This window comes from Acetobacter farinalis (genome assembly GCF_011516935.1).
In the GTDB taxonomy this organism is placed as follows: domain Bacteria; phylum Pseudomonadota; class Alphaproteobacteria; order Acetobacterales; family Acetobacteraceae; genus Acetobacter; species Acetobacter farinalis.
Genome location: NZ_WOTF01000011.1, coordinates 1 through 56,894, shown reverse-complemented (window position 1 = coordinate 56,894; position 56,894 = coordinate 1). Strand labels below are relative to the sequence as shown.

The window sequence follows — 56,894 nt, the reverse complement described above, 5'->3', positions numbered from 1 at the left end:
CGGCAGACCACTGCTACTCTTTATCACTTCCCGATGAACGAAAAATTACCGTTTACGTTTTGTCTATAATTTCAGAAATCTCTATTTTTCTGCGTTGTCCGGTCATAATATAAACCCCGACCAGAAGGCTATGCTCCACCCGCCCTCTATTGGCCGCTTCCCTATGCCCTGACATTCCTGTTGAAGGGAGTGCTTCTCTCATACATACCTATAGAGAGCAGGGAAACCCGGACTTCAGTTTCAACCGAGAGCAAAACCTTCGGGAGCACCTTAACCGCCAGGAGCACTCCACGACCCTTTTTACACACGATCAAACGAAGCCAGTTCACATTCCCCCTTACCGCCACCATTCGCACCCATGATTACTCTATCCGGATAAGCAACGAACTGTAAAAATTCACGCAAAAAATTTATCTTTCATTAACCAAATAAAAATGATATTCTATTAGAATCTTGATTTCTTTAGAAAAAATTACTGGTTATTTTTTAATATTTCATTTTTCCTCAAAATTTCTTTCCTAAAAAATCAAAATATTTATATTTATTACTGTTTATTATGCCTTTGTTTTTTACGCCTTAGGTCATAATTACACCCAAATTTGTCACACAATACCGGGAAGTAAGCCGTTCTCACGACTTTATTTTTACGCTATGCTGCTCGAACTTAAAAAGTTAAATCTATACAAACGGGAAATGTGATGGTCACCTTAACTGCCTGGAACAAAAAAGATATTAAGACGATTATAGATTCAGAGAAGTTTGACCTCGATTTTTACCTCGCTGAAAATCCTGATGTGAAACAGTCAGGCCTTGACCCTATTGTTCATTACGTACTGTACGGGTCACATGAGAACAGAAACCCAAACGATAATTTTAATACTGAAATTTATTACAATCTTTACAAAAATGTTATCGGCCAGGACGAAAACCCGTTTGCTCATTACCTCAGAAACAACGAAAATCTTTATTTTTTTGAAAAAGGCCTTCTTCAGGAATATGGATACGAGTCCATAACAAAATCCCTGAACCGGCTCCGCCAGTACCCCTTCTTCAATTCAGACGATTATATTCGCATGAACGCGGATATTTCAGCGGCAAAAATGTCCCCGGCCCGCCATGCCCTGCTCTACGGCATTGGCGAAGGGCGTGAAATTTTTTCCAAGCGCTCAATAGTCAGCTTTCTTGGAAAGGAATGCCAGCACGAGATCGACTACAAGGTTTCCAAAAAGGATACCAGCAAAGCACTCCCTAAAACGGTTGGTGTCTTTTACCATTCAGAAGGCAATTCCTTCATCAAGGAACTGGCGGAATGTCTGGATGAGTATCTGAGAAACAGTGGCCTGAACTCTCGTGTCCTGACAGAAGATACCCCTGAAGACGAAGCTCCGGAACTGTGTATCTTCTGCGCGCCGCACGAATTCTTCTTCCTTTCCGGCAATGAGGTCTGGAAACGGGATGAAATCATCAAACGCTCCATCATGTTCAACACGGAGCAGCCGCAAACGCTCTGGTTCACCCGTGGCATCATCTACATCATGATGTCCGCCGGGGTGATGGATCTGTGTTATCAGAACCTGAAATCATTTTCAGATGTTGGTCTGAATGTCTTCCATTTTGACCCACCGGTGAAAATTGAAGCCTGTGAACTTTCAGCAGATGATAAAAAACACCCGCTTTTCCGCGTACTTCCGCAACCAGCCCGGAAAGCCTCTTCTCCATTCACGCCCATCAATGAGCGCAGCATTGATGTCAGCTTCTTTGGCAATGCCTCCCGCAAGAGAGAAAAATTCTTCTCCCGTTCGGCTGGCTTCTTCGCTGATTATCAGAACTTCTTTTATTACCGTAAAGCTGATGGCCCGATTCCGAGCTCAGGCCTGTATGATATTCTGTCCCGCCTGCCGCGTTATGTGTCCGAGAATTCAAAAATTTCTCTCAATATCCACCGTGATGATAACTGCTTTTTTGAATGGCACCGTATTGTCAAACAGGGCATGGCCTCCGGCTCCATCATTGTTACCGAGGAATGCTTCCCGCATCCGCTTTACAAAAATGGCGAACACTATCTGACTGAAACCCCGCGCCATATGCCCAATCTGGTGGAATGGCTGATCCGCTCAGAAGAGGGACAGAAGGAAGCAGCCAGAATCCAGAAGAATATTTTTGATATTTTGCAGGACAAAGAAATCTTTTCTTCAAAAAATCTGGATCTGAAAAATTATATTTCTTCCGTATGGAGCAACCTGAAATGAGCGTCCTGAAGCCCTGGGCCCCTGCCGGGAACATCATCTTTTCTTCCAAGAAGAAGCCCAGAAAGCCAAAAGATCTGGTGACAGTTTGCGTCACAAACTTCAATTATGCTGCGGTGATCTGTGAATGTCTGGACTCCATCGCGGACCAGACCCACGAGAACATTGATCTTGTCGTAGTGGATGATCTCTCAGAGCGGGATGACTCGCTTGATGTGATCTGTGAATGGATGGAAGAGAACAAGCAGCGCTTCTACAGGGCAACCCTTATCCAGAACAAGCGTAATCAGGGTCCGTCTTTTTCCAGAAACGTGGCGTTTGAAAATGCGCTGGGTGAAGCCGTGTTCATTATGGATGCGGACAACACCATTTACCCCAAAGCGCTGGAAAAGACCTACGCAGCGCTCACTAATGGTCCTTTCCCGGCTGTTTATACCCAGATTGAAGAATTTGGTGACCGCAAGGGCATTGGTCATGCCGACATCTGGGACCCGGTCCGGATGAAGCAGAACAATTATGTGGATGTCATGGCCCTGATCCGCAAGGATGCGTGGGAACGTGTTGGCGGCTTCTGCCATATTGAAGAAGGCTGGGAAGATTATGATTTCTGGCTGAAGTTCATCGACCGTGAACTCCGCCCCGGCTACCTGCCGGAAATCCTGTGCCGCTACCGTGTTCACAACACGTCCCGCACGGCAACGGAAGCGCTTTCCGCGCATTATGACCTTGAGCTTGTAATGGAATTCCGTCACCCGTCTCCCAAGACGGGAAAATAATTTACCCTGAATGAAAATGGGGCGGCCACGACACTACACAGTGTTATGGCCACCCCAAGCTTTTCCTGAACAGGCCCTGCATCCAGAGCAGGGTTGTAGCCCTCTTCCTTCTCCTGAAACGCGCAGGAAAAGGAAGAGGGTTTTCTTTTACCAGTTCGGTGTCGGGCCTTTGACAATCTGGGCCAGATCATCCGGACGGACCCATTTACGGAACGCGGCCTGTACATCAGCCCCTGTTGCCTTGTAATAAACCTGCGCTGCGCGATCTGTATTATCCAGCGGCAGACCCAGCTCTTCCAGCGCCAGATATTGCGCGGCAATGCCGCTCAGGCTGGCCCGCCGCAGGGGCAGGCTCCGCAACAGTGATGCCTTTGCCAGAGACAGCTCCTCCTCCGTGGGCTGAGCCGCTTGCATGGCTTTCAGATCCTGCAAGGCTGCAACGCGGGCTTTTCCAACCTTATCCGGGTCTGCTCCATATTCAATACTATAGGTGCCGCGCGTACGGCTCCACTCAAAGCTGCTGCCTACAGAATACACATAGCCAGTCTTCACTCGCAGGTCCCGATACAGGCGGGAAGAGAAAAGCCCGCCCCCCAACACTTCATTCCCTAACTGCAGAAGGAAATGATCCGGGTGAGAGGGAGTCAGCCCCAAGGTTTCCGCCAGCACCACACTATCCTGCACGCTGCTTTTATCCGGCACATTGACGCGGGATGTTGTGCTGAGTGGCACAGAAGGCAAATCGACCACAGGTTTTGGTCCCTCTGCTTTCCAGCCACCAAACGCCTGTTCCACCACAGTCCGTGCTTTTTCCGGCGTGATATCCCCCGTGACAACAATAGTGGTCAGATCAGGCCGCCAGGCCGCGTGATAATAGTTCACCACATCATCACGCGAGAGGCTCATGATGGACACAGGGGTCGCTTCACGCAGTGCAGGATCTTTGGCTGGCAGGATGGCTGTCTTGATCGCCTTGCCAAACAGGAAGCCGGGAGACACCAGCGTTCCGGCCTGCGCCTGCGCAGACTGCATCCGCACAACCTGAAACGCCTTTTCCGGGAATGCGGGATGCAGTTCGTTTTCGGCCAGAAGGGCCACACCTTTTTCAAAATCAGGTGTCAGAACCTGCAAGGAAAAATCACCCCCGGCACTTTCCCACGCCGGAATATCATCCAGCGCTTTCTGGAATGCCAAACGATCATGCGTTGTGGTGCCATAGGAGAAAAGCGCTTCCACCACGCTCTCCACCCCTTCTTTGCCTGCTGGTTCCTGCATGGCGGCATTCTGGCGTATCTGCCCGGAAAGCTGGACTGTGTGGCTGACGTGAGACGGCAGCACAATCAGCTTCAGGCCATTGGGCAACATGCTGACAACAGGCTGGGGCGTTGGTTTGGGTTCTTCCAGATGAGACAGCGCTTTTTCAGCCCAGTCCGGCAGTTTTACCGGCTTGTCCGGTGTGGAGGCGAACGATTCCGCCCCGCCAAACCCTTTCCCGGCCACGGGCTTGCCCGAGCTTTCCGGCAGCAGCACAGCCGCCACCGCGTGGGCCGGGTCCAGCAGGCTTGCCGCAAGACGGTTGACGGCTTCAGGCGTCACGGCCTGATAGGCAGCCACCATATCACCGGGTGAGTCGAGATTCTGGAATGCCAGCGCCGTGGACCATTGCGCCGCCAGCCCGCTCACAGAGTTGGCGGAGAACTGGAGTTGTGCAATCTCACGTTTTTTCGCAGCCTCCACCAGTTCTGCCGGAACACCGTTCTTGCGGATGTGTTCCAGAACATCGCGCAGGTCACCCATCACCTTGGCAGAATCCCCCCCTTTGGGGAATGCCGCGAGTGCCAGACCAAAGCCTGCTGATTTTTTCGGGGCATATTCAAACCCGGCGAACAGCGCCTTTCCTTCCGGCACCAGCGCATACAGCGCACCGCGCTGACTGCCGAGTACATCGGAGAGAATATCGGCAACCGCGAAATTCTCCGCCGTACGCCCCGGCATGGGGAAGGCCAGTGTTGCAAACCCGACCGGATAATCCGTCGGAAAGCTCAGTGTTTTGGCCGGTGGTGGCACAGGGGTAATCTTGTGCCGCTCGGGCAGGGTTTTACGCGGGATCGCCCCGAAAGCCTCCCGCACCTGATCCAGCGCCGTAACCGGATTAACATCCCCTGCAATCACCAGAACAGCGTTATTGGGCGCATACCATTTTTCATAAAAAGACCGCAGGAGAGCCGCATCTGTTTTATCAAAGGAGGCGCGGGTACCCAGCGCATCATGCGCATACGGCGTTCCGGCAAACAGGATGGACTGAAGCTGTTGCAGGTAAAGATAGGCCGGGCTGGACAGATCCCGCGCAACTTCCTGCTCAATCGCTCCGCGTTCCTTGTTCCAGTCCGCCTCTGAAAGGGTCAGCCCCTTCATGCGCAATGCTTCCATTTTCAGGAGAACCGGAAGATCCTGCGCCGGAGCCGTATAGAAATACTGCGTGACATCCTCAGTCGTATCCGCGTTGTAGCTTCCACCCAGACGGGTTCCGACTGCGGCAAGCTGATCCTTGTCCAGACCCGCGCTGCCACGGAACATCATGTGTTCCAGAGCATGGGCTGTACCGGGGAAACCCTCCGGCGCTTCCGCCGAGCCCACCAGATAATTGATTTCCGTTGTCACCACCGGAGCCAGACGGTCTGGCACAATCACCACCTTCAGCCCGTTCGGCAGGGTTGCACGCACCACCTGCGCGCTGCTGAGTGCGGCGGGCACCTGCGCCGAAGGCATCTGCTGCGCCACAGCGGCTGGCGTGTACAGAACAGAGGAAAGCGCCGTGCCCCCCAGAATGGCGGCCCCCAGAACAACGGAAGAAACGCCTGAAGCCCGCACCCTTGCCAGTCTGTCAGACTGCATTTTGCGGAAAAGTGTAAAAAATGGCGAGCTCATTCTTGAATCCTTTTAAATGTATATCGTACAGGCGCAGGAACTATCCGTTCCCCAAGCCGGGAAATGAGAATTTCTTGGCCACAGCGGAAAGCTGATGCCGCCGCAGTTCCGAGCGTGCGCGGGCATCTTCCGTCATGTAATTCAACTGAATGGTGTACCGCTGGCCCACAAACTGCCGATGCCCATGCCATGTTGTCGGGCCGTTCGGGAAAATCAGCAATGTGCCATCCACCGGTGGCACTTCCTTCGCATAATCTTCGACATCATGAGGGCCGCGCAGCAGGCGGATGCACCCTTCCTGCTTCTGCCAGCTCTCTTTTTCGGCGGGGTTCAGATACAGGAGAATGGTCACCCGCTTGGCCAGGGAGTCCGTGTGAATCCGGCCATCCTTTTCCCGCGTGCGGCCACGGATGGTCAGCATGGTGGGAGCATGATCCAGGTCGAGGTTGAATTTCTCCGCAATAATCCGCCGCAGTTCCGGCCCTTCCATGGCCTGCACCACTGACTGCATCAGGGGCGAAAGCGAGAGCGCTGAGGGCGGAAAGGAGCCACCGGCCTGAATATCCGGCAGGCTGGCAAACAGCCGGGGGAGATCATCCTTGCGAATAAAATGCGGGACAACCACATGCGGGAACGGGTCGGCACAGACGGGGGCTGCGGCCAGCGCCGCATAATCCGGCTGTATGGAGGTGTCTGACATGGTCATGCGTTCCGTCCAGATATGAACACTTTGTCAGGCTGACGGTAGAAGGGAAGTGCGGCAGGAACAAGCCCTCACGCGCCCTTCATCGGCCGGTAGGCCGGTAGCAGGCATTGCGCATGGCAAACTGCCTGACTCCGGCGGGCAGCGCGTTCAGGCGGTCTGTCTGCGCGAGCATGGCCCGGCCATCGGCAGACCAGCGCGCGGGCCTCACCTTCGGGCTGCCAAAGCTTCCACTCACCTGTACGGGAATATCCAGCGCAAACCGCCCTGTTGTGGAGGCCTGAGTGCTGAATATGAGATCAAACCACTTCCTGTTCAGGTCAAAACGGGCATTGGCCGCAAGCGTGCCATCCCCCGTGCGGATACGCAGCGGGAGCGCCTGCCCCACCCCTGCGTGCGCGCTGACCACACCCAGAAAGCAGGCCACAGGCGTCATGCCCTTTGGCTTGTTGAATAGCATCCGCAGGTCAGCGGAGGCCAGCCCGATCACTTTGCGGTCCAGACTTCCTTTGGTCATGGAGACAGCGGCCTCCACATCCGCCGCGGAAACCGCGGAATTCAGCGTTTTCTGCGTGGCATCTGCCGTCATCTGCATGTCCACCTGCCCTTGGAGCGGAAGAGGTGCAAGCCCCGCGATCCTGCGCAGTTTTTCAATATCCGCCCCTGAGACAGCCACAGCCGCCGTGACATGCGCTGCCCCTTTTTCCGCCGCCTCAACCTTGCCTGAGGCCTTCATGTTCGCCCCCAGATAGTCAAAGGCCAGAGCATCCACCGCGACCACCCCCGGCATGACGGATGCGGAGAACGTGGCTCCTGAAAAACGCAGCGCATTATAAGACAGGGTTTTGGCGGACAGACGCACATCAATCAGCGGGTCCGGCGCGCGGTCCACACTCAGCGGAATATCCGCCCCGCCCGGAGCGGCTTTTTTCTGGCCGCTGAGAAATTCATTCAGGTCAAGCTGGCTGAAGGCGATATCCGCTGTCACATGGTCCGGCTTTCCGTGCGCGCCTTCCACAAGGCGCATGAGTGAGAACGTCATCGGATTATCCTTCACCGCTCCCTTGCCCTGCATCATGCTCCACACATCGCCTGCGTGCTCGAACTGACCGGACATCTGCATGCCAATCTCCGCCTGCGCGGGCATCCCGGCAATCTGCATCAGCGGGCGGGATGTCGGGCTGCTGACGGTGAACGCCCCCTTGACCCCATCGACATTGAGAGGGTCTGCCGCTGTTCCGTTGAACGTGAGGGTCATGTCACCAGACTTCGCCTCAAGAACCATCCCGTAAGGTGTTCTGGTCTGCCGCAGCACGGAAAAAGGCTGCATGGTCGCGGTCAGGGTCACGGGGCTGGTGTTGTACGCCCCCCTCGAGAGCCAGATGAACGGGCTTATCCGCGCCATCGGTCTGAAGCGTGAGCGTCTTCACCGTCGTGCGGAATTCAGACCCGTGCGCGGTGCGGTAAATCACTTCAGCTTTCTGAATAACCGCGTCCAGCACCGTGGGGTACGCACTCCGATCATCCAGCGCGGCTGACGCATGATCCGGCGAAGGGACCGGAGATGGAAGGGACGCAGTTTTGCCCCCGGCCTCGGCCTGCCCGCCAAAGCGCCAGTTTGGCAGGCGCTGCGGTGTGCGTTCCACCATGACGTAAACATCCGAGAGCGCGACATGCCGCACCAGCACCGGGCCATGCAGCAGGGAAGAAAGCTGCACCTCCGCTGAAAGATGCCCCACCCGCACCATATCCGGCCCGGTGCCGCCGGAAATATTGGCCAGGCGGGCATTGGCCAGATCCACCTTCAGCCAGCGCCCCGGCGTGACATGCAGGCTCCCCACCTGCACCACCCGCCCCACTTGCGCCGAAGCCCTGCGGGCAACAAAACCGCCCAGATCAACCTGCCCCAGAAAAAACCAGACCGCGCCACCAGATGCGGCGAGCAGGCCCGCCACCCCCGCACCGCTCCATAGTGCCCAGAACCCTATGCCGCGCCGCGCCGTCTGTGCGCCTGAGGCTGCGATTTCACCCTTGATCTGGTCTGACATTCAGGTCCTCAATTCTCCGCGCCTTTCAGTCCTGTACTGGTTTGTTCCGTACTGGCGCGTTTTTCCTGCCCGCTGGCGGAATTCACCTCCCTTGTAGGAAAAAATGGCGCACCCGTCATGCCTTTGATTGGCATAGCGAATAACCTTCGCTACCCCTGCGTGGTCACACCGCTTTTTTCCTGTCCGGCGACGGTGGCGTGACGTAAAAACCTGCGAACGGAAATGACACCACCCCGATGAGCCCGCACATGCCCACGCCCGCCCCCGCAACACCGGCCCACCAGAGGCCAACCCCCCAGACACGTATCGTTCTGGGCGCCATGACGGCTATGGGCATGGTCCTGTGCTCGCTCTGGGTTATTCGCCCCTTTCTGCCCGCCACCATCTGGGCCATCACCATCGGGGTCACAACATGGCCCCTGCTGCTGCGCATCCAGAAGGTGCTGTGGGGCAGCCGGGCGCTGGCTGTTACCGTAACCAGTCTGGTCGCGCTGATGGTCTATGTCCTGCCCATCTGGCTGGCGACCACAACGGTGCTGACCCATACCGCCGAACTGAAGGCGCTGGCGGATTCCGCTCTGGCGTTCCGCATTCCCCCGGCGCCGGAATGGCTGCACAGCCTGCCGTTTATCGGGCAGAAAGCGGGCCTCTGGTGGCAGCAAATTGAAAATGTGGGCCTGCCACAACTGGCAAACCGCATTCTGCCCGATACCGGCAAGCTGATTAGCCTTGGGCTGGATTACGCGGGCAGCTTTGGCATGCTGGCGATACAGTTCCTGCTCACGCTGATTATTCTGGCGGCACTCCATTCACGGGGGGAAGCGGCTGCCAATCTGGTCATGAATTTTGGCTATGCGCTGGCGGAAGAACGCGGGCGGCAGATGGTTCTGCTGGCAGGCCGCACCATTCGCGGTGTTGCGGTTGGTGTGACGGTTACGGCTCTGGTGGAAAGCACGGTGGGTGGGGTGGGCATGGCCATAACCGGTGTGCCCTGGGCCAGCATTCTGACAGCCATCACCTTTATTGCCTGCCTGCTTCAGGCCGGGCCGGGTGTTACGCTTATCCCTGCGGTAATCTGGATGTTTTTCTTCCACAGCGCCGGTCCGGCTATAGTGCTGCTGGGGTTCACCATCCTTGCCATCGTGGTTGATAATCTGCTGCGCCCCTTCCTGATCCGCAAACAGGCCAATGTGCCTCTGGTGCTGATTATGGTGGGCGTTATCGGCGGGCTGACCGCCTTCGGGCTGGTAGGGATTTTTGTCGGCCCGATGATTTTATCCGTAACCTACACGCTGGTAAAAAGCTGGCTTGCTGACGCAGGAACCCCCGTGGCAGGTCCTGGCACCTCACAACCTCTCCAGCATGCCGTCCGGACCACGCCCTAACCCTCGGCCAGAGACTGAAACCGGACGCCTCACCCCCTACTGCGGCTTCGCCCCCGCTTCGGCTTGGGGTCATACCCACCGCCGCCCGGACCCAGCGGGCGCGGAACCTGTTCCTTTGCAGACTTCCGGCGTGTGGTGGGCTTCTGCCCGCCAGATGACGCGGCAACGGCCGGAGGTTCCAACCCCAGTTGCAACGCTTCCAGCCTCTTGATTTCATCACGCAGGCGGGCGGCTGTTTCAAACTCCAGATCCGCCGCCGCCTCACGCATCCGCTTTTCAAGACCCGCAATGGCCGTGCCCAGATCCTTCCCGACAAATTCCGCAACACCGGTCTCCGCGTCCGGGGCCACGGTGACGTAATCCTGCTCAAACACGGAAGAAACAATCTCGCCGATATTCTTGCGAACACTCTGGGGCGTAATGCCGTGGGCCTCGTTCCACGCCATCTGTTTCTCACGCCTGCGGGCGGTTTCCTCCACCGCGTAGCGCAGCGAGTCCGTCATCTTGTCCGCATACAGCAGCACACGCCCTTCCACATTTCGGGCGGCGCGGCCAATGGTCTGGATGAGTGAGGTGCGGGAACGCAGGAAGCCTTCCTTGTCCGCATCCAGAATGGCCACCAGCGAACATTCCGGAATATCCAGCCCTTCCCGCAGCAGGTTGATGCCAATCAGCACATCAAACGCGCCAATCCGCAAATCCCGGATAATTTCAATCCGCTCCAGCGTATCCACATCGGAATGCAGGTACCGCACCTTGATGCCAGCTTCATGCAGATAGTCCGTCAGGTCTTCCGCCATACGCTTGGTCAGGGTTGTCACCAGCACACGGCCACCCTTGGCAACCGTTGCCCGGCATTCCGCCAGAAGATCATCCACCTGATGTTCCACCGGGCGAATATCCGTTACCGGGTCAATCAGCCCTGTTGGGCGGATCACCTGCTCGGCAAACACGCCCGCCGTCCGCTCCATCTCCCACGGCCCCGGCGTCGCGCTGACAAAAATGCTCTGGGGCCGGAACTTGTCCCACTCGGCAAAATTCAGCGGGCGGTTATCAAGGCAGGACGGCAGCCGGAAGCCAAACTCCGCCAGAATGGATTTGCGGGCATTATCCCCACGCTCCATGCCGCCAATCTGCGGCACGGTCACATGGCTTTCATCCACAATCAGCAGAGCATCTTCCGGCAGATATTCAAACAGGGTTGGGGGTGGATCTCCCGGCTTGCGGCCTGAGAGATAGCGGGAATAGTTTTCAATTCCCTTGCACACACCTGTTGTTTCAATCATTTCCAGATCAAACGTGGTGCGCTGATCCAGCCGCTCGGCCTCCAGAAGTTTGCCTTCTTTGGTAAACTTGTCGAGCTGCTGGCGCAGTTCCTGCTTGATGCCGATCACCGCCTGATTAAGCGTTGGCCGCGGTGTTACGTAATGGCTGTTCGCATAAATGGTAATCTCCTGAAGATCAGCAGTCTTTTCGCCTGTCAGCGGGTCAAACTCGATAATGCCATCAATCTCCTCCCCAAACAGGGAGACACGCCATGCGCGATCTTCATTCTGCACGGGGAAAATATCCACCGTCTCACCCCGCACGCGGAAGGTGCCCCGGGTAAAGGCGGCATCATTCCGGCGGTATTGCAGTTCCACCAACCCCCGTACCAGACGGTCCCGGTCTATCTCCCCGCCCAGTTCCAGCTTCACGACCATGCGGGAATAGGTTTCAACCGAACCGATACCGTAAATGCACGAGACGGACGCGACGATAATCACATCGTTACGCTCCAGCAGCGCCTGCGTGGCCGCGTGGCGCATCCGGTCAATCTGTTCGTTAATCTGGCTGTCTTTTTCAATATAGGTATCAGACCGTGGCACATAGGCTTCGGGCTGATAATAATCATAGTAACTGACAAAATATTCGACAGCATTATTAGGGAAAAACTGCTTCATTTCCCCATAGAGCTGTGCCGCAAGGGTCTTGTTAGGCGCCAGAATCAGCGTGGGTTTCTGCGTGGCTTCAATCACCTTGGCCATGGTGAAGGTCTTGCCTGACCCCGTGACACCCAGCAGGACCTGATCACGCTCATTGGCCTCAATCCCCCTCAGGAGTTCGGCAATGGCCTGAGGCTGGTCCCCCGCCGGTTCGTAATCCGACACAACATCCATCCGCCGCAGCTTGGGCCGGGCCGCCTGACGCTCCGGCTCAAAGGTCACGGCAGGCAGGCTGGCGGCCCGCTCACTCAGCGTGCCACGCTTTTTACCGCCTGCGGCAGCCGGAGCGGAGGAGGAACGAGATGCGGACTCGGGGGAGGTGCGTGTGGCCATGGCGTTCAACATGGGGCGGCAACGGGCGGCCTGCAAGCCTCCAGGCCGCAGCCGCCCGCACCCTGCTCACCCTGCGCTATTCAGCCCTGCATCCGCGCACAGGTCCTGCGCCCCCACACACTGTCCCTCACACTGTCTCTCACTGGCCCTGAACACGATTTCTGGCAGGCGGGGCCATGAATTCCGGCCCGACCGGGTTCTGAATATCGCGGGTCAGAATGGTATCAATGGCTTTCATGTCAGCCTCATCCAGCGTCCAGCCGAATGCTTCCTCCACCCCGCTGATCTGCTCAGGCTTTCTCGCCCCCCACAGCGCAATGGTCGGCCCACGGTCCAGCACCCAGCGAACAGCAAGCGCCAACATGCTCTTGCCATGCTTCTCCGCAATGCCTTTCAGATCTTCCACCGCTTTCAGATACTGGTCAAAGCGTGGCTGCTGGAATTTGGGATCATGGTTGCGCAGGTCATCCCCTTCAAACTTGCGGTCTGCCGTCATCCGGCCGGACAGAAGGCCGCGGCACAGGGGCCCATAGGCCAGCACCACCAGCTTGTTCCGGACCGCGGCCGGCAGAACATCCTGCTCAATCTCACGTTCAAACAGGTTATAGGGCGGCTGAATGGTGGCAAGTGGTGCAAACTTGCTGAACTCATCCATCTGCGCCGGGGAGAAATTACTGACCCCCAGAGCCCGTACTTTCCCTGCCTTCACCAGGTTTTCAAGAGCGCGGGCGGTTTCTTCCAGCGGCGTTTCCACGTCCGGCCAGTGCACCTGATACAGGTCAATATACTCAGTGCGCAGGCGGCGCAGGGAGTCTTCAATCTCCTGCTCAATGCGCGCCGGGCGGCTATCACGGAAGATTTTGCCACCCTGCCAGTTCAGGCCCACTTTTGTTGCCAGAATGACCTTGTCCCGCTTGCCCTCCACGGCGCGGCCAACCACCTCTTCCGAATGGCCAAACCCGTAAACCGGTGCGGTATCAATCACGTTAATGCCCAGATCAAGGGCTTTATCAATGGTTCTGGCGGCATTGGCATCATCCGCGCCACCCCACATGGCACCCCCAATGGCCCATGTTCCCAGTGCGATACGGGAAGCTGGCTTTGCCAGACCGGGAATGGACAAGGTTTCTGCTGTCATACTCAGGCACTCCTCACCTTCAGGAACTCTCTCTGCACCCAAAAAAAACTGGCTCAAAGCCAGCCTGATGGTACAGCACTACACCCTTAACGCACGGCGGCGTGAAGAGTGCCTGCCTCATGCGGGATTCCGACATGTTTTCACAGGATAGCGGCCTTCCGCGCGCCGGGACTTGACCGGGCCGCTCAATCCTCTGCATTTTTTAGACATGACCTCTGCGCAGTCTCCCCTCATGCCGCGTGTTGGCGTTCTGGCCCTTGTCCGGAACGGCCGGAATGTCCTGCTTATACGCCGCGCCAATCCGCCGGATGCCGGATTATGGGGGTTTCCCGGCGGCCGGGTTGAAGCCGGAGAAACACTGTTTCAGGCGGCGGAGCGGGAACTGCTGGAAGAAACCGGCCTGAAGGCGCGCGCCCTGAAAACTGTGGATGTTTTTGACAGTCTCCACCGCACCCCGGAAGGCGCGCTGACGTTCCATTACGTAATTGTCGCTGTGCTGTGTGAAGACCCGCAACCGCACACCATCCTGCCACAGGCCGGGGATGATGCGCTGGAAGCACGCTGGTTTTCCTATGACGCCATCAGCGCGCTCGGGGCGCAAGCCTGTGCGCGGCTGTTTGAGCTCACGCAAAAAATCATGCCCGAACACGCCGCACCGTAAAGGCCCCATCACGATCATGGGGCCTCCCCTCCCTCCTGAGAATATCTCAGGGAAGAGGGAAACGCTTTTCATGAAAAGCTGAGAATTTCTTTAAGCTGTTCGAGATATTTCTCACGGGAATGGTCTTCCCGCATCCGCTTCAGCTCATTCTCACGCAGGCTTTCCCACAGTTCCCTGTCTTCATAAAGCCGGACAACGGCATCAGCAAAAGCCTGCGGGTCCGCCGTACTGACACTCAGCATATCCTCACCCGGTGTCCATCCCACCTGCTCACACAGGATAGAGGAGGCCACAATCGGCAAACCATGCGCGGCAGCCTCATGAATTTTGTAGGGAATCCCTGCGGCAAACCGCGTCGGGGCCACAAAAACACGATGCCTGTCATAAACCGGCCCGACTTCCGAAACACGCCCGATCAGGTTGACGCGCGGGTTTCTTGCCAATGGCGAGAGATCAACCTTCGGATTGATATAGCCACACACGGTAAATTTCACATCGTCAGGAAGGCGTCCTTCCAGCAGAGGCAGGACCTCACTACTGAACCACGCCAGAGAATCGACATTGGGGGAATCAATGTCATGCATGGCGCCAAGGAACAGAATATCACGCCGCGCATCCCAACCGGGAGAATAGGGAAGCGCCTTCTGCATATGCCCCAGAACACCCACATTCTGGAAACCATTCTTCTTCAGGATATCCGCATCCTTGCCGTTCACGGCAATGATTTTTTCAGCCATGAACAGATGCCGGAATTCATGGGTGAGCATTTCTTCCACTGACTGCTCGATCGCGGTTTCACCACGCAGCACACGTTTCTGGTGTTCGCGCGGGGCCGCCACGGCCTCGGTGTCAATAATCACCGCGTGAGAGGAAATGGCATCCGCACACTGCATCAGCACCGGGGCCAGACGGTCCGCATTATGCGTGCGGGCAATCCAGACCAGATCATAATATCCGGAACGGGATTTGATGAATTCCTCAAGCTCAGGAAGTTCACGATCCCAGATAACTTCTGCACGATCCGGGAAAGACCGGCAGATATCTTCCATAGGCTCCGTGGGGCGATAAACCGGATAGACTGTAACGTGATACCCCAGATCAATCATGCTCCGGATCACATCGTTCGAGCGTGTAAAGCCCGACCCGAGGAAGCGGTATGGCAGCCGGTCTTCAATAAACAGGATACGCTTCTGTCTGCTTGCGGAAGAGCGCGCCCGCACCAGCAGGCGCTCATGGAACAGGTTTTTCTGCCGCAGGTACGCCCCGTGCTTCTTGCGGAAAATCTCCTGATTACGCGCAATCATGGAGGCACCGCTGATAAAACCGGACGTGACGTATTCGTAGTGAATCACCACAATAGAGGGGTCATACACCACATCAAACCCGGCTTCATGAATCCGGATGCACAGATCCGTTTCCTCAAAATACGCCGGAGCATAATCCGTATCAAACCCGCCAAGCTGGCGGAGCAGGTCCGTGCGCACCAGCAGGAACGCGCCGGAGCAGAAATCAACAGAGCGCACGAAATTGGCTTCGGGCACATCGGGGCGCTTGTCACGCAGGTATCCGCAAACCGAGCCATCACGCCAGACAATGCTGCCTGCTTCCTGCAACATGCCATTGGTGCGCACCAGCTTGGCCCCCACGGCGCCGGTTTTGGGTTCGGCCCGCAGGCGCGCCAGAGCATTGCCAATGGCGCCCGGCATCAGTTCCAGATCATTATTCAGATAGAGCGTGAACGGACCACGCACTTTTTCAAGCGCTGCATTACAGCCCAGCAGGAACCCGATATTACCGGGGAAGCGCAGCACGTCCAGACCGCGCACATGCTGCTCGATATGCCGGACACCATCCGTAGAGCCTGAATCCACCAGAATGACCTGCATGGGGCCGTTATAGTTCGCCCGCAGGGATGCCAGTGCGCTCAGCGTCATGGCAAAATGGTCATGGACAATCATAATAACGGTGAAATCAGGATACTCGTACGTAAAATCCAGCGTCTGGTTCAGCAGAAGCGGCATCCTGACACGGCACATTTCATGGTAGATTTTCTTGGAAACATGCTCGTTTTCCTTCTGGAAAGCCGCATCATCTTCCACCTTGCCACCATGCGCGATGTAATGGGCGAACGCGTCCGGGTAATCCCCCCGGCTCACCTCACGCTGCACGGCCGGGTTACGGTAATACCCTTCCAGATCAACCGCGGCGATGGGCTTGCGCAGTTCATGAACGCCATATTTCAGGAAATGTTCAAAGAAATTGCGAAAATTCCCGCTTTCAACCGCACCGGACACATCATGATTGATCGTGCCGTAAAACTCTTCTGAAAAATAGGGATCAGGATTGAAAAGGCCTGGGGTTTTATTGGCAAGATAATGGTGCAAGGCGGATGTCCATGCGCCAGCATCCAGCTCCTTGCGTACTTCCGGATAGGTTTCCAGATACCATTCCGGGTCAAAATACCAGGACAGCCTGTGGCCGTACCCGCTTACCGGCGCTGTGGCCCGTACGCACTGGGCATAAGGCCCCAGATCCGTGGTTGTGGCCTGACCACCTTTCAACCACGCATTGGGGTCAAAAAACCATGAACCGCTGCTATACTGGAAATCACCAATATTGAGGTAATGGTCATACCCGTTTCTGAAGCCCATTTCCGCCAGAGTGACATCGGAAATGTCCGGATGCCGCTTCAGATAATACGCCTCATCAAACAGCCAGTGCGGGTTGTGAGAGGCAAAACCTTTCTGGCAGTAATGCTCAAAGCCGGACCGGACTTCCCCACGGCTGACCTGCTCGGCAACATCGGGATATTTGTCCAGATACCAGTCTTCATCAAAATACGGATTGGGAGAATGCCTGAGGCCTTCCCCTTTGGTATTATAAAATTCCTGAACAGCCTCATCCGTTTCAACGTGCAGGAAGTTTAGAACATCTTTATATTTCTCTTTATACCAGCCGCAGTCAAATACACTCCAATCAAGCTTTTTGTCTTTATCATATGCCGTCATTGAAATTTCCTAAGGCTTTCCATCAGGGGCTGACTATATATTTAGACGCAGTCCTTCAACAAGTCTGCCAAGTACTCGCACACTAGCACAGGAATGGTATCAGGAACAGAAAAGCCCCAAAGAAGGACAGCCGGGCGCTGGCTGGCACAGACCAGCCGCCCGGCCGCTACTTTTCTTTAATAGTCTTAATAAAATATCCGGCGGGACGCACGGATGATCCGGTACCGCCAGACCCCGAACACCCCCAGCACCGCCGCGGCATACAGCCCGCCCATGACAGACATGGAAAGCGGCAAGCCGGGCACCAGATAGGTTGGGGCATCACACGGTTTGGAGGGCAGCAGCGGCATGGAGGCCAGGCGTTCCGCCATTGTTTTGCCGGTAATATGCGGAGCCTGGCACCCGGGCAGCGGGCTGGGCCACCACCCCCACTCCACCCCGGCATGGCAGAAAGCAAGCCCGACAGACGCCAGCAGAACAGGCACACACAGCCACAGCACTGGCCCTCCGGCAGCGCCCGGCAGCAGGATATCAACAATGCCGATCACAATCAGCACCCGCCACGGCCAGCGTTCAACCAGACACAGCTCACAGGGCATGATGTGCAGGACATGCTCTACCAACCACGCAACGCCCAGCGCCACAGCGCCGGCCAGAGCAAGGAAAAGACCCATTTTCCTCAAAGAAAGCGCAGATTTCACGCTGGACGTGCCTCACTCAGTGCTGTGATGAAATTATAGGCCCATGTTACCGCCGTGACCCGCCAGACATCCGGCTCAAGCAGATCCCACCGGGCGCGGCGCTCCCCGGCGGGCATGGTGAGCGCTTTATGCAGGGCATCGGCAATTTCATCCGCATCATGCGGGTTGACCATCAGGGCAGACTCCATCTCCGGCGCGGCCCCTGCAAAATGCGACAGAATCAGCACACCCGGATCAGCCTTATCCTGAGCCGCCACATATTCCTTGGCCACAAGATTCATGCCGTCCCGCAGGGGGGTAACCAACGCAACATCGGCCAAGCGATAGAAACTGGCAAGCAGCGCTCGGGGCACCGGGTGCGTGAGATAGCGGATGGGTGTCCAGTCATATGTTCCGTAGGTACCATTAATGCGCCCGGCCGCTTCATCCAGATCCCTGCGCAAAGCGCGGTATTCCGGCACATTCCCGCGCGAGACAGGGGCAACCTGAAGATAATCCACCTTCCCCCGATGCTCGGGATACCGGGCAAGGAAGGTTTCATATCCCTTGAACCGCGCCAGAAGCCCTTTGGAATAATCCAGCCGGTCCACCCCGATAATAAAGGGCTTCCCGCTCAGGCTTTCCTTCAGCTTCTTAACATCCGGGTGAGTAAGCCCCTCCTCCGCCTGTTTTGCAAAGTTTTCGGGATCAATCCCGATCGGGAACACCCTTGCCTTTGCCTCAACCCCCACGATGGAGAACCCGTCATTCATGTTCCGGGCATCATCTTCCGTCTGCACACCAATCACATCATACGCCTGCATGGTGCGCAGCAGACCATCCGCATGCGGCAGGGCGCGCATCAGGCTCCATGGCGGGAACGGAATATGCAGAAAAAACCCGATCGGGGCTGTAACCCCCAGATCACGCAGCGCCTGACCGAGAGGGAAGAGATGGTAGTCATGAATCCAGATCCGGTCCCCCGGCTGCAAAAGCGGCAGCAGCTTTCGGGCGAACAGGGCGTTCACATCCTGATAGATTTTCTGGTCTTTCCGGTCATAATTCATCAGACCGGCGCGGTAGTGGCAGAGCGGCCACAAAATGCCGTTGGAATATTTCTGGTAAAACCCGTCATACTCCGCATGTGTCAGATCAATGGTGGCATACGTGACATTCCCCACCTCATCGAGACTGACTTCCGGGTCATACCCATCGTGCCCGGCAACCTGCCGGCCAGACCAGCCGAACCACAGGCAACTCCCTTCCTTCAGGGCCGCGCGGAGCGCAACAGCCAGCCCGCCAGCGGACTGCAACCGGCCCTGCGCTGCAGGAACCCGATTGGAAACAACAACCAGACGCCCCATGGTTCAGCTCTTCCCTTCAATCAGGAACGCCAGCCAGGCGCGGAACGCTGCGGGATTGGGGAAATCCGCCGGGATGCGCAGCCCGATGCCGCCGAGACGTCTGGCGGTCTCAATGCCGTCTTCATCCGTCACGTCATCCCCGATAAAAATAGGTTTTCTTCCGGAAAATGGCGCGGATTGCATCAGGATATTCACGGCATACCCCTTATCCACCCCGGCGGGCCGGATTTCCCACGCCATTTTTGCTGTCTGAACCTCGAAGGCTCCATTGGTGTCTCGCACCCAGGCCTCTGCCGCCTTGTGCAGCGGAAGACCTGCTTCCGGTGCGGCGCGATAATGCAGGACAAAACCACCCTGCTTATGCTCCAGCCGTGTGCCGGGCCATGCGGCAACCAGATGACGCGCCTCGGCAAACCATGCCTGCGGCACCTGCGGCAGAGCCGCGCGCTCGATCGGACCGCCGGGCCGATGCCTTATGGCAATGCCATGCTCACCGGCCACAGCGAACGGAATATCTCCCAGAAAATGATCAATCTGTTCAATCGGGCGGCCTGAAACCACCGCAAGGGCATCCCCGCAGGCCGCACGCAGGCGGCGCAGGGTTTCCAGCAGCCCATCCGGCACAACAACAGAGTCAGGAGTGGGGGCGATATCAACCAGCGTTCCATCAAAATCAATCAGAAACGCTGTCTCATCCAGAGGGGGGGCCTGAAGGCGAAAGTCTTGGCTGGAAGAAGAACGGACCACGTGCACCTCACCTTAATCTTGCCTCGGGGCGGACCAGCCAGAACACCACCCGGACCGAACACCAAACAGGACGATGCCCAAGCCGGACGAGCCCGACAACATCCTTCAGGGGCAGGACAGGTCACACATTGCCGCACGTGTTCCCCGGCACTGCCTCAATATTCTCCTCCGGCTTCGGGGGTGGCGCCGGGCGCATCACCCGTGGCCGGAAGGCTGGAAGAACCGGACGGCGGCTGAAGCGCATCCGCACCGGGCGCTCCGCTGGCAGGAGCAGGAGACGCAGGCTGATCAGCCCCGGCGGGTGCGGGGGTCAGAACCGGCACGGCCGGCACGGGCAGCGCCGGAGCCATGGGCTCCACATTCGCGCCCTCACACCGCACCATGCGCACGTCATACACCGCGCTTTCAAACACTCCCAGACCAGGTTCTGCCGCGAGCATCCAGCCCTTGAACGTTGCCCCATCGGGATGCGTATCATGCAGCTCAAGCCAGCCAGCAGCATCAGGCGAGAGCGTTGCCGGTCGCTCCAGGCACCGGCCAGCGGTAATATCCAAACTCTTGTAATGTGCCGTGGTTCCCGCTGGGACCGAAATCATCTCCACATGGGCGTCCAGCCGGTCCAGCACCCGCACCACGGCGGTCGCCTTCCCCTGCCACACCCCCGGCCCGTACACAGCCGGGGGGGCCACCGGTGTACCAACAGCCCGAGCCTCCGGCGCGGCAATCCACCCGCCAGCTCCGGCCACCGCGCCACACAGCATGGCCAGACGGGAAAAATGCTTCATGTTCATGCTTTCTTTCCCTGATGCGCGCCCTGATACGGAGACTGAAGAGAGGCCACGAACTGCGCGAGGCGGTCCCGCATCACCTGCTCACTCACGCCCATCACGATGGCATCTTCAAACGCGTCCCGCACGATGTCCTGCACTTCCTGCCAGTTCTCGTTCAGCACGCGCAGTTTTTCCTGACAGGCGAGCGGTTCGCCATCATCCTGCGGCCATAAAATCGGACTTTCCATGGGCTTGTTCCTGTTCGGGCCGCCAAAGTCAGGCGGCCGGATGCTGCACAAAATAGCTCATGGCAGATCGGCCTTGCCGGCATCCCCACCAGCAGGGGCTTTAGCTGTCGCGGCGTCTTTGTTCGCGCGGGTCAGCGTATCCGTGACCGAGAAAATAAACTTGCTGAGCAACTGCTCCAGGCTGATGGACCCCTGCGTTTCGCTTATGGTGGCGTTGGCCGCCATCATATGCTCATCCCCACCGGGAGAGAGGGCGATGTATTTCCCGCCCAGAAGGCTGTCGCTGGTAATAATGGCGGCGCTGTCAGTCGGCAGCTTGATGTCGGGGCGCACGCTGAACGTGACTTCCGCCTTGAAGGTGGCAGGATTGACGCGCTCGGAGAGCACCTGCCCCACGGTAACCCCGGCAAGCCTTACGTCCGAGCCAACGCCCAGCCCGTCAATGTGAGAAAATTCGGCATGGAGCCGGTATCCGGTGGTGTCGGTCTTGCGACCTTCCCCCACCACTGCGGCAACAAGCATCACCCCAAGCAGGGCGAGCACCACAATACCGGTGATTAATTCAATTCCATTCCGCTGCGGTTTTACGACCGTTCCTGAAGCCATGTGCCCTGTGCACTCCCTGTCCTGAAACCACCCTTAGCAGGGAATGCGTTTCAGATCACGCCTCAGGAGACCAGGACTCGTAATCTCCCGTGGCGGGCGGATGCTGGCCGGTTTTATATTCACTGCCCGGTGGGCGGTAAGCCTGTGCCGTGCCTGTCAGGTTCGGCTCGTGCGGCAGTTGCCAGGGCTTGCGTTCTTCCAGCGGAATCGGGGCATCCAGCGTGTGATGCAGCCAGCCCCACCATTCGGGCGGCACGGCGGAGGGGTCTTCCCCCTTCAGGTAGATCACCCAGCGTTCCGCCCTTTCCACACCACCACCCTGACGGGCCGGGCCTGTGGATTCGTAATAGCATCGTCCATCAGCATCCTTACCGATCAGACGCCCTTTGCGGCGGGTGTACAGCCATGTTCCGAAATTTGCCATGAGCCGGATGATAGGACTCCACACGCCCGTTGGCCATGTTTTTCGGGGGATGACTGATCAACTCCACTCGATCAGAACCCCTGCCACACCCCGCCTGATCGGGCTGGAACATGCGGGAAACCGGCGCTGAGGAAAGTTATCCCCCATATCCTCATTATACCGGGCATTGTATACCGCAAATGAGAGCCTGCATGGGTTCCACAGGGTTTGGGCGGCGGCGTAAACTCGCCTCATGACAAGAGCCCGACGCCATTGGAACGGCGTGCTTATGAGCACGTTACAGGCCGCAGCAGACCCGGATGCCCCCCTTTGCTCCGTCACGCTGCCCGCTGAGTGGGATGCAGAAGCCGCATCCGCACTGGCCCAGCTTGTGCCCGGCGCACAGGCTGTGGACCTTGCCGCCACAGCCTCCCGCTGGGTGGATGCACTGGCGCAGGATGACGCCACGGCCCGCTCTCTGGTCTGGCTGCTGCTCCTGCGGCAGGCCGCCCCCACGGAGCCGGTGTGGTCCTGCGCGTTTGACCGCCCCCCCGGCTTTATTGTGAATCTGGCGGCTTTTGTTTCCCCCGGTGAGGGGTTCGCGGCAGAAACCTTTGTGGCCGCCATCCGCCTGCTTTCCTCCGTTCTGCGCAATGCCGCCCGCACCACGGCTGACCAGCGGAATGGGGAACTGCCCCTGCCGGACCTGCTGACACCAATCACCCAGACACCTGCGGGGCCTGCGCCGCGCACCGAGTCCGGGCAGCCCCAGCCGCCCATGGTGGCGGGGGATATCCTGCTGACCAATCTGGATGCTTGTCTGGCCGGAGTCGGTCTGGATTATGACAGTGAAGACGGCCGGGCCGCGGCCTGCGCCATTGCCACGCTGGCCACGCTAACCGCCCATTCCGGCACAGGCCCCGAGTCCCTGCCGCTGCCGCCCGTACGCACCGTTCTGCCCGGCCTGAGCGAGACGCTCCGCGCTGTCTGGCGGGACGCCGCCGTGGCGACGGATACGCCCTTAGCCCCTGTGGAAACCGGCTTTTCCACGCCCGGCCCGGTTGATGCCCTGCTGGGGGTGGAGGCCTGTGGTCTGGCTCCGGTGTTCTCCCTTCTCAAGCCCGATGGACGGCTGGCCGCCAGCACGCTCGACCGCCTAGCGGCACGGGATTTCACCACGGAAACCGCGCTGGCCGCCGCGCTGGCGGGGGAAACTGTTCTGCCCCTGCCCGGCCCGAACGCCCATATGGCGATGTACCGCGCCCTGACCGGCTTTATTGACCGGATGCCCGCGCGCCCGGACCCGGCTGCCCAGCCGCTGGTGCGCAAGCTGGAACGCGGCATGCGCCGCGCCCTGCCACAGCGGCAGGGTGGCTTCACCCAGAAAACCAGCATAGGCGGCCACCGGCTGTTCCTGCGCACCGGAGAGTATGAAGATGGCACCCTGGGCGAACTGGCGCTGACACCCACGCGCGAGAGCTCCATGGTCAAGGGGCTGATGGAAAGCTTTGGGGAAGCCGTGAGCATCGGCCTGCAATATGGCGCGCCGCTGGATGCGTATGTCAGCAGCTTCGCCTATTCCTGCTTCGGCCCCTCCGGCACTGTGGAAGGAGACTCCGTCGCTACCTATGCCACCTCCATGCTGGACTACACATTCCGGGCACTCTCCGAAGCCTATCTGGGGAAAAAGCTGCCTGACGGCCCGCATCAGGACAACCAGACAGACCCGGACCCACTTCTGCCGCTTGATTTCCCGGCGCAGGAGGGCGACCCTGCTCCGCGCAAACGTGGCAGCCTGCGGCTGGTCAGCTAGCCCGGTCCTGCCTGAAACCACGGAGCACCGGCCGCCGGACTTCTCTGCGCGGCTCCGGGGCTCCGTCACTCTGATAAGGACTCGCTTCTCATGAGCACCACACCCGAATCCCGCCTGAAAGATCTTGGCATCACCCTGCCCACACCGGCAGCGCCTGTGGCCAATTACGTCGCCTGTGTGCAGACCGGCTCCCTGCTGGTTGTCTCCGGCCAGTTGCCGCTGGCAGACGGCAAGCTCTTCGCCACCGGCAAGCTGGGTGATGCTGTCTCCGTGGAAACGGCTGTGGAAGCCGCCCGCTACAGCATGATCAATGTCATCGCGCAGGTGAAAGCCGCTGTGGGCGATCTGAGCCGTGTCAAACGCGTTGTGCGTCTGGGCGGCTTTATTGCCTGCACACCGGAATTCACCACGCATGCCGCCGTGATGAACGGAGCCTCCGATCTGGCCGTGGCCGTGTTCGGGGATGCCGGACGCCATGCCCGCTCCACCGTCGGGGTGCCCTCCCTGCCGCTGGATGCCCCGGTTGAGGTTGAAGGTCTGTTTGAAATCGGCTGAGTGAAGAGCGCCGTCATGTCTGACTGGTCTGTCTCCCTGCATGACGGCATTCACGCCATAGAGCCCGCCGCGTGGGACGCATGCGCGGGCTCTGGCAACCCTTTCATCAGCCATGCCTTTCTTTCCGCGCTGGAAGACAGCGGTTCTGTCAGCCAGCGCACCGGGTGGCTGCCCCGGCATGTCACCCTGCACGCCCCGGATGGCACGCTAGCCGCCGTTTGCCCGGCCTGGCTGAAAAGCCATTCCTGGGGCGAATATGTGTTTGATCAGGGCTGGGCGCGCGCGTTTGAAGCCGCGGGAGGCCAGTATTACCCCAAGCTTCAGGTGGCGGTGCCGTTCACCCCGGCTCCCGGCCCGCGCCTGCTCTGCGCCCCCTCCGCCCCGCCGGAAACCGCTGCGGTGCTGGCCGATGCCCTGCGCCAGATCTGTGGGGAAATGGGCCTTTCCTCCGCGCATGTCACCTTTTGCCCGGAACAGGAAAGCACCCTGCTGAGCCAGCGTGGCTGGCTGCCCCGGCTTGGGGTGCAATATCACTGGCACAACCACAACTATTCAAGCTTTGACGATTTTCTGGCCACTCTGGCCTCCCGCAAGCGCAAGGTGCTGAAGCGGGAGCGGCGCGAGGCCAACGCCGCCGGACTGACCTTCCACACCCTGCGCGGCAGCGAGATCACGCCAGCGGACTGGCAAGCCTTCTACACGTTCTATCGCAGCACGGTGGACCGCAAATGGGGCAGCGCCTACCTCACACCTGCTTTCTTCCCGCTGCTTTCCGAACGGCTGGGGGATCGTGTCGTGCTGATGGTGGCGCGGCATGGAGAAACGCCTGTAGCCGCCGCCCTCAACCTGCTGGGGGATGACACGCTTTATGGCCGCAACTGGGGCTGCACGGGGGACTGGCCCTTTCTGCATTTTGAACTCTGCTATTACCGCGCCATTGATTTCGCCATCGCGCACGGGCTGAAGCGGGTGGAAGCCGGCGCGCAGGGGGAGCACAAGATCCAGCGTGGCTATGTGCCCAGCCTGACCCACTCCGCCCACTGGCTGGAAAACCAGTCCCTGCGCTCTGCTGTTTCCGCATTTCTGGCAGAAGAACGCGCCGCCATACAGGACGAGGCCGAGGCCCTCCGGGCACTCTCTCCTTACAGGAAAGATGAGGCCGAACCGGGCTGAACGTAGTGCGCCATGAGAGGCCTGCCATTGTCGGCGTCGGTTTTTTTGCGTATGGCAGGCAGGCCTTCCAACCGCCCTTTTTTGGATTGACCGCAGCCGTGACGACGAGCACATCCCCCACCCTTCCTTCTGACCATCAGGCCACCCTCATCGACGGCAAGGGCTACGCCGCCACGCTTCGGCAGCAAATTCGCGACGATGTCCGCGCATTTCATGAAGAGCATGGCGTAACCCCCGGTCTGGCTGTCATTCTGGTGGGAGATGACCCGGCGAGCGAAGTCTATGTGCGCAACAAGGCCATCCAGACGCATCATGCGGGCATGCGCTCCTTCATGCACATGCTGCCCGAAACCACATCGGAAGATGAACTTCTGGCGCTGATCGAACGTCTGAACCATGACCCGGAAATTCATGGCATTCTGGTGCAGCTCCCGCTGCCCAATGGTCTGGATGCCCGCCGGGTGACCAACGCCATCCAGCCGGAGAAGGATGTGGATGGTCTGGGGGAAATCAATGCCGGGCGACTGGCCATCGGCCTGCCCAGCCTGATTCCCTGCACGCCGCTGGGCTGCCTGCTGCTGCTGCGTGACCAGTTGGGAGACATGCGCGGCAAGCATGCGGTGGTGATCGGCTGCTCCAATCTGGTGGGCAAACCGCTGGCGCTCCTGCTGCTGGCCGAAGGCTGCACGGTTTCCATCGCCCATATCCATACGGTGGATACCGCCGCCATGGCGCGGCAGGGGGATATTCTGGTGGTGGCCACCGGCTGCCGGGAACTGGTGCACGGAGACTGGATCAAACCCGGCGCAACCGTGATTGACGTGGGCATTACCCGTGTCACAACGGAAACCGGCAAAACCCGTCTGGTGGGGGATGTGGTGTTTGATGAAGCCGTGAAGGTAGCAGGCCGCATTACGCCGGTCCCCGGTGGTGTTGGCCCCATGACCATTGCCTGCCTGCTGAAAAATACGCTCACAGCCGCCCGCCTGCTGGTAACGGGCAAGACGGAATGACTCTCTCCCGCCTCTCCGTTGAGCTGATCCCGCGCAGCGAGGAGGCGCTCGCGCAGGATACAGACCTTGTCAAAGCCCTGTTTCCTGCCGCGGATACCCTGAATATTCCGGACCTCATGCGCTTCCCGCTACGGAGCTGGGATGCGGCGGCCCTGACCATGCCGCAGTTCGGCCCGGTTATCCCGCATGTGCGGGCCATTGATATCGCCCCCGGCGCGCCCCTGCCGGGCAGCACGATGCCCGGCCTGAAAGAACTGCTGGTTGTGCATGGAGACCCTCCGGCCGATCTTGCCCACCAGACCTACCCCAACACCACGGAAAGCATTATCCGCCGCTACCGCCGGGAAGCGCCGCACTTGCGCATTTACGCGGCGTTCGACCCGTACCGTCGCGCCCCCTGGCAGGAGCTGGAAGATATCGCGCGCAAAAAGGACGCAGGCGCGGAAGGGTTTTTCACCCAGCCCGTGTTTGACCTGAAACTGTTTGACCTGTGCCGGGACTGGCTGCGGGATGAGCTGGTGTTCTGGGGTCTTTCCCCCGTTATCGGGCCGCGCTCCCGCTCCTACTGGGAGACCACAAACCATGTGGTGTTCCCCAAAGATTTCGAACCCTCTCTGGAGGCGAATATCCGGTTCGCGCAAGCCGTGCTGAGCCAGCTCGCGCAGGAAAAAGGCTGTGCCTACCTCATGCCGCTGCGCGTCAGGCTGGACCAGTATCTTCCGCCGCTTATGAGCGTCCTGAAGGCGTAATCCCTCTTCCACTCCGGCGTTTTCCCTGCCACAGTCCGGCCATGTCATTTTACCTGCTTTCCTGGCATGGCACCCTGGCCGGTTATACTGGCATGCACATGCACCCGGCTTCCTTCGCGGAGGTCTATTCCCGTGCCGTGGCACCGGTCATCCTGCATACCAGCGGTCTGCTCGAACCCTGTGGCGCCTTCGTGCAGGCCCAGCCGGTCGAGAGTGTCAGCGGCCATCATCTGGTCGCCCTGAAAGCGGATACCCACTATGTGTGCTGCCGCCCCACGGGAGAATTTGCACCGAGCCCGCTCTGTGCCGCGTGGGAGCATTTTCTGGCCGTTCCGACGGAGCTTCTGCCCGCGCTGCGCGACCTGACCGCCCGCAACTGGTTTGAGGGCACCCGCTTTCTGGGCAAGGCCATCTGCGTCGAGCATGAGATTGTACTCGGGGAGCGAAAATGGCCAGTGCATGGCCTGCATGCCGAGCGCCGGGGAGACAGCCTGACCCTGTGGAACGAGGCCTCGGCTGAGCGCACCGTTCTGAGGCTCTGCCCGTCCTCCTCCCTCGCCTCTCTGATGGAAATGCTGACAGAGCGGCTGGAAACCTCCAGCATCCATCCCGCTCTCACCCCCTGGGCCACACTGGAGGCCCTGCGCGGGCACATGCTCCTTGTCAGCCTTACTCCTGAAAACACAGGGCATATCCTGCATCTGGCCCGGATATGCGGCCTGTTTGAACAGTGGGATCTGGCCGCTGGCTTCCTGGCCTGCGCCCAGACGCAGGATGAAAGGCCCGACCTGCTCTGGTTCGCCGCCATTCTAGCCCTGCGCACCACGGAATATGGCGCCGCCGCCGCCCTGACGGAACAGGCTCTGACAACCCGCTTTCCTGACCGCCCCATTCTTGCGGAAACACAGGACCTTCTGGATGCCCTGAAAGCCGGGAAGGACATGCTGTTCCTCTTCCCGGCAAAACTGCATGCTCTGGGCCTGCCTGCGTTTGAAGACCTGTTTGATCAGCTTCTGCTGCCCATGCCGCTCTCTCCGCAGAGTGGCCGTGCGGAAAAGCAGGCCTACAGCACCCGGTTTGAAGAAGCCTGCACACAGCAGGATGTTCCCCACCGCTTGCGCCTGCTGGCGGCGGAAGTCCGGGCCAATGGCCAGAGCTACTGGGAAGAGATCAACATGGGTCATGCCAGTTGGCTGAATGACCTGCGTGCGGAAGCGGATGCTCATTACGCAACAGCCCGCACACTGGCTCTTCAGGGCAACATCTCACCCATCCATTATAATTGCGGTGTCTTTACATGGCTGAGCGAGGCCGCAAGCAAGGCGCTTGTCGGCCGCACCATGCCAGACCATCTGGGCCTGTCTTCCTGGACATGGCACTTCAGCCCGGAGGCTGAAACCCAGCCGGAGCTGTGTCTGGTTTTCGGGTGTGATTCCCGATATTTCGAGTTTATTCCGAAGCTCATTCTCTCCCTGATCCGGGCCTGCCGCGCAGACTCCGCCGCAGGGCGTCTTGAACTGTGCATCGGGGTGGACCAGCCCACCATGGAGCAGTTGAACTTCCTCACCAAAGTTGCGGAATGGCTGGAAGAGCATGAACCCCGGCTGGGTCTGAACTTTGCCCATGGCACCCTGACATCACGGACCCCCGCGACCTACACAGCCATTCGGTACCTGATGCTGCCCGCCATCACGGCCCGCTACTCATGCCCGGTCATGACGGCGGATTGCGATGGCTATTTCCCGCAGGACTTCATCAGCCTGTGGCGCGAGATGCAGCAGACCGCCGATTACGGTTTCCGCCTCTATGCGTATGACCAGTCCGGCAAGCAGATCCATGGAGAACCCTGGGGCTTTGGCGCAGGTCTTTCCTATTTTGGGGAAGCCGAGAAACTGCCCGATATTGCCAACTTCCTCAGCAATTACCTGAACACCGCCTATAACCCGCAGAACCCGACCAACTGGTGTGTTGACCAGTGCGCTCTGGCGCAGGCGTTCAGGGAGTTTGTCGCGCCACGCTGGCACGACCTGCGTATCAAGTTCATGGATGATGGCACACCGCTCATGATCATGCCGCACCATGTGGGCGGCAAGAGAGCCTTGCTGGAGCATGGCGGCACCGTGACGCAGGCTGATGTCCTGCGGGAACTGTCAGACTACGCCCCCGAACAGCAGGGCACAGCCACGGAAGGCTAACCCTCTGCGGCCTGAAAACCTCTCAGGCCGCAGGATCAGGAAACGTTCTGACCCGGGTAGGGTCAGGGTTTTTTGTTGCCGTAAAGAGCTGTCAGGCTGGCGGAGCCAAGGGTGTGGTGATGCACCATAAACCCCACCAGCGCCGGGCTGGAATCCGGTGTGACATCCAGCGTGGGCACATCCAGCGCATGCACCGTAAAGATATAATGATGCACCGGCCCCGGAGGCGGCGCGGCGCCGCCATAGCCGGGCACACCAAAATCGGTGCGCACCTGCAAAGCGCCTGCTGGCAACCCACCCTTGCCTGAGCCCGCCCCTTCCGGCAGAGCCGTCACGCTGGCGGGGATATTCGCAACAACCCAGTGCCACCAGCCAGAGCCTGTCGGGGCATCCGGGTCATACACTGTCACCACGAAGCTTTTTGTGCCCGCAGGCGCATTCCGCCATTCCAGCGCGGGCGAGAGATTCTGCCCGGTCTGACCCATGCCATGATAAACCTGAGCCTGCGGCAGCGTGGCTCCGTCCGTAAAGGCCGGGCTTGTCAGAACAAACGTCATGGTGACTCGTCCTTACCAGTTGCGGCTGATCAGCCAGAACTCTTCAGATGTCAGCGTGACAGCCTTGCCAGCGTCAGACTCCGCCGCAGCGCGCGCCAGTGCTTCAATCCGTTCAATCATGATGACTTTACGCTGATGCGCTTCCGTAGTTTCCGGATTTGTCTGCAAAACATCCAGTGATACCTTGGCGGCTTTGGCAACGCGCGCGGCATCCAGCAGGGCGTAAGACATGACGTTTCTCCTTATGATTTTGTTTACAAAGCGGAATTTGGGCCTGCATGCCCGTTTCTTCAAGCCCGCACCATAACGCAACGCCCCCGCCCACCCGCAAGGGGCCGCGTGCAAAAGGCCCTTTGAGGCCTCCATCCCCACTGGCGCAGCCGAACCCTATTGCGTAAACCCGTTCCAACATGAGCAACCGCACCGAAGATTTTGATTTCCACCTGCCCGAAACCCTGATCGCGCAGGAACCCGCCAGACCGCGTGAAGCCGCACGCCTGCTGGATGTGCCTGAACATGGCCCGCTGATTGACCGGTCCGTGCGGGATCTGCCCGCGCTGCTGCGGGCGGGTGATCTGCTGGTGGCGAATGATACCGCCGTTATCCGTGCGCAATTGCAGGCCATGCGCGGGGAGGCCCATATCGGCATCACGCTGGACCGTATTCTGCCCGATACCACCTGGCATGTGCTGGTGCGCAATGCCCGCCGCCTGAAGGTGGGTGATATCCTGACCTTTACCGGCAGCCCGCACACGGCCACCGTCATGGCACGGGAAGAAGGCGGCGGCGCTGTCCTGCGCTTTTCGGCCGAAGGGTCTGCTTTTGACACGTTCCTTCAGGATGTCGGGGCGCTGGCCCTGCCCCCTTATATCCACCGCCCGCACGGCCCCACCGCACAGGATGCGCAGGATTACGCAACCATTTTTGCCGAGCACAAGGGTGCTGTCGCGGCACCCACGGCGGGGCTGCACTTCACCCCTGCGCTGCTGGACGCGGTGGATGCCACAGGCGCGGGCCGCTGCACCCTGACCCTGCATGTGGGTGCGGGCACATTCCTGCCCGTGCGGGATAACGATATTTCCAGACACCACATGCATGCCGAACGCGGCATCATCACGCCGGAAACCGCGGCGCGGATCAATGCCGTGCGCAAGGCAGGGGGGCGTATCATCGCCGTTGGCACTACCAGCCTGCGCCTGCTGGAAAGTGCGGCGGATGAAGCCGGCATTGTGCATCCGTTTGATGATGTCACGTCCATTTTCATCCGGCCCGGCTACCGCTTCCGCGCGGTGGATATGCTGATGACCAACTTCCACCTGCCCCGCTCCACCCTGTTCATGCTGGTCTGTGCCTTTGCGGGGGAAGAGCGGATGCGTGCGGCCTATGCCCACGCCATCCAGACCGGGTACCGTTTCTATTCCTACGGGGATGCCTGCCTGCTGCGCTGCGCCAACCCCATTGAAGCCCACCGCGCCGGAGAGCCTGCATGAGCCGTTTCCACTGGACCTGCGAAAGCACGGACGGCGACGCCCGCGCCGGTATGCTGCACACGGCCCACGGCCCCGTGGCGACTCCCACCTTCATGCCGGTGGGGACTGTCGGCACCGTCAAGGCCATGACCATGGATGCCGTGCGCTCCACAGGGGCAGGCATTGTGCTGGGCAACACCTATCACCTCATGCTCCGGCCCGGGGCCGAGCGGGTGCGCGCACTGGGGGGGCTGCACCGCTTTATGGACTGGTCCGGCCCGATCCTGACAGATTCCGGCGGGTTTCAGGTGATGTCCCTCGGCGCGCTGCGCAAGCTGGATCAGGATGGCGTCACTTTCCGCTCACACATTGATGGCTCGTACCATCGGCTGACACCGGAAATCTCCACAGATATCCAGCACGCGCTGGATGCCACCATCACCATGTGTTTTGACGAATGCCCGGCCCTGCCCGCCGCGCCGGACGCCATTGCCGCCTCCATGCGGCTGTCCATGCGCTGGGCCGCCCGCTCCCGCGAGGCCTTTGTGCCGCGCACCGGCTATGGCCAGTTTGGCATTGTGCAGGGCGGCACGGAGGCGGACCTCCGCGCGGAAAGCGTTCAGGCGCTGACGGATATCGGCTTTGAAGGCTACGCCATTGGCGGGCTGGCCGTGGGCGAAGGGCAGGAGCTGATGTTCGCCACGCTGGACACCACCGTGCCGCTCATGCCCCGGAACGCCCCGCGTTACCTGATGGGCGTTGGCACACCGGATGATCTGCTGGGCAGCGTGCAGCGCGGTGTGGACATGTTTGACTGCGTGATGCCCACCCGCGCCGGGCGCACCGCCCGCGCCTATACGGAGCGTGGCACGCTGAACCTGCGCAATGCCCGCCATGCAACGGACACGCGCCCGATTTCCCCGCACTGTGACTGTCTGGCCTGCTCCCGCCACAGCCGCGCCTATCTGCACCATCTGTTCCGCGCCAATGAAATTCTCGGCCCGATGCTGCTCACATGGCATAACATTGCCTATTACCAGCGCCTGATGCGCCAGATTCGCGAAGCGATTCTGGAAGGCCGTCTGGACGCTCTGGCCACCAGCCTGCGTGCGGAGTGGGCTGCTGAAGACTGGACAGAAGATGAAATGCCACGCCCCATCCTGCCCCCGGTGCCCTGAAACTCTCTGCATGCAACCTGTGGCAGGGCCAGTCCTCCCGTGAACACGCCTGATCCCGCCGCGCCTGTGCGCACACCCGCTACAGGGTGCGCCCCCGCCACTGGGGACCCGCATGTAGAGAGCACGCCCCCTCCGGCCGCCCTGCACCTGCGGGCAGAAAAACTGGCGGCCCGAATCCGGGAAAAGGCTCTGGCTCTGGGGTTTGACGCCATTGGCTTCTGCCCGGCCCATCTCGGCCCGGACATCCGTGCGCGCCTGAGCGATTTTCTGGCCAGCGGCTATCATGGGGACATGGGCTGGCTGGCCGAAAGAGCCGACCAGCGCACCCAGCCCACCACCCTCTGGCCCGAAGCCCGTACGGTTATCGCCCTCGGGGTGTCCTATGCGCCGGAGGGGGATCCGCTTGCCGCCCTCAGCCAGCCCGACCGGGGCAATATTTCCGTCTATGCCCGCCACCGCGATTATCATGATCTTATCAAGGGCATGCTGAAGCATCTGGCCCAGTTCGTGGTGCGCGAAGGCAGGCAGGGCGCGGAGGACACGGCACCGGAGGTCAAGGTGTTTGTGGATACCGCGCCGGTGGCGGAAAAGCCGCTGGCCGCGCAGGCCGGGCTGGGCTGGCAGGGCAAGCATACCAATCTGGTATCCCGCCACCACGGAAGCTGGCTTTTTCTGGGGGAAATCTACACCACGCTGGCGCTGCCCGCCTCCCCTCCTTCAGGCGGCGGGTGTGGCACCTGCACCCGGTGCCTTACCGCCTGCCCCACGCAGGCCTTTCCCGCCCCCTACCAGATGGACGCGCGGCGCTGCATTTCCTATCTGACCATTGAGCATGCAGGCCCGATCCCGCTCGCGCTCCGCCCTGCCATAGGCACCCATATCTACGGATGTGATGATTGTCTGGCAGTCTGCCCGTGGAACCGGTTCGCGCAGGTTTCCCGCCAGATCAAGCTGCGCCCCCGGCCGGACCTGATGGCGCCGGATCTGGCCAGCCTGAGCCAGCTTGATGACACAGCCTTCCGCCAGATGTTTTCCGGCTCCCCCATCAAGCGCATCGGGCGCAACCGCTTTATCCGCAATGTCCTGATCGCCATCGGGAATTCCGGGCTGGCGGAGTTGCTCCCCCACGCACACCGGCTCACGCAGGACCCGGATGCCATCGTGGCAGAGGCCGCCCGCTGGGCTGTCACCCGTCTGGAGGCTGCAGGCCCATGAGCGCGCATCTTAAAAAACGCAGCCTGATGCTCTCCGGCCATGATACCAGCGTCGCGCTGGAGCCGGAATTCTGGCAGGTGCTGGAGAGCATGGCCCTGCAGCAGGCCCTGCCCTTGCCCGTACTGGTTGCCAGACTGGATACGGAACGCTCTCCGGGCCAGTCTCTTGCCTCTTTCCTGCGGGTGCGAGCCCTCGGCTGGGTGCTCGGGCAGACCCCTGAACTCCTGACCGAGCCCCCGGTAACGCCCCCTTCCCTGCCCTGACCGCCGCCGCGCCTCACAGCTGGAATGCCCGCCCCCACCTTTCCGTGCCCCCTTTCGCCCTGTTATGCTGGCGGTCTGGAGCCAGTATGGGCCTGATTTGGGCCACGGGCCGGAAAATGCTAAGCAGGCACTATGGCGATATGGGGTAAGATTTTTGGTGGTGTCGCAGGGTTTGCCATGGGCGGTCCTGTTGGCGCGGCACTGGGCGCGGCACTGGGCCATGCGGCGGATAAAGGCACCCTGCTTGACCCGCCAGCCGGAGGGTGGAGTGACCGCTGGGCCGCCCGCGCGCGGCCTGACCCGAACGGAGCCGCCACATTCATGGCGGCCAAGCTGGCGGCGGCTCTGGGCAAGAAAGAGCAGCTTTACGGCCTGACCAGCATTATTCTGTGCGCCAAGCTGGCAAAGTGCGATGCCCCGGTTAACCGCCGGGAAATCAATGCTTTCAAGGCTCGATTCCGCGTGCCGGATGAAAACATGCGCGAAGTTGGCCGCCTGTTTGATCTCGCCCGGCAAAGAACGGATGACTATGAAGCCTTCGCGCGGGAACTGGGCACAGCCTACGCGCAGGACAAGCAGCCGCTGGAAGACCTGATGGGCGTTCTGTTCGCCATTGCGCGGGCGGACCTGGCGGCAGATGACCCGCTGACAAAGGAAGAAACCCGCTTCCTGCAAACAGTCCATGCTCTTTTCGGCCTGAGCCGTGGCGCGTGGGAACGGGCTGAACAGGGGCGCTCCAGACCAGCCATGGCGGAGAAAGATGCCTATGTGGTGATGGGTGTGGAAGCCTCCCTGTCCAATGAGGAACTGCGCGCCCACTGGAAAAAGCTGGTCCGGCAGTATCACCCGGATGTTATGGCATCCCGCCAGGCCTCTCCCGCTGAAATCGCCGAAGCATCCGACAGAATTTCCCGTATCAATGCGGCATGGGATATGATCAAACGTGATCGCGGCCTGTAAACGGGCAGTTTTAGTGCGGCATTCCCGCAACAGACGTGTTAAAAAACAGACGTACCGATTAAACTAAAGGACTTGAGCAGCGCTTCTTTTCTGCTCCCTTGCCTGATACGCAGGGATGACCTGCATTGCGCAGATGATTTCTCGTGGTAGACAAGGCAGCAGAAGACTCCTGCCTCTGGTCAGGTTTTGCTTGTGCGTCACAGAGTAAAGGTAAACGCGGCAATGAATTCAGGACGGAACGGTGTGCGGCTCCGCCCTCGCGGTCAGGCCCAGATGAGTCAGACCCGGGAAGGCTTCTCGGCCCGGCGCCGTTTTTCCTCACGTAGCTCTGTGCTGGCCATGACGCTGCTTGCCCTTGCCGGGTGCAGCGCCATCAAGGCCCCGGTCCCCAAAGACCCTGACGCCCTTGCGGAATACCAGCAGGCGAACGACCCTTACGAGCCTCTGAACCGCAAGGTCTACAACATGACCATGACGGTCGATAAATGGGCTCTGCGTCCCGTTGCCAAGGCCTATATATGGGCCGTTCCGCGCACTGTCCGGAATTCTCTGGGCAACATGATCACCACCATGAATGAACCCTCCGTGTTCTTTAACGATGTCGGGGCTGGCAAGCCCCGCCGCGCGGGTGATGCCTTCGTGCGCTGGTGCATCAACATGTCCGTGGGGGTTGGCGGCCTGATTGATGTGGCCAAAATGGCTGGCTATCCGCATCATGATAACGATGCCGGCCTGACACTGGCCAACTGGGGCGTTCCCTCCGGCCCTTACCTGTTCCTGCCCATGGGCCCCTCTTCCCTGCGTGACGGGATTGGATACGGGATTGATCAGGGGCTTTCTCCCTGGAACTACGTGCCACGCGGTTATGGGCTGATCAGCTTCAACTGGGCCTATAACATGCTCGGGGTTGTCCACGGTCGTTCCGAGCATATTGACGAGCTGGACGCCCTGCAGCGGGATGCTCTGGACCCCTATGCCACCATCCGCAGCGCCTACCAACAGCAGCGTCAGGCGCAGGCACAGGCTATCAAAAATGATAACCGTGCCACCGTACCCGCCTGGTACCACTAAAAATAAACAGGGATAGCGCCGACATGAAAATTTTTTCCAGCCGTCGCCTTGTGACAGGAGCCCTCGCTCTGATTTGTGCCGGCAGTCTTTCGATTCTGCCTGCCCATGCTGCCAGCGGCACACGCCAGTTTATCGAAAACTTCGGGAACAAGCTGGTGGCGATCGTGAACAGCCCGATCCCCCTGCAGGAAAAAAAGAGCCGTGTTCTGCCGCTGATCCAGCAGGATGTGGATATTGACGCCATTGGCCGCTACTGCCTTGGCCGCTACTGGAAGCTGGCAACGCCTGCCCAGCAGAAGCAGTATCTGGCCCTGTTCCATGAAGTTCTGGTAAACGCCATTACCGACAAGCTGGGCGATTACCGCGGTGTGAGCTTCACCATCGGGGCCATTTCCAAATCGGGTGAGGATGACTCTGTGGAAGCCGTTCTCATGCGCCCGCAGCAGCCCCCCGCCACCATGCAGTGGATTGTGGGTTATGCCAGCGGCAGCCCGAAAGTGGTGGACGTGATTGGCGAAGGCGCCAGCCTGCGTCTGACGCAGCGTCAGGATTATTCTTCTTACATCGCGCGGAACGGCGGCAATGTTGAAGCCCTGCTGAACGCTCTCAAGCGCCAGATCGCACACCACACCGCAGCGGCAACCGGCAACAACTGAGCCCTTCAGACTTTACCGGAACACGGTAACAAGGCCCCTGCATGCAGGGGCCTTTTTTTATGGCCGCCTTCAGCCGTTCCGGCCGCCGCCACGCACGCTTTCATAAACCAGCATGGTCTGCCCATCGCGCTGGAAGGTTTCATACATATGCATGCCAATCCCGCCCAGAATGGTGCGGGACGCCAGATTGCTTTCCTTGGCAACAGCAATAACCCGCCTCACCCCGGCATCATGCGTGAAGTTCAGGGCCGCATAGGCAGCCTCCCGCGCAATACCGCGCCCGCTGGCCCACGGGTAAAGCGCAAACCGCAGCCCGAAGCCACGCCCGTCCGGCCTGTCATGAATGCCGGTCATGCCGACAAAGGTTCCGTTTTCCCGAATGGTGAAAATCCCGACCCGATGGCAGGCCCAGAAGGCGATATCATCCGCCATGTCTCGTTCGGCCTGCTGGCGGGTGCATACGCCCCCCAGCATCTGGCCAAATGCCCCGCCATCCGCCTTCAGCGCCGCCATATCGTTCATGTCACGCCATGTCACAGGCTGAAGCATGAGCCGGCCGGTCCTGACCGAGCGGGCATTCGTCAGCATGCCGCCCCCATCAGCGCCCGGAACGCAGAAACGCCACCGGAGCAGCCTCCGGTGGCGTAATAGTTTTTCTGAATGCGACGTGCTTCAGATGATGGATGCCGCATCAGACATCCATCCTGCCGGATCAGCGGGAAATAGGCCGGTAGCGAATGCGGCCAGGTTCCGTGGCATCCGGGCCGAGGCGGCGGCGCTTGTCTTCTTCATACGCCTGGAAGTTCCCCTCAAACCATTCGACGTGAGAATCGCCTTCAAACGCCAGAATATGCGTTGCCAGACGGTCAAGGAACCAGCGGTCATGGGTGATGACCACGGCGCAGCCCGGAAATTCGCCCAGAGCCTCTTCCAGCGCACGCAGGGTATCAACGTCCAGATCGTTGGTCGGTTCGTCCAGCAGCAGCACGTTGCTTTCCTGCCGCAGCATCTTGGCCAGATGCACACGGTTGCGCTCACCACCGGAGAGAATGCCAACCTTTTTCTGCTGGTCAGACCCCTTGAAGTTGAAGGCCCCCACATAGGCGCGGGAAGGCACGGCGCGCTTGCCCAGATAAATCACATCCGTGCCGCCGGAAATTTCTTCCCACACGGTCTTGTCGGGGTCCAGATCATCGCGCGACTGGTCAACATAGCCCAGCTTCACGGTTTCACCGATTTTCAGCGCACCCGTATCCGGCTTTTCGGCACCCACAATCATCTTGAACAGGGTGGATTTACCAGCGCCGTTCGGCCCGATAACCCCCACGATACCGCCCGGCGGCAGCTTGAAGTTCAGGTCATCAATCAGCAGGCGTTCACCAAAGCCCTTGCTGAGGTGATCAGCCTCGATAACCGTGCCACCCAGACGCGGGCCGGGGGCAATCACGATATCCGCAACGCCGTTCTGCTTTTCAGCAGACTGGGCCAGCATTTCTTCATACCGCGCAATACGGGATTTGCTCTTGGCCTGACGCGCCTTGGGGCTGGAGCCAATCCACTCCTGTTCGGCGGCAAGAGCGCGCTGGCGGGCACTTTCTTCCTTTTCTTCCTGAGCCAGACGCTTGCGCTTCTGTTCCAGCCAGGAAGAATAGTTGCCTTCAAACGGAATGCCGCGTCCGCGCTCGATTTCCAGAATCCAGTTGGTCACGTTGTCCAGGAAGTAGCGGTCATGGGTAATGACCATCACGGTGCCCGGATAATCATGCAGCGTCTTTTCCAGCCATGCCACGCTTTCCGCGTCCAGATGGTTGGTCGGTTCGTCCAGCAGCAGGATGTCAGGCTTTTCAATCAGCAGGCGGCACAGGGCCACACGGCGGCGCTCACCACCTGAAAGCTTGTCCACGGGGCTGTCCGCCGGGGGGCAGCGCAGGGCGTCCAGCGCGATTTCCAGCTTGCGGTCCAGCTCCCAGCCATCGCCCGCGTCAATTTTTTCCTGAAGCTCGGCCTGTTCGGCCAGCAGGGCGTTCATTTCCTCATCGCTCATCGGTTCGGCAAAGCGCATGGAAATTTCGTTGAACCGGTCAACGGCCTTTTTCAGGTCGCCAAAGCCCAGAGCCACGTTCTCACCAACCGTCAGCGTCGGGTCAAGCTGGGGTTCCTGTTCAAGGTAGCCCACGCGCACGCCTTCCGCCGCCCAGGCTTCCCCGCCATATTCCTTGTCGATCCCGGCCATGATCTTGAGCAGGGTGGATTTACCCGCGCCGTTCACGCCCAGAACGCCGATCTTCACGCCCGGCAGGAAGGACAGCGTGATGCCTTTGAAGACTTCACGTCCACCCGGATAGGACTTTGTCAGATCCTTCATCACATAGACGTATTGATAAGATGCCATGAGATGAACCCCCGTGAAATGGACTGGTGAGACTCGTGAATACGGACGAAATAGGGCGAAAGCCGCCTGCGCCCGGCAGGACTTGAACCCGCAACCAAGCCGTTATGAGCGGCCCGCTCTAACCAATTGAGCTACGGGCGCGCAGGCGGCTTCCTGATTACGCAACCTGACACATTTGGCAAGGGTACAGAGCGGGAAAAACCGCCAGAACAGCCCCCTTCCTGTTACGACTTGGCAAGTCGCAGCGTGGCGGATAGGGTCTGGCCATCCGTATTTTCAGCGCTGGAGCAGCCGCTATGGACGTCTCAAAACTTTCTCCCGGCAAAGACGTGCCGTTTGATATCAACGTTGTCATTGAAATTCCGCAGGGATCTTCCGTTAAATACGAGATCGACAAGGAAAGTGGCGCCCTGTTTGTAGACCGCTTCCTGTTTACGCCCATGGCGTACCCCACGGCCTATGGCTTCATTCCGGGCACGCTGGCCGCTGATGGAGACCCGACGGACGCTCTGGTGCTGACCCCGACGGACGTTGTCCCCGGTTCCGTCATTCGTGCCCGCCCGATTGGCGTGCTGAAGATGGAAGACGAATCCGGGCAGGATGAAAAAATCATCTGCGTCCCGCATGACAAGATCCACCCGCAGTACAGCAAGGTCCAGACGGTTGAGGATCTGCCGGAAATCACCGTGAAGGCGATTGAGCACTTCTTCACCCGCTACAAGGATCTGGAACCCGGCAAATGGGTGAAGGTCACGGGCTGGGGCACGAAGGAAGAAGCGGGCGAGTTCATTCGCAGCGCTCTGACGGCTGGCAGCAAGTAACTCTGCCTCTCCCTGCATGCCGGAGCAAAAAGCCGGGATGCAGGGCCGCATGGCTTTCAGGCCGGGGGCTGCGTGATGCAGCCCCCGGCTTTATTGTATGCGCCGCCTTAAATCTCGGGCGGCCCCTTCACTTCACACCAACGGTGTGAAGTCTCTTCCCAAAAAGCAGGCTTATCAAACCCTGACAGTGAAGCCACTCTTGTGAGCCTTGCCTCTCACGGAAGAAGTGGCCCACAGGATGATCCCTTCCACATCTCAGACACCACGCACGCCCCACCCCCGGCAGCCCGTGCTGTTTCTGCCGCACGGGGGCGGTCCCTGCTTTTTTATGGACTGGCCGGAAACGTGGGACCGCATGGCGGCCTTCCTGCGCGGTGTCAGCCAGACAGTGCCGCAAAAGCCCGATGCCATTCTGGTGGTCTCCGGCCATTGGGAAACCACACATCCCACCGTAACCTCGGCCGCGCACCCGCCGCTGATTTATGATTATTACGGTTTTCCGCCCCACACCTATCACCTGCGCTACCCTGTGCCCGGCTCTCCGGTTCTGGCGGCACAGGTGCAAACCCTGCTGACCAACGCAGGGATTCCCAACGCCGCGGACAGCGAGCGAGGGCTGGACCACGGGGTTTTCATTCCTTTCATGCTGGCCTTTGAAAACGCCGACATTCCCGTGGTCGAACTCTCTCTCCAGCGCGATCTGGACCCGGACGCGCATCTGCGCATCGGGCAGGCCCTCGCCCCGCTGCGGGACCAGAATGTGCTGATTGTGGGCACGGGCCTGACCTACCACAATCTCCAGTACTTCATGGGGGAAAGCCCGGAGTCCAATGCCGTCTCCAGCGCGTTTGACACATGGCTTGCCGCTGCCGTGTGTGCGCCGGAAGCCGAGCGGAATACCGCCTTGCGGCACTGGGAGAGCGCCCCCGGTGCGCGCATCTGCCACCCACGGGCAGACCATCTGCTGCCCCTGATGGTTGCCGCAGGGGCCGCGGGAGCCGACCGGGGCACCCGGATCTATCAGGATACTGTTATGGGCAAGGCCCTTTCCGGCTTTCAGTTCGGATAACAGGCTGTTTCAGAGCTTCTTCACCCTTCACACCAGGAAACATCGTTCATGAAATCTATGTCTTTCGCACCTGCGCTTGCCGCTTTCGGGCTGCTGGCCTCTCTCTCCGCGGCACAGGCTGCTCCGGCCTTCCAGACCGTGCAGGCTGGCACCTATCAGGTTGAAACCAGCCATACGCAGGTCACGTTCTCTCTGCTGCATTTCGGTTTTACCGAATATTCCGGCCTTTTCTCCGGCGCGACCGGCTCCCTCACGCTGGACCCGGCGCATCCTGCCGCATCAAAGCTGACTGTCTCCATTCCGGTTGAAAGTGTGCAGACCACCAGCCCGAAGCTGACGGACGAGCTGCATGGGGCAGACTGGTTTGATGTGGCCCACTACCCGAACGCCACTTTCGTTTCCACCAAGGTTGTGCCGACCGGGGCCGGAACAGCCGCTGTCACCGGGAATTTCACCCTGCATGGCGTGACAAAACCCCTCACCCTTCAGGTGCGCTTCATCGGGGCGGGCACAAACCCGCTGGATAAAGCCTATACGGTAGGCTTTCAGGCAACCGGCACTCTCAAGCGCAGCGAATTTGGCGTGAAAACCTACGTGCCGATGGTGGGGGATACTGTCACCCTCTCCATCGCCGGGGCTTTTGAGAAGCAGAACTGAGCACACAGCCGCTCCCAACCCGAACGCAGAGGCCCGCCGCGTGCGGCCTCTGCCAGTCTGGCCGCAGATCAGTCTGATTACGGAACAGGCTGACCACCGAACAGTCTGGTCACGCCCCCTCTGACCATGGAAAATGCAAACCCGCCAGTGTGTTAGGGGGTTGGACCTCTTTTTCGGACCGACGGAAAAGGCCTCGCGAAAAAAAATTCACGCGAGGCCATTTTTTTAATCCAGCCCAGTTGTCAAACGCGAAAACATCGCTATAAGACGCGACATACCGACGCACACCACGGTGAGCGTCTGGACTGCGGGTGTAGCTCAGTTGGTTAGAGCGCCGGCCTGTCACGCCGGAGGTCGCGGGTTCGAGCCCCGTCACTCGCGCCACTTTTTATGACATAGTTCTGAAAATGTGGCGCACACCGCACGCAGGGTTCAGAACCCATTCCCACCATGAAAATCCTGCCCGATGCCACTTTCGGGCACCGCCGTTCTGGCTGCAAGAAACCGGCTGCCGCTGGCACGTTCCATCAGGCAGACACCGGGGCAGAACGCATGGCAGACCCGGAACGATGCCGGACACCGGGCGGGCACCTGAAAAAACCTCCTGTGAGGCCTTTCCAGAAGCATTCCGCCCGCATCATTTCCGGCAGAGAATTACTCGCCCAGAGCGGCGGCGGCCTGCAAAGTAACCGCAACAGCATGCACGGTGGCGGCAATCCGCACCGCTGTCTGCACGCCTTCGGCACCCAGCGCTTCACGAACAATCTTTTCATGGCTGGTTACGCACATATCACAACCATTGATTGCGGAAACTGCGAGAGCCCACAGCTCGAAATCCGTTTTTTCAACACCCGGACGGCCAATCACGCTCATGCGCAACTGCGCGGGCATTTTCGCGTAATCACCGCCGGCCATATGCACAAAGCGGTAATAGATATTGTTCATCCCCATGATGGCTGCCGCGGCCTTGGCGGCTTGCAGAGCTTCAGGGGTCAGTTTGCTGCCAAATTCAGCAACAATGGCTTTCGTCACCTCATCATTGCGGGATGCAATGGCGGAGGCCACAAATGTCCCGGCAAGCTGCTGGGGTGTGAGGGTCACATCATTGGCGAGAGACCCGAGATTCAGCCTCAGATCCTTCGCATAATCGGGAATACGATCCTTCAGAGCATCGATCGACATCAGATAATCCGTATGAAAAGGGGAGGGAAAGCGCACAGGGGCGCACCAGACGGGCTGAACCCGATCTGAGAGAATACCGTCTGACCCCGCAGGGTCAGACGGGAGGTATCAGGATCAGACTTTGATAAAGTCGTCGCCTTTTTTCCAGTTGCAGGGGCACAGCTCATCGCTCTGCAGCCCGTCCAGAATACGCACGATTTCCTGCGGGTTACGGCCAACGGAAAGATCGTTGACAGAAACGTGGCGGATCACGCCGTTCGGGTCGACCACAAAGGTGGCGCGCAGGGCAACGCCAGCGTCTTTCGCCATCACGCCTGTGCCTTCTGTCAGCTCACGCTTGATGTCAGCCAGCATCGGGATCGGGAGATCCTTCAGGTCGTCATGGTGCAAGCGCCAGTTGAGGTGCACGAATTCGCTGTCGATGGACACGCCGTACACAACGGCATCACGGTCCGCAAATTCTTTGCTCAGCTTGCCGAATGCCACGATTTCAGTCGGGCAGACAAACGTGAAGTCTTTCGGCCAGAAGAAGACAACCTTCCATTTACCAGCGTCGGACTTGTCAGAAATCTGGACGAACTCGCCCTTCAGGCCTTCAGGGCCACCGGGGACAGCAGTCAGATCAAAGCTCGGGAACTTATCGCCAACGGTCAGCATAAGCTTGCTCCTTCTTGGGTTACTTTAAAGTGCCGACGGCGCGGAATACCGTCGTCAGGCATTATCTATGGCGCGGCGCGTCCATTCATGCCAATGAATATTTTATATCAAAACCATCGAAATGATCGATTAACCGAACAAAGCCGTTCCAAAAAAAAGACCACCGCAGACTTCCCCTCCACCCCCTGCCTCCAGCCCTTTGCCGAGAGAAGGTCCGACCCGTGCTCCCCCTCCCCTCCGCCCAGCAGCTCCGTTACCTCATCGCGCTTTCTGAACTCCGCCATTTCGGGCGGGCTGCGGCAGCCTGCGCGGTCACGCAATCCACCCTTTCAGCCGGGATCATGGCGCTGGAACGCCAGCTCGATTCCCAGTTGCTGGACCGTACGGTGGGCAAGAAGGTGGTGTTCACCCCTCTGGGGCATGAAATCGCCCTGAAAGGCCGACAGGCGCTGGAAGCGCTGGAGGCCGTGCCGCAGCTTGCCGTGGCCGCCCGCCCCCCTCTGACCGGCCCGCTCCGGCTGGGCATTATCCCTACCATCGGCCCGTTTCTGGTTGAGTCTCTGGTCAAGACCATCCGCACGCGCTTTCCGCAGCTCACTCTTTCTGTTGTGGAAGACACAACGGAACATCTGCTGGAAAAACTGGGCATGGGGCGGCTGGACATGCTGGTTCTGGCCATGCCCTGCCTGTGTGACACGGCGGAAACCCTCCCCCTGTGGCGGGATCCGTTCCATGTCATCATGCCTGAAAACCACCCTCTGGCACGGCTGAACACTGTGCCGGTGGAGCGGCTGGCCGACCAGCGCATGATCATGATGGAAGATGGCCACTGCCTGCGGGAGCAGACCCTCGCCGTCTGCCGTCAGGGCCGGGAGTGGCACGGAACGGAAGGAGAGAGCGACTCCTCCTTTTCCGCGACATCCCTGCATACCATGGCAGGCATGGTCGGGCTGGGGCTCGGGATTGGCGTGATGCCGCTGCTCGCGCTGGAAGGCGGTATCCTGCGCGGACACCCGGTAAGCAGCCGCCCCTTGTCTGGCGGGCCGGTCTGGCGCACCATCGGTCTGGCATGGCGGCCGCGCTCTCCTCGCTCGGAAGATTTCCGGACGCTGGCCACCGCAATTTCCAGCCTTGCCCCGCACCCGGCCTGAACCCCAAGTTAAAAGAACGGGGATTTTGAGGTAAAGACGCCGCAGAACAAAACAATTTGTGGCCCCTTTCCGTGGAAAACATTGACTCGTACTGGCCGGGCCGGTATGTGCCGACACACCTTATTTCAATTCTTGAGCATCGGCGGAGAAAAACGGGCCATGAAAATCAGAAACAGCCTGAAATCGGCCAAGGTGCGCGATAAAGATTGCCGTGTCGTACGGCGTCGCGGCCGGGTTTATGTCATCAACAAAAAGAACCCCCGCATGAAAGCTCGTCAGGGCTGATTTATGCAGGGTCCGGCCTTTTCCGGCTGGCTACTGGCGCATGATATGCGTGCAACCCGCTTTTCCGGTTTCCGGAAAAGCGGGTTTTTGCGTTCAGGGGCCTTGATGGCCGCAGGCCTTCTGCTCAACGTCAGTGCTCCCGGATTCGCCGCAGGCCAGACCGCGCGCGCTCCCGCACAGCATCCTTCCGCACCGCACTCTTCCACACCGCACCCGGCCGCCCGGAAAGAGCACCCGCGCCACGCCCCGGCCCCTGCTTCTCCCGCTGCTGCTCCGGCCCGGGCACGGACCGCACCCGGCACACCGGCCAAGTCTCCAGCGCGAACCACGGCTCAACCACCAGTTCAGACCCCGCCGGCTCAGACCGCGCCGGTGCCCCCTCCGCCTCAGCCGGGGACCACACCGCGCAAAAAACTGACGCGCCCTGAGCGGATTGCTGCTCTGGCGGACCAGCTTGTGCAGGCCAAAACCCCGGAAGATGCACAGAGGCTGGAAGCCCGGCTGGAAGAACTCCGGGCACATGGGCTTTCTCCCACCACCCAGCTTCTCCTCCGCCGCGCGGAAAAGGACAGTCAGGCAGACAAGCCGGATGATGCTGTGGAAGATCTGGGAGATGCGCTGGCCCTTCAGCCAGACAAGGCTATCCTGTGGCGCAGCCGCGCCCAGATGCGCCTTGCCGCGGGGGATTATGCCGGAGCCATTACCGATCTGGGCGAATCCCTCCAGCGTGACAGCCGGGATGCCAGAAGCTGGGGCCTGCTCTCAACAGTGGAAGAGCAGCGCAAAGATGCCCCGGCAGCACTCAAGGCGTGGCAGAAAGTGCTGGAGCTGAACCCGATGGCCGACAAAAATCACAAGCGTCTGGACGCCCTGCATATCAAGGCCTTTGGGCAGCCAACCTGAGGACAGGCTTTCAAACAGCCTGAAAACCCGTCGGGCAGGCCTGAAAGACTGTCCAGACCGCCTCAGGCCTGCTGGTTTTCAATCAGGCTTTTGCGAATGGCGCGGCCGCGCTGGATACGGTCCACAATATAGGCCTCATCCCCCCAGCGGATCGCACGGGCCATGGCCTGCGCATCTTCCATAAAGCGCGCCAGCATTTCCAGCAGGGCCTCACGGTTTGCAAGAAACACGTCACGCCACATCACCGGGTCCGATGCCGCGATACGCGTGAAGTCACGGAAGCCGGACGCCGCAAAATCCAGCACCTCAGAGCGCGTTTCATCCGCCAGATCATCCGCCGTGCCGCAAATGGTAAACGCCAGCAGATGCGGCAGATGGCTGACAATCGCACACACACGGTCATGGTGCGCAGGGTCCATTTCCCGCAGGCGGGAGCCACAGCGCTCCCAGAGGGTCCGCACAGCCGCAAGCGCCTCGGGCGGAGTGCCCTCAAGCGGTGTCAGAAGGCACCAGCGATTTTCAAACAGGGTTGCAAACCCGGCATCCGGGCCGGAATACTCCGTGCCTGCCATGGGGTGTGCGGGAACATACGCCACATCCGGGCGCAGAAACGGGCTGATGGCCTCAATCACGGAAACCTTGGTCGAGCCAACTTCCGTCAGAATGGAGCCGGGCCGCATGGCGGGCAGCGCCAGCGCCGCCACAGGCCCCATGGCCCCCACCGGCACGCACAGCATGACGCAGTCCGCCAGAGCTGCGGCCTCCGCGACATCGGCCATCACGCGATCTGCAATGCCCAGTTCCTCCACCCGCGCACGGACTTCGGGCGAGACATCAACCGCAATCAACTGCCGGGCCAATGTGCGCTTCTGCTGCGCACGGCGGAGCACGGAAGAGCCGATCAGCCCCGGCCCCACAACCACAAGCGTGTCAAACAGCGGCGTATCAGACACAGGCTTTGCCGCATCCTCACCCGGTGCTGTCAGAACGTCCGCCCCAGACTCATCAACAACAGACTCATCAGAAACAGTTGGAGACACGCTCAGGGATCCTTCACCACTGTCGGGGCGGGGGCATAGCTGACATCCGCCGCTTTTTTGGTCGCAGGCTGCCGCAGGCCCCGCATTTCCATCACCTGCCACAGCAGCAGGACCGGAATGCCAATAACCAGCTCCCGCCCGCGCCGCAGCAGGGACAGGCCCAGAGACACGGAGGAATCAATTCCGAAGGCGTGCCCCAGCGCCATATACGCCCCTTCCTGCACACCCAGACTGCCGGGCACCAGAAAACCAAGAGACATGACGGCGCAGGTCACCCCTTCAATGGCAATGGCGTTCGCAAGCGTGAGGGAAGCACCAAGGAAACTGGCCGTCATCCAGAGGATGGCCGCGCTGCCAAGCCAGCCCACCAGATGGTAAAATGCGGAAAGGCATATCCGCCCGGGGCGGCTCCATGCGGCTTCCAGCCATTCCTGCAGGGTGTCCGCACCGTTCAGCATGCTCTCATGCCACTGGGAGGCCAGACTGCGGGTGAACATGCCGCCAAATTTGCGGAAAATGCTGCCACCGTGCCGCTGCGTCCAGATAAAGCCCGCAGTGCCCAGTGTGAGGAAGACCGCGCCAATACTCACGGGCACCACAAACGGGCTGGAGCGTTGGTGTGCCACCAGAAAAGCCACACCCAGCAGCACAAACGCCACCTGCCCCATCACTTCCGTTGTGATGTCCACCAGATTGGCGCTGGCGGCTTCCGGCCAGTCCACCTGACGGGATTTTTGGCCATGCAGCCCGTGGCCTGAGCACGTTGCCCGGATCCCGATAACAATCCCGCCCACCTGGGAGAACGGCAGGCATGTTGCCGCGGCATCACGCACCATGCGGGCACCCAAAAGGCGCAGATAGCCGATTTCCGGAAAGGCCGCGTGCCAGGCAAGCCCGAGCAGGCTGTTCACACCAAGCTGGCAGCATACCATAAGAAGGAAGCCGCCCAGACCAATACGCATGACAGCATGCACCACGGAGCCAACACCGCTCCATGCCACGGCTGCCGTAACAGCGGCCAGACCCAATAATGTCAGAAAAACAGTAAGCTTCTTCAATGCCTAAGCTCTACTTACCCGAGAAGCCCCCCTGGGCCTCCCTTCTCCTGGGTGCATAACACCTGACCAGAGGGGCTGAATTCATGAGTGATCCGACCACTTACACCAGCCCGGGGTCTGGCGCCACCTTGGGCAGCAGGATAAAGAAACAAACCCGCCGATGGGGTTTAACACCCTTCAGCTTCTTATACCCTTATGGGAGTGCACTTTACTATGACTGCCCATACGCTCGTCACCGGTGCGACAGGCTTTGTCGGGTCTGCCGTTGCCCGCACACTGCTTGAACGCGGACACACGCTGAGATTGATGGTGCGCGAGGGAAGTGACCGAAGCAACATCGCTGATATTCCGGCAGAGCTGGTGGAAGGGGATCTCTCCCGCCCGAACACCTTCGCCCGCGCTGTGGAAGGCTGCCGGTACGTGTTCCATGTGGCTGCGGACTACCGCCTGTGGGTGCCGGACCCGGCCCCCATGATGACCGCCAATGTGGAAGGCACCCGCCTGCTGATGCTGGCCGCGCAGAATGCCGGTGTGGAACGGATTGTCTACTGCTCCTCCGTTGCGGCACTCGGCCTGATTGGCGATGGCACGGATTCTGATGAAACGACTCCGGTCCATGAACATGGTGTGATCGGCATTTACAAACGCTCCAAATACCGTGCCGAGCAGGAAGTGCTCCAGCTTGTGCGGGAGCAGGGCCTGCCAGCCGTTATCGTCAATCCCTCAACACCGGTCGGACCACGGGACATCAAACCCACCCCCACCGGGCAGATGATTCTGGATTGCGCTGCCGGCCGCATGCCCGCCTATGTGGATACAGGCGTGAACATTGTTCATGTGGATGATGTGGCCGAAGGCCATGCGCTCGCGCTCGAACGCGGCACCATTGGCGAGAAATATATTCTGGGCGGCCAGAACTACCTGCTGCGCGACCTGTTCGCCATGGTGTCTGAAATTGCCCATGTGCCCCCGCCACGCGTGCGCCTGCCTCAGGGTGTGATCTGGCCGGTTGCCGTGGTCTCGGAATGGCTTTCCCGCTCCTTTGGCTTTTCTCCCCGCGTCACACGGGAGATGCTGGCCATGTCCCGCAAGAAAATGTTCTTCTCCTCCGAAAAAGCCATCCGGGAACTGGGCTACACGCCCCGCCCCGCCCGGCAGGCAGTGGAAGATGCCATCACCTGGTTCCGCACGAGCGGTATGCTGAAATAAGGGGCTGGCAATGCTGTTTGGTCTGGCTGTTCTTGCCGCACTTATCTGGTTCGGTCTTATTTTTTTCCACGGCAAATTCTGGCAGGCAGGCCCCATCCTGCGCCCGGCCTCCCCCGGCACAGCCCCCGCCGATATCATGCCGGATGTGACCGTGGTTATCCCTGCGCGGGATGAGGCTGACTCTATTGAAGTCGCCCTGTCTTCCCTTCTGGAACAGGACTACGCCGGACGCCTTTCCCTTATTCTGGTGAATGACCGCAGTGAGGATAACACAGGCGCTCTGGCCCGCGCCCTGCCCGACCCCCACGGCTGCCTGACCGTGCTGGACGGCGCGGAGCCGGAACCGGGATGGAGCGGCAAGCTCTGGGCTGTGGCGCAGGGCGTGGCCGAAGCGCGCCGCCAGCAGGACTCCAACAGCGGCTATATCCTGCTGACCGATGCCGACATCCTGCACGCTCCGGAACATGTTTCAACACTGGTTGCCAAAGCCCAGACGGATGCCCTGCATATGGTATCTGAAATGGTGGAACTTCAGTGTGAAAGTCTGGCCGAACGCGCGCTGGTGCCCGCTTTTGTTTTCTTCTTCGCGCTGCTCTACCCCTTCGCGCAGGTCAATAACCCCAAAAGCCGCACGGCCGGGGCGGCTGGCGGCACGATCCTGATCCGGCGGGACATGCTGGCCGAAATCGGCTGGATTGAAGCCCTCAAGGGCGCCCTGATTGATGACTGCACTCTGGCAGCCTGCGTCAAACAGGCCGGGGGCCGCCTTTATCTGGGGCACTCCTGCCTCGCACGGTCCATCCGGCCTTATCCTTACCCCATTGATGTCTGGCGCATGATTGCGCGCACGGCCTTTGTGCAGTTGCGCTATTCGCCGCTGCTTCTGGTGCTCACGGTGCTGGCCATGGGGGTTATCTGGATTGCGCCGGGGCTGCTCGCCCTGTTCGGGCACGGTCTGCCCCGCTGGATCGGGCTGGCGACATGGCTTGCCTCCATCGGCTCCTTCATCCCCACCCTCCGCCGCTTCCGCCTCTCTCCCCTATGGGCTCTGGCATTACCGTTTGTGGCCATTTTCTATACGGCTGCTACCATCGGCTCTGCTGTCAATCATTACCGGGGGCGGGGTGTTGTGTGGAAAAACCGGGCCTATACGGACGCCATTCCGAATGATGGCCGTATGGCTACAGACACCATACCAAACCACCCGGCGCAGGCTGAAGCCGCGCCAAGGCAGGAAAGCCGGGCATGAAGCCCCGGCTTTCAGCTCCCCCTGCCTCCGCGGCTGCCCCCGTACGCGCAGGGAGTAGGCATGCCGGAAGAGAGCGTGTAAAGCTCCGCCCTATGCCTTACCGTTCCTCCATCCGGAGCCTGACATGACCGATCCCGCCTCCGTATGGGGAAGAGCCGATGTCTCTTCCGGCAAAGGTGCGTCTGACGAGAATTTTCCCGTCGGCTCCCTTCTGCTCAGCAAGGCGCTGCGCCCGCATGTGCATGCCTATTATGACTATGCGCGCGTTATCGACGATATTGCCGACTGCGAGACACTGGGCGCGGATGAGAAGATAGCCCGTCTGGACGCCATGGAAGATGTGCTGCTGGGCAAGCGGGACCCCATTCCCCGTGCGGATGCCATGAGCGCCGCCCGGCTGCGGGCCTCCCTGCTGCAAACAGGGGTTCCGTTTGAAACCGCGACAGACCTGCTGATTGCCTTCCGGGACGATTCCCGCGGCACGCCCTGCACCTCATGGGACGATCTGGTGCACTACTGCCGCTACTCCGCCAATCCGGTCGGCCGGTTTCTGCTGCATCTGCATGGTGAAGTGCCCCATACATTCGCGGCGGCCGATGCGCTGTGCACCTCCCTTCAGATTCTCAACCATCTGCAGGACTGCCAGGGCGACCTTAAACGCCTGCACCGCTGCTATATGCCCTCGGACCTGATGGCACAGGCCGGCGCAACGCAGGATGACCTGCTGGCAGGACGGGCCTCCTCCGCCCTGCGCCGGGTGTTCAACACCCTGCTGGACGGCGTGGATAGCCTGAACCGGGAGGCCACGGTCCTGCCCGGTCTGGTGCGGGACAGGCGCTTCCGCATGGAATGCGCGGCCATTGTCAGTCTGGCCCACCGCCTGACGCGGCGCCTGCGGCGGGAAGACCCGCTGGCAGGGCGGGTTTCCCTGAAACGTACAGACCTTATGCATGCAGCCGGCGCGGCCCTGCGGGCATGGTCCTGAACTTTCAGGATCGCTGCGGGTCTGCAAAAAGAGACAGACTTGAAGAATTGATGAACAGACAGGTGAAAAGCGCGTGACAGCTCAGAACATCCAGACGCATGACGAGCCAACCCCCCTCGGGTGTGACCCCGCGGATCTGGCATGGGTGGAAAGCACGGTAAAACAGGCGGGCACATCCTTTGCCGCCGGTATGCGCATTCTGCCCCCCATGCGGCGCTTTGGCATGTATGCCATTTACGCTTTCTGCCGCGTGGTGGACGATATTGCTGATGGGTCTGAACCCATGGCGGAACGCAAGGCCGCGCTTGACGCCTGGCACCAGCGCATTGTGGACCTGTATGACCACAGCAAAACGCAGGATTCTCTGGACCGCGTGCTGCTGGCCACCATCCATTTCTTCTCCCTGCGGCAGGAGGATTTTCATGCCGTGATCGACGGGATGGTGATGGATGCTGAAAACACCATTGTCGCCCCGGACGAAAAAACGCTGGACCTGTATTGTGACCGCGTAGCCTCTGCCGTAGGCCGCCTCTCCGTGCGGATTTTTGGTGACAGCTCTGATGAGGCCGACAAGGTTGCCTATCATCTGGGCCGCGCCCTGCAACTGACCAATATCCTGCGGGATATTGCGGAAGATGCCGCCCGTGGCAGACTCTACCTGCCGGGGGACCTGCTGGACCGCTTTCATGTCCCGCATGATCCCATCAAGGCGCTCTCCGCCCCCGGCCTTGCCGGGGTGGCCAATATCCTGTCTGTACGCGCGCTGGACCATTTCCGGCTGGCCTTCGCCACCATGCGCGCCTGCCGCGCGAAAGCCATGCTCCCGGCCCGGATCATGGGCGCCAGCTATGAAGCTGTGCTGATTGCCTTGCGCAAGCGCGGCTGGTCCGGCCTCGCCCTGCATGACCGCCCCGAGACCTCAACCCTGAACAAGGTGTTCTGGCTCACCAGATCCTACCTTCCCTGAGCCTGAAGGAGAGCGGCACCATGGCAGCATCTGTGCACATTATCGGGGGCGGCGTGGCGGGTCTGGCCGCCGCGGTGGACGTGGCGGGTTCGGGCCGCCGCGTGATTGTGCATGAAGCGGGCCGCGCGTGCGGTGGCCGCGCCCGGTCTTATGATGACAAGCAGCTTGGATGCCGGATTGATAACGGAAACCACCTGCTGCTCTCCGCCAACAAGACAGTCTTCCGCTATCTGGCCATGACGGGCGCCACCGATACCCTGACCGGCCCCGGCATTCCCATTTTCCCCTTTGCCGATCTGGCGGAAGGCACCCGCTGGACGCTCGACCTCTCGCGCGGGCGCATCCCCTGGTGGGTTTTCCAACCGCATCGGCGCGTGCCGGATATGCGGGTTCTGGAACTGCGGAGCCTGCAAAAGCTGATGCAGGCCGGGGAGGATGAAACCGTCTCCAGTTGCCTGCTGCCCGGTGCCCTGAGCCGCCGTCTGCTGGAACCGTTCGCCATTTCCGCCCTCAATACCGCTTGTGAGACCGGGAGTGCGGCCCTGCTGGGTGCGGTGGTAAAGGAATCGCTCTCTCTTGGTGGCAAGGCCTGTGTGCCGTGGTTCCCCAAGGAGGGACTTTCTGAAACACTGGTGGACCCGGCTCTGGCCCATCTGGCCATTCTGCATGCGGAGGTGCGCACCCAGAGCCGCATCAGCGCGCTGGATGTCGCGCGGGGGCGCGTGACCGCTCTGCATGGGCCTGAAGGCATCATTCCCCTGACAGAGGACGATACCGTCATTCTGGCAGTCCCCGCCCCTGTGGCGGAAACCCTGCTTGCCTCCCATCTGCCCGCCCTGCGGGTACCCACTGCGTTTGAAAGCATTCTGAACCTGCACTTCCGTCTGGACACGCCGCCGCGTGCCTTAGGCTCCTTCGCCCGGGCCGGGTTTATGGGGCTTGTGGGCAGCATTGCGGAATGGGTGTTCCTGCGGGGAGACATTCTCTCCGTGACCGTCAGTGCGGCAAACCGCTTTGCAGAGCAGGACCCGGATGATCTGGCCCGCACCATCTGGCATGATGTACGCCGTGCGTGTGACCCGGTTCTGCACGCCCCCCTGCCTGCCACACCACCGCACCAGCGCGTGGTGTGGGAAAAACGTGCCACCTTTGCCGCCACACCGGAACAGAACCGCCTGCGCCCCGGCCCTGTGACACCTCTGGTGAACCTGGCTCTGGCGGGGGACTGGACGGCAACCGGACTCCCCGCCACACTTGAAGGCGCAATGAGGTCAGGTGTTAAGGCTGTGCGGGCACTCGGCCTGCGCCGCCCGTAACACAGAGACCCTGCAGAACGCCTTCTCCCTTCCACCCCAAACCCTGAAAAGGAACCCGAACCATGGCCGCTGATGGCAGCGCACTCCCTGATAACCTCCTGTCCAGTGAAGATCTGGATCGTGCGGTTAAAAATGCCCATGCCGCATTAGGGCAGCGTCAGCAGGCTGATGGTCACTGGGTTTACGAGCTGGAAGCTGATGCCACCATCCCGGCGGAATACATCCTGCTGGAACATTATCTCGACCGGATTGATGATGCGTTGGAGCAGAAGATTGCCGTCTATCTGCGCCGCATCCAGAGCCCGGATCATGGTGGCTGGCCGTTGTACCATAACGGCCAGTTTGACCTTTCGGCCTCTGTAAAAGCCTATTTTGCGCTGAAAGCCGTGGGGGATGATATCAATGCCCCCCATATGCGCCGCGCCCGCGAAGCCATTCTGGACCATGGTGGAGCCGAGCGCACCAACGTGTTCACACGCATCCAGATGGCCCTGTTCGGTGATGTGCCCTGGCGTGCCACGCCGGTCATGCCCGTGGAGCTGATGCTGCTGCCGCGCAAGGCGTTCTTTTCCGTCTGGAACATGTCCTACTGGTCCCGCGTGGTGATCGCGCCGCTGCTGGTTCTGGCGGCGCTGAAACCCATTGCCATCAATCCGCGCCAGATCCACATCCGCGAACTGTTCGTCACGCCGCCAGAGCGGGTGAGAGACTGGATCCGTGGGCCGTTCCGCTCTGTGTGGGGGCATGTGTTCAAGGGGCTCGACAGTGTTCTGCGCCCGACCATTGGTTTCATCCCTGCCAAGACGCACGAAAAAGCCATCAAGGCCGCCATTGATTTCATTGAACCCCGCCTGAACGGGCGGGATGGTCTGGGGGCCATTTATCCGGCGCTGGCGAACGTCGTCATGATGTATCGCGCCCTGGGCGTGCCGGACAGTGACCCACGCGCCGCCACCGCATGGGAAGCCGTGCAGGGCCTGCTGGTGCATAAGGAAGACGAGGTATACTGCCAGCCCTGCGTCTCCCCGATCTGGGACACCGGCCTTTCCGGCCACGCCATGCTTGAGGCTGCCTCCGGCCCGAAAGGCATTGCGCCGGAAGAAACACTGGTAAACCTGCGCAAAGCCAGCAAATGGCTGCGTGAAAAACAGATTCTGGATGTGAAAGGGGACTGGGCGATCAACGCGCCGGACCTCGCGCCCGGTGGCTGGGCCTTCCAGTACGGGAATGATTACTACCCGGATGTGGATGATACCGCCGTGGTGGGCATGCTGCTGCACCGTGAGGGTGACCCGGCCAATGCCGAAGCGCTTGAGCGCGCCCGCCAGTGGATTATCGGCATGCAGAGCCGTGACGGCGGCTGGGGTGCGTTCGATATTGATAACGACAAGGATATGCTGAACCATATCCCGTTTTCAGACCACGGTGCCCTGCTGGACCCGCCGACAGCCGATGTCACGGCCCGCTGCATCTCCTTCCTCTGCCAGCTTGGCCATGTGGAGGATCGCCCGGTGATTGAACGCGCCATCACCTACCTGCGCAAGGAGCAGGAAAGCGATGGTTCATGGTTTGGCCGCTGGGGGACGAACTATATTTACGGCACATGGTCTGTTCTGTGCGCCTTCAACGCGGCTGACATCTCGCATGATGACCCGGCTGTGGTGAAAGCCGTGGAATGGCTGCGCTCCGTCCAGCGGCCGGAAGGCGGCTGGGGCGAAAGCTGTGAAACGTATGAAGGCAGCGCACACGGCCAGTATACGGAAAGCCTGCCCTCCCAGACCTCATGGGCGCTGCTTGGCCTGATGGCGGCTGGCCGACGGGATGACCCGGCAGTAGCACGCGGTATCGCCTGGCTGGCATCCCAGCAGGATGAAAAAGGGGAATGGCAGGAAGAACCGTATAATGCCGTGGGTTTCCCCAAAGTGTTTTACCTCCGCTACCACGGGTACAAGCAGTTCTTCCCGCTGATGGCGCTCGCGCGCTACCGGAATCTGGAAAACAGCAACTCCCGCCGCGTTGCATTCGGATTCTGACCCATGGCAGACCGCGCCCCGCCACCACACCACCCCGGCATTCTTGTTGGCCTGAAAGCGGAAGCACGGCTGATCAGACAGGTGTTTCCACACGCCGCCATTGCCGCCAGCGGGGCCACCCGCACGGGTGCCCAGCGGGAAGCCGCCCGACTGGCCGCCTGCGGGGCGGATTGCCTGCTCTCCTTCGGGCTGGCCGCGGGGCTGGACCCGGCCCTGCCACCCGGCACCCTCGTTCTGCCGGAACGGGTGATGGCATGGGGCGCTGCATATCTGTGTGACCCCACCCTGCGGCATATCCTCGGGGCCGGTCAGCCGGGCGTACTCGGCAGCACCTTGCTGCACAGTGATACCGTTGTGCTGAACGCCTCTGAAAAAGCCGGTCTGTTCGCAACAACCCAGTGTACAGCTCTGGATATGGAAAGCGGGTTTCTGGCCCGCGCGGCGGAAGAGGCCGGGCTGCCCTTTGCCGTCCTGCGGGTGATCTGTGACCCTGCGAGCCGCTCTCTCCCCCCCGTAGCCGGAGCCGTTCTATCTCCTGATGGCGGCCTGAAGATCGGAGCTTTGCTTGGTTCCCTGCTGCGCCACCCCGGCCAGATTTCCGGCCTGATCGGCCTTGGGAAAGATGCCGGGCGCGCCCGCACCGCCATGCAGACTTTTCTGGAACAGCAACACACCCGCCCCGCCTTCGCCCGCTTCGCGGGGTGAGGGGTTGGTCTGCCGGTTCTTCTAACACCCATGACCTGGCCAACCGTCTGAAGAACAACCGGACACACCATGTCCGCTGATGCACACAACAGCCTTCTTCTTGAAATTGCTATCCCAGCTCTTCTGTTTTCTACCCTCAAGGGAAAGCAGAAGCCCGGACCGCGTCCTTCCCAGCCTGAACAGCCACTCCTCTTTTGCCGCAGCCAACTACGGCGTGTCGTCAGTTAGGCCCTGAGAGTTGTACTTTCTGGCTGCCTGTGCTGATTGTTTTCCCGGTTTTCAGGGGGGGGGGAGCAACAGATGCGGCGGTATGGCTTAC

At 60.2% G+C, this 56,894-nt stretch carries 53 protein-coding genes and 2 tRNA genes; 32 read left to right on the top strand and 23 right to left on the bottom strand.

The window, feature by feature from the left end:
• Positions 1-1,100: 1,100 nt before the first annotated feature.
• Both GOB82_RS09485 and GOB82_RS09480 read left to right on the top strand, forming a co-directional pair.
• Positions 1,101-2,249, top strand: a complete 1,149-nt coding sequence (locus GOB82_RS09485; protein WP_242007311.1) for a CgeB family protein — start codon at positions 1,101-1,103, stop codon at positions 2,247-2,249.
• Positions 2,246-3,022 carry a glycosyltransferase family 2 protein gene (locus tag GOB82_RS09480; RefSeq protein ID WP_166122458.1) on the top strand — a complete coding sequence of 259 codons (777 nt, stop codon included), beginning with the start codon at positions 2,246-2,248 and terminating at the stop codon, positions 3,020-3,022. The genes GOB82_RS09485 and GOB82_RS09480 overlap by 4 nt, the downstream gene beginning before the upstream one ends.
• 147 nt (positions 3,023-3,169) lie before the next feature.
• On the opposite strand, the gene GOB82_RS09475 is transcribed toward GOB82_RS09480, so the two are convergent.
• From GOB82_RS09475 to GOB82_RS09460, 4 genes are all read right to left on the bottom strand, one after another.
• Positions 3,170-5,950, bottom strand: a complete 2,781-nt coding sequence (locus GOB82_RS09475; RefSeq protein WP_377792247.1) for a M16 family metallopeptidase — start codon at positions 5,948-5,950, stop codon at positions 3,170-3,172.
• Positions 5,951-5,990: 40 nt separating this feature from the next.
• A complete protein-coding gene (locus tag GOB82_RS09470; RefSeq protein WP_166122456.1) occupies positions 5,991-6,656 on the bottom strand; it encodes a 2OG-Fe(II) oxygenase family protein in 666 nt (221 codons plus the stop codon).
• 79 nt (positions 6,657-6,735) lie between these two features.
• Positions 6,736-7,983, bottom strand: coding sequence for an AsmA family protein (locus tag GOB82_RS09465; protein WP_166122454.1), 1,248 nt, complete (start codon positions 7,981-7,983; stop codon positions 6,736-6,738).
• Positions 7,928-8,701, bottom strand: a complete 774-nt coding sequence (locus GOB82_RS09460) for an AsmA family protein (RefSeq protein ID WP_166122452.1) — start codon at positions 8,699-8,701, stop codon at positions 7,928-7,930. The genes GOB82_RS09465 and GOB82_RS09460 overlap by 56 nt, the downstream gene beginning before the upstream one ends.
• A gap of 248 nt (positions 8,702-8,949) precedes the next feature.
• Between GOB82_RS09460 and GOB82_RS09455 the strand changes: the two genes are divergently transcribed.
• The gene (locus GOB82_RS09455; protein WP_166122450.1) at positions 8,950-10,086 is read left to right on the top strand and encodes an AI-2E family transporter; all 1,137 of its coding nucleotides are present in this window, start codon (positions 8,950-8,952) and stop codon (positions 10,084-10,086) included.
• 29 nt (positions 10,087-10,115) lie between these two features.
• Here the strand turns inward: GOB82_RS09455 and uvrB are convergent, their stop codons facing one another.
• Both uvrB and GOB82_RS09445 read right to left on the bottom strand, forming a co-directional pair.
• Positions 10,116-12,404, bottom strand: a complete 2,289-nt coding sequence (uvrB, locus tag GOB82_RS09450; protein ID WP_194300444.1) for an excinuclease ABC subunit UvrB — start codon at positions 12,402-12,404, stop codon at positions 10,116-10,118.
• 139 nt (positions 12,405-12,543) lie between these two features.
• Positions 12,544-13,542 (bottom strand): aldo/keto reductase, encoded by a 999-nt coding sequence (locus GOB82_RS09445; protein ID WP_166122448.1) that lies wholly within the window; start codon positions 13,540-13,542, stop codon positions 12,544-12,546.
• A gap of 208 nt (positions 13,543-13,750) precedes the next feature.
• On the opposite strand from GOB82_RS09445, the gene GOB82_RS09440 reads away from it, so the two are divergent.
• Entirely contained in the window at positions 13,751-14,203 is a 453-nt protein-coding gene (locus GOB82_RS09440) for an NUDIX hydrolase (protein WP_166122446.1), read from the top strand.
• Positions 14,204-14,271: 68 nt separating this feature from the next.
• Here GOB82_RS09440 and GOB82_RS09435 read toward each other — a convergent pair whose 3' ends face one another.
• The 8 genes from GOB82_RS09435 to GOB82_RS09400 all read right to left on the bottom strand — a co-directional run bounded on the left by GOB82_RS09435 (position 14,272) and on the right by GOB82_RS09400 (position 22,050).
• The gene (locus GOB82_RS09435) at positions 14,272-17,211 is read right to left on the bottom strand and encodes a glycosyltransferase (RefSeq protein WP_166122444.1); all 2,940 of its coding nucleotides are present in this window, start codon (positions 17,209-17,211) and stop codon (positions 14,272-14,274) included.
• Between the two features lie 185 nt (positions 17,212-17,396).
• On the bottom strand, positions 17,397-17,912 hold the full coding sequence (locus GOB82_RS09430) for a disulfide bond formation protein B (protein ID WP_377792246.1): 516 nt from the start codon (positions 17,910-17,912) through the stop codon (positions 17,397-17,399).
• Entirely contained in the window at positions 17,909-19,255 is a 1,347-nt protein-coding gene (locus tag GOB82_RS09425) for an alpha,alpha-trehalose-phosphate synthase (UDP-forming) (RefSeq protein ID WP_166122440.1), read from the bottom strand. Before GOB82_RS09425 ends, GOB82_RS09430 begins: the two co-directional genes overlap by 4 nt.
• 3 nt (positions 19,256-19,258) lie before the next feature.
• Positions 19,259-20,002 (bottom strand): trehalose-phosphatase, encoded by a 744-nt coding sequence (otsB, locus tag GOB82_RS09420; RefSeq protein WP_166122438.1) that lies wholly within the window; start codon positions 20,000-20,002, stop codon positions 19,259-19,261.
• A gap of 155 nt (positions 20,003-20,157) precedes the next feature.
• Entirely contained in the window at positions 20,158-20,787 is a 630-nt protein-coding gene (locus GOB82_RS13540) for a DUF2155 domain-containing protein (RefSeq protein WP_166122436.1), read from the bottom strand.
• Positions 20,788-20,789: 2 nt separating this feature from the next.
• Entirely contained in the window at positions 20,790-21,020 is a 231-nt protein-coding gene (locus tag GOB82_RS09410) for a hypothetical protein (RefSeq protein WP_166122434.1), read from the bottom strand.
• Positions 21,021-21,077: 57 nt separating this feature from the next.
• Positions 21,078-21,626 carry an outer membrane lipid asymmetry maintenance protein MlaD gene (gene mlaD / locus GOB82_RS09405; protein ID WP_166122432.1) on the bottom strand — a complete coding sequence of 183 codons (549 nt, stop codon included), beginning with the start codon at positions 21,624-21,626 and terminating at the stop codon, positions 21,078-21,080.
• Between the two features lie 55 nt (positions 21,627-21,681).
• Positions 21,682-22,050, bottom strand: coding sequence for an NADH-ubiquinone oxidoreductase subunit NDUFA12 family protein (locus GOB82_RS09400; protein WP_166122430.1), 369 nt, complete (start codon positions 22,048-22,050; stop codon positions 21,682-21,684).
• A gap of 268 nt (positions 22,051-22,318) precedes the next feature.
• On the opposite strand from GOB82_RS09400, the gene GOB82_RS09395 reads away from it, so the two are divergent.
• The 6 genes from GOB82_RS09395 to GOB82_RS09370 all read left to right on the top strand — a co-directional run bounded on the left by GOB82_RS09395 (position 22,319) and on the right by GOB82_RS09370 (position 29,527).
• Positions 22,319-23,842: a TSCPD domain-containing protein gene (locus tag GOB82_RS09395; protein WP_242007310.1), complete on the top strand. Its 1,524-nt coding sequence runs from the start codon at positions 22,319-22,321 to the stop codon at positions 23,840-23,842.
• A 90-nt stretch (positions 23,843-23,932) separates the two neighbouring features.
• On the top strand, positions 23,933-24,397 hold the full coding sequence (locus GOB82_RS09390; RefSeq protein WP_166122426.1) for a RidA family protein: 465 nt from the start codon (positions 23,933-23,935) through the stop codon (positions 24,395-24,397).
• A gap of 15 nt (positions 24,398-24,412) precedes the next feature.
• Positions 24,413-25,570 (top strand): GNAT family N-acetyltransferase, encoded by a 1,158-nt coding sequence (locus tag GOB82_RS09385; RefSeq protein ID WP_166122424.1) that lies wholly within the window; start codon positions 24,413-24,415, stop codon positions 25,568-25,570.
• A gap of 98 nt (positions 25,571-25,668) precedes the next feature.
• Positions 25,669-26,583 (top strand): bifunctional methylenetetrahydrofolate dehydrogenase/methenyltetrahydrofolate cyclohydrolase FolD, encoded by a 915-nt coding sequence (gene folD / locus GOB82_RS09380; protein WP_166122422.1) that lies wholly within the window; start codon positions 25,669-25,671, stop codon positions 26,581-26,583.
• Entirely contained in the window at positions 26,580-27,332 is a 753-nt protein-coding gene (locus GOB82_RS09375; RefSeq protein WP_166122420.1) for a methylenetetrahydrofolate reductase, read from the top strand. The genes folD and GOB82_RS09375 overlap by 4 nt, the downstream gene beginning before the upstream one ends.
• A gap of 41 nt (positions 27,333-27,373) precedes the next feature.
• Entirely contained in the window at positions 27,374-29,527 is a 2,154-nt protein-coding gene (locus tag GOB82_RS09370; protein ID WP_166122418.1) for a hypothetical protein, read from the top strand.
• A gap of 62 nt (positions 29,528-29,589) precedes the next feature.
• Here GOB82_RS09370 and GOB82_RS09365 read toward each other — a convergent pair whose 3' ends face one another.
• Positions 29,590-30,084, bottom strand: a complete 495-nt coding sequence (locus GOB82_RS09365) for a kinase inhibitor (protein ID WP_166122417.1) — start codon at positions 30,082-30,084, stop codon at positions 29,590-29,592.
• Positions 30,085-30,096: 12 nt separating this feature from the next.
• The gene (locus GOB82_RS09360) at positions 30,097-30,315 is read right to left on the bottom strand and encodes a hypothetical protein (protein ID WP_166122416.1); all 219 of its coding nucleotides are present in this window, start codon (positions 30,313-30,315) and stop codon (positions 30,097-30,099) included.
• 179 nt (positions 30,316-30,494) lie between these two features.
• Between GOB82_RS09360 and queA the strand changes: the two genes are divergently transcribed.
• The 7 genes from queA to GOB82_RS09325 all read left to right on the top strand — a co-directional run bounded on the left by queA (position 30,495) and on the right by GOB82_RS09325 (position 36,896).
• Positions 30,495-31,574 carry a tRNA preQ1(34) S-adenosylmethionine ribosyltransferase-isomerase QueA gene (gene queA / locus GOB82_RS09355; protein WP_166122415.1) on the top strand — a complete coding sequence of 360 codons (1,080 nt, stop codon included), beginning with the start codon at positions 30,495-30,497 and terminating at the stop codon, positions 31,572-31,574.
• Positions 31,571-32,731 carry a tRNA guanosine(34) transglycosylase Tgt gene (gene tgt, locus GOB82_RS09350; RefSeq protein WP_166122414.1) on the top strand — a complete coding sequence of 387 codons (1,161 nt, stop codon included), beginning with the start codon at positions 31,571-31,573 and terminating at the stop codon, positions 32,729-32,731. The genes queA and tgt overlap by 4 nt, the downstream gene beginning before the upstream one ends.
• Before the next feature lie 141 nt (positions 32,732-32,872).
• Positions 32,873-33,946, top strand: coding sequence for a tRNA epoxyqueuosine(34) reductase QueG (queG, locus tag GOB82_RS09345; protein ID WP_166122464.1), 1,074 nt, complete (start codon positions 32,873-32,875; stop codon positions 33,944-33,946).
• Complete coding sequence (locus GOB82_RS09340) at positions 33,943-34,209, top strand: ribbon-helix-helix domain-containing protein (RefSeq protein WP_166122413.1); 267 nt, start codon at positions 33,943-33,945, stop codon at positions 34,207-34,209. The genes queG and GOB82_RS09340 overlap by 4 nt, the downstream gene beginning before the upstream one ends.
• Positions 34,210-34,341: 132 nt before the next feature.
• Positions 34,342-35,169, top strand: coding sequence for a TerB family tellurite resistance protein (locus tag GOB82_RS09335; RefSeq protein WP_166122412.1), 828 nt, complete (start codon positions 34,342-34,344; stop codon positions 35,167-35,169).
• Positions 35,170-35,391: 222 nt separating this feature from the next.
• Complete coding sequence (locus tag GOB82_RS09330; RefSeq protein WP_166122411.1) at positions 35,392-36,240, top strand: MlaA family lipoprotein; 849 nt, start codon at positions 35,392-35,394, stop codon at positions 36,238-36,240.
• A gap of 23 nt (positions 36,241-36,263) precedes the next feature.
• A complete protein-coding gene (locus GOB82_RS09325) occupies positions 36,264-36,896 on the top strand; it encodes an MlaC/ttg2D family ABC transporter substrate-binding protein (RefSeq protein ID WP_166122410.1) in 633 nt (210 codons plus the stop codon).
• A 69-nt stretch (positions 36,897-36,965) separates the two neighbouring features.
• Here GOB82_RS09325 and GOB82_RS09320 read toward each other — a convergent pair whose 3' ends face one another.
• The 3 genes from GOB82_RS09320 to GOB82_RS09310 form a co-directional block, all read right to left on the bottom strand.
• Positions 36,966-37,484 (bottom strand): GNAT family N-acetyltransferase, encoded by a 519-nt coding sequence (locus tag GOB82_RS09320; protein ID WP_166122408.1) that lies wholly within the window; start codon positions 37,482-37,484, stop codon positions 36,966-36,968.
• A gap of 124 nt (positions 37,485-37,608) precedes the next feature.
• Positions 37,609-39,288, bottom strand: coding sequence for an energy-dependent translational throttle protein EttA (gene ettA, locus GOB82_RS09315; RefSeq protein ID WP_166122406.1), 1,680 nt, complete (start codon positions 39,286-39,288; stop codon positions 37,609-37,611).
• 67 nt (positions 39,289-39,355) lie between these two features.
• Positions 39,356-39,429 (bottom strand) — tRNA-Ile (locus GOB82_RS09310).
• Between the two features lie 155 nt (positions 39,430-39,584).
• Here GOB82_RS09310 and ppa point away from each other — a divergent pair.
• The 5 genes from ppa (at position 39,585) to GOB82_RS13535 (ending at position 42,430) form a co-directional block, all read left to right on the top strand.
• Complete coding sequence (gene ppa, locus GOB82_RS09305) at positions 39,585-40,109, top strand: inorganic diphosphatase (RefSeq protein WP_166122404.1); 525 nt, start codon at positions 39,585-39,587, stop codon at positions 40,107-40,109.
• Positions 40,110-40,347: 238 nt separating this feature from the next.
• Positions 40,348-41,178: a DODA-type extradiol aromatic ring-opening family dioxygenase gene (locus tag GOB82_RS09300; protein WP_166122402.1), complete on the top strand. Its 831-nt coding sequence runs from the start codon at positions 40,348-40,350 to the stop codon at positions 41,176-41,178.
• 48 nt (positions 41,179-41,226) lie between these two features.
• Positions 41,227-41,835: a YceI family protein gene (locus GOB82_RS09295; RefSeq protein ID WP_166122400.1), complete on the top strand. Its 609-nt coding sequence runs from the start codon at positions 41,227-41,229 to the stop codon at positions 41,833-41,835.
• Positions 41,836-42,142: 307 nt separating this feature from the next.
• Positions 42,143-42,219 (top strand) — tRNA-Asp (locus GOB82_RS09290).
• 82 nt (positions 42,220-42,301) lie between these two features.
• Positions 42,302-42,430 (top strand): hypothetical protein, encoded by a 129-nt coding sequence (locus tag GOB82_RS13535; RefSeq protein ID WP_265794549.1) that lies wholly within the window; start codon positions 42,302-42,304, stop codon positions 42,428-42,430.
• A 59-nt stretch (positions 42,431-42,489) separates the two neighbouring features.
• On the opposite strand, the gene GOB82_RS09285 is transcribed toward GOB82_RS13535, so the two are convergent.
• Positions 42,490-43,017: a carboxymuconolactone decarboxylase family protein gene (locus GOB82_RS09285; protein ID WP_166122398.1), complete on the bottom strand. Its 528-nt coding sequence runs from the start codon at positions 43,015-43,017 to the stop codon at positions 42,490-42,492.
• A 114-nt stretch (positions 43,018-43,131) separates the two neighbouring features.
• Positions 43,132-43,674, bottom strand: coding sequence for a peroxiredoxin (locus tag GOB82_RS09280; RefSeq protein WP_166122396.1), 543 nt, complete (start codon positions 43,672-43,674; stop codon positions 43,132-43,134).
• Positions 43,675-43,895: 221 nt separating this feature from the next.
• Between GOB82_RS09280 and GOB82_RS09275 the strand changes: the two genes are divergently transcribed.
• The 3 genes from GOB82_RS09275 (at position 43,896) to GOB82_RS09265 (ending at position 46,013) form a co-directional block, all read left to right on the top strand.
• Entirely contained in the window at positions 43,896-44,825 is a 930-nt protein-coding gene (locus tag GOB82_RS09275) for a LysR substrate-binding domain-containing protein (protein ID WP_166122394.1), read from the top strand.
• Positions 44,826-44,984: 159 nt separating this feature from the next.
• A complete protein-coding gene (ykgO, locus tag GOB82_RS09270; protein ID WP_003625637.1) occupies positions 44,985-45,110 on the top strand; it encodes a type B 50S ribosomal protein L36 in 126 nt (41 codons plus the stop codon).
• Between the two features lie 3 nt (positions 45,111-45,113).
• Entirely contained in the window at positions 45,114-46,013 is a 900-nt protein-coding gene (locus GOB82_RS09265; protein WP_166122392.1) for a tetratricopeptide repeat protein, read from the top strand.
• Between the two features lie 62 nt (positions 46,014-46,075).
• Here the strand turns inward: GOB82_RS09265 and GOB82_RS09260 are convergent, their stop codons facing one another.
• Both GOB82_RS09260 and GOB82_RS09255 read right to left on the bottom strand, forming a co-directional pair.
• Entirely contained in the window at positions 46,076-46,966 is an 891-nt protein-coding gene (locus GOB82_RS09260) for a prephenate dehydrogenase/arogenate dehydrogenase family protein (RefSeq protein ID WP_166122462.1), read from the bottom strand.
• A gap of 89 nt (positions 46,967-47,055) precedes the next feature.
• Entirely contained in the window at positions 47,056-48,111 is a 1,056-nt protein-coding gene (locus GOB82_RS09255) for a lysylphosphatidylglycerol synthase domain-containing protein (RefSeq protein WP_166122390.1), read from the bottom strand.
• A 213-nt stretch (positions 48,112-48,324) separates the two neighbouring features.
• On the opposite strand from GOB82_RS09255, the gene hpnA reads away from it, so the two are divergent.
• The 7 genes from hpnA to GOB82_RS09220 all read left to right on the top strand — a co-directional run bounded on the left by hpnA (position 48,325) and on the right by GOB82_RS09220 (position 56,575).
• A complete protein-coding gene (gene hpnA, locus GOB82_RS09250; protein WP_166122388.1) occupies positions 48,325-49,320 on the top strand; it encodes a hopanoid-associated sugar epimerase in 996 nt (331 codons plus the stop codon).
• A 10-nt stretch (positions 49,321-49,330) separates the two neighbouring features.
• Positions 49,331-50,569, top strand: a complete 1,239-nt coding sequence (locus GOB82_RS09245) for a glycosyltransferase (RefSeq protein WP_166122386.1) — start codon at positions 49,331-49,333, stop codon at positions 50,567-50,569.
• A 124-nt stretch (positions 50,570-50,693) separates the two neighbouring features.
• Positions 50,694-51,554: a squalene synthase HpnC gene (gene hpnC, locus GOB82_RS09240; protein WP_166122384.1), complete on the top strand. Its 861-nt coding sequence runs from the start codon at positions 50,694-50,696 to the stop codon at positions 51,552-51,554.
• Positions 51,555-51,627: 73 nt separating this feature from the next.
• Complete coding sequence (gene hpnD, locus GOB82_RS09235) at positions 51,628-52,521, top strand: presqualene diphosphate synthase HpnD (RefSeq protein ID WP_166122382.1); 894 nt, start codon at positions 51,628-51,630, stop codon at positions 52,519-52,521.
• 20 nt (positions 52,522-52,541) lie between these two features.
• Positions 52,542-53,837: a hydroxysqualene dehydroxylase HpnE gene (gene hpnE / locus GOB82_RS09230; protein WP_166122379.1), complete on the top strand. Its 1,296-nt coding sequence runs from the start codon at positions 52,542-52,544 to the stop codon at positions 53,835-53,837.
• 62 nt (positions 53,838-53,899) lie between these two features.
• Positions 53,900-55,870: a squalene--hopene cyclase gene (gene shc / locus GOB82_RS09225; protein ID WP_166122377.1), complete on the top strand. Its 1,971-nt coding sequence runs from the start codon at positions 53,900-53,902 to the stop codon at positions 55,868-55,870.
• 3 nt (positions 55,871-55,873) lie between these two features.
• The gene (locus GOB82_RS09220; protein ID WP_166122375.1) at positions 55,874-56,575 is read left to right on the top strand and encodes a phosphorylase family protein; all 702 of its coding nucleotides are present in this window, start codon (positions 55,874-55,876) and stop codon (positions 56,573-56,575) included.
• The last annotated feature ends 319 nt before the right edge of the window (positions 56,576-56,894 follow it).

Excerpts from the sequence above, each read along its gene's own strand:
- GOB82_RS09485 (WP_242007311.1), top strand. The coding sequence starts at position 1,101 with ATGTCCCCGGCCCGCCATGCCCTGCTCTACGGCATTGGCGAAGGGCGT.
- GOB82_RS09480 (WP_166122458.1), top strand. The coding sequence starts at position 2,246 with ATGAGCGTCCTGAAGCCCTGGGCCCCTGCCGGGAACATCATCTTTTCT.
- GOB82_RS09475 (WP_377792247.1), bottom strand. The coding sequence starts at position 5,950 with ATGAGCTCGCCATTTTTTACACTTTTCCGCAAAATGCAGTCTGACAGA.
- GOB82_RS09470 (WP_166122456.1), bottom strand. The coding sequence starts at position 6,656 with ATGACCATGTCAGACACCTCCATACAGCCGGATTATGCGGCGCTGGCC.
- GOB82_RS09465 (WP_166122454.1), bottom strand. The coding sequence starts at position 7,983 with ATGCAGCCTTTTTCCGTGCTGCGGCAGACCAGAACACCTTACGGGATG.
- GOB82_RS09460 (WP_166122452.1), bottom strand. The coding sequence starts at position 8,701 with ATGTCAGACCAGATCAAGGGTGAAATCGCAGCCTCAGGCGCACAGACG.
- GOB82_RS09455 (WP_166122450.1), top strand. The coding sequence starts at position 8,950 with ATGCCCACGCCCGCCCCCGCAACACCGGCCCACCAGAGGCCAACCCCC.
- uvrB (WP_194300444.1), bottom strand. The coding sequence starts at position 12,404 with ATGGCCACACGCACCTCCCCCGAGTCCGCATCTCGTTCCTCCTCCGCT.
- GOB82_RS09445 (WP_166122448.1), bottom strand. The coding sequence starts at position 13,542 with ATGACAGCAGAAACCTTGTCCATTCCCGGTCTGGCAAAGCCAGCTTCC.
- GOB82_RS09440 (WP_166122446.1), top strand. The coding sequence starts at position 13,751 with ATGACCTCTGCGCAGTCTCCCCTCATGCCGCGTGTTGGCGTTCTGGCC.
- GOB82_RS09435 (WP_166122444.1), bottom strand. The coding sequence starts at position 17,211 with ATGACGGCATATGATAAAGACAAAAAGCTTGATTGGAGTGTATTTGAC.
- GOB82_RS09425 (WP_166122440.1), bottom strand. The coding sequence starts at position 19,255 with ATGGGGCGTCTGGTTGTTGTTTCCAATCGGGTTCCTGCAGCGCAGGGC.
- GOB82_RS13540 (WP_166122436.1), bottom strand. The coding sequence starts at position 20,787 with ATGAAGCATTTTTCCCGTCTGGCCATGCTGTGTGGCGCGGTGGCCGGA.
- GOB82_RS09410 (WP_166122434.1), bottom strand. The coding sequence starts at position 21,020 with ATGGAAAGTCCGATTTTATGGCCGCAGGATGATGGCGAACCGCTCGCC.
- mlaD (WP_166122432.1), bottom strand. The coding sequence starts at position 21,626 with ATGGCTTCAGGAACGGTCGTAAAACCGCAGCGGAATGGAATTGAATTA.
- GOB82_RS09400 (WP_166122430.1), bottom strand. The coding sequence starts at position 22,050 with ATGGCAAATTTCGGAACATGGCTGTACACCCGCCGCAAAGGGCGTCTG.
- GOB82_RS09395 (WP_242007310.1), top strand. The coding sequence starts at position 22,319 with ATGAGCACGTTACAGGCCGCAGCAGACCCGGATGCCCCCCTTTGCTCC.
- GOB82_RS09390 (WP_166122426.1), top strand. The coding sequence starts at position 23,933 with ATGAGCACCACACCCGAATCCCGCCTGAAAGATCTTGGCATCACCCTG.
- GOB82_RS09385 (WP_166122424.1), top strand. The coding sequence starts at position 24,413 with ATGTCTGACTGGTCTGTCTCCCTGCATGACGGCATTCACGCCATAGAG.
- GOB82_RS09375 (WP_166122420.1), top strand. The coding sequence starts at position 26,580 with ATGACTCTCTCCCGCCTCTCCGTTGAGCTGATCCCGCGCAGCGAGGAG.
- GOB82_RS09370 (WP_166122418.1), top strand. The coding sequence starts at position 27,374 with ATGTCATTTTACCTGCTTTCCTGGCATGGCACCCTGGCCGGTTATACT.
- GOB82_RS09365 (WP_166122417.1), bottom strand. The coding sequence starts at position 30,084 with ATGACGTTTGTTCTGACAAGCCCGGCCTTTACGGACGGAGCCACGCTG.
- GOB82_RS09360 (WP_166122416.1), bottom strand. The coding sequence starts at position 30,315 with ATGTCTTACGCCCTGCTGGATGCCGCGCGCGTTGCCAAAGCCGCCAAG.
- queA (WP_166122415.1), top strand. The coding sequence starts at position 30,495 with ATGAGCAACCGCACCGAAGATTTTGATTTCCACCTGCCCGAAACCCTG.
- tgt (WP_166122414.1), top strand. The coding sequence starts at position 31,571 with ATGAGCCGTTTCCACTGGACCTGCGAAAGCACGGACGGCGACGCCCGC.
- GOB82_RS09340 (WP_166122413.1), top strand. The coding sequence starts at position 33,943 with ATGAGCGCGCATCTTAAAAAACGCAGCCTGATGCTCTCCGGCCATGAT.
- GOB82_RS09335 (WP_166122412.1), top strand. The coding sequence starts at position 34,342 with ATGGCGATATGGGGTAAGATTTTTGGTGGTGTCGCAGGGTTTGCCATG.
- GOB82_RS09330 (WP_166122411.1), top strand. The coding sequence starts at position 35,392 with ATGAATTCAGGACGGAACGGTGTGCGGCTCCGCCCTCGCGGTCAGGCC.
- GOB82_RS09325 (WP_166122410.1), top strand. The coding sequence starts at position 36,264 with ATGAAAATTTTTTCCAGCCGTCGCCTTGTGACAGGAGCCCTCGCTCTG.
- GOB82_RS09320 (WP_166122408.1), bottom strand. The coding sequence starts at position 37,484 with ATGCTGACGAATGCCCGCTCGGTCAGGACCGGCCGGCTCATGCTTCAG.
- ettA (WP_166122406.1), bottom strand. The coding sequence starts at position 39,288 with ATGGCATCTTATCAATACGTCTATGTGATGAAGGATCTGACAAAGTCC.
- ppa (WP_166122404.1), top strand. The coding sequence starts at position 39,585 with ATGGACGTCTCAAAACTTTCTCCCGGCAAAGACGTGCCGTTTGATATC.
- GOB82_RS09300 (WP_166122402.1), top strand. The coding sequence starts at position 40,348 with ATGATCCCTTCCACATCTCAGACACCACGCACGCCCCACCCCCGGCAG.
- GOB82_RS09295 (WP_166122400.1), top strand. The coding sequence starts at position 41,227 with ATGAAATCTATGTCTTTCGCACCTGCGCTTGCCGCTTTCGGGCTGCTG.
- GOB82_RS13535 (WP_265794549.1), top strand. The coding sequence starts at position 42,302 with ATGCCACTTTCGGGCACCGCCGTTCTGGCTGCAAGAAACCGGCTGCCG.
- GOB82_RS09285 (WP_166122398.1), bottom strand. The coding sequence starts at position 43,017 with ATGTCGATCGATGCTCTGAAGGATCGTATTCCCGATTATGCGAAGGAT.
- GOB82_RS09280 (WP_166122396.1), bottom strand. The coding sequence starts at position 43,674 with ATGCTGACCGTTGGCGATAAGTTCCCGAGCTTTGATCTGACTGCTGTC.
- ykgO (WP_003625637.1), top strand. The coding sequence starts at position 44,985 with ATGAAAATCAGAAACAGCCTGAAATCGGCCAAGGTGCGCGATAAAGAT.
- GOB82_RS09265 (WP_166122392.1), top strand. The coding sequence starts at position 45,114 with ATGCAGGGTCCGGCCTTTTCCGGCTGGCTACTGGCGCATGATATGCGT.
- hpnA (WP_166122388.1), top strand. The coding sequence starts at position 48,325 with ATGACTGCCCATACGCTCGTCACCGGTGCGACAGGCTTTGTCGGGTCT.
- GOB82_RS09245 (WP_166122386.1), top strand. The coding sequence starts at position 49,331 with ATGCTGTTTGGTCTGGCTGTTCTTGCCGCACTTATCTGGTTCGGTCTT.
- hpnC (WP_166122384.1), top strand. The coding sequence starts at position 50,694 with ATGACCGATCCCGCCTCCGTATGGGGAAGAGCCGATGTCTCTTCCGGC.
- hpnE (WP_166122379.1), top strand. The coding sequence starts at position 52,542 with ATGGCAGCATCTGTGCACATTATCGGGGGCGGCGTGGCGGGTCTGGCC.
- shc (WP_166122377.1), top strand. The coding sequence starts at position 53,900 with ATGGCCGCTGATGGCAGCGCACTCCCTGATAACCTCCTGTCCAGTGAA.
- GOB82_RS09220 (WP_166122375.1), top strand. The coding sequence starts at position 55,874 with ATGGCAGACCGCGCCCCGCCACCACACCACCCCGGCATTCTTGTTGGC.